The sequence below is a fragment of the Cupriavidus sp. D39 genome (assembly GCF_026627925.1).
Lineage (GTDB): Bacteria > Pseudomonadota > Gammaproteobacteria > Burkholderiales > Burkholderiaceae > Cupriavidus > Cupriavidus ulmosensis.
Window position 1 is genome coordinate 3485718 of the sequence record NZ_JAPNLE010000009.1, and the last position, 55624, is coordinate 3541341.

Sequence of the window (55624 nt, forward strand, 5' to 3'; positions counted from 1 at the left end):
CGGCATCTGCGCCGGCGTGTTTGCGACGGTGAAGGCGCTGGAGCGTTCGTGGGTAGGCCTGAGCATGGACGTGGTGCGCACGGACGAGACGGCGGCCGCCACGTTCGGCCTGCATATCGCGCGCTGGAAGGTGGTGGCCTTCATGCTGGGCAACTTCTTCGCGGGCATCGCGGGCAGCCTGTACGGGATGATCACCGGCTTCGTGGCGCCGAACAACTTCACGTTCTCCGATTCCCTGCTGATGCTGTCGATCGTGATCCTGGGCGGGCTGGGCAATGCGGTGGGTCTGATCCCGGCGGCGATCATCGTGCTGGTGCTGCCGGAGAAGCTGCAGTTCATCCAGGAGTACCGTTTCCTGTTCTATGCAGCGCTGGTGATTGCGATCCTGCTGTTCCGCCCTGACGGGCTGCTGCCGCGCAAGACGCGCTTGTTCTTTGGCCGGGAGACTTCGCGATGAGCGACAAGACCATGATCGAAGTCAGGGACCTGACCATGCGGTTCGGCGGCCTGACGGCGCTGGACAGCCTGAACATGACGATCCGAGAGGGCGAGATCCTCGGGTTGCTGGGCCCCAACGGTTCCGGCAAGACAACCTTCTTCAATGTACTGACTGGCCTGTACAAGGCGAGCAGCGGCACCATCACCTACAACGGCGAGAACGTCATCGGCAAGACGCCGCAGGACATCTACCGCAGCGGCGTGGCGCGGACCTTCCAGCGCTCGCGCTTGTCGTTGCCGCTCACGGTGTTCGACAACATTGTCATCGGCGACTACCAGCATATGCAGCACGGGCTGGTGTTCAACCTGTTCCGGCGCAAGGCTTTCCGCGCGGAGTACGACGCTTATGTGGAAAAGGTGAAGGCGCTGCTGAATATCTTCAGCCCGCCGCTGGTGGCGCGGCTGTTCGAGCCCGTGGAGACGTTCACCATGATCGACCGCCGCCGCATCGAGGTATGCCGCGCGCTGATGAGCCAGCCGCGCCTGCTGTTGCTCGACGAGCCTTCCGCCGGCATGACCCATGACGAAACGCATGCGCTGATGAGCGATATCCTGGATGTGCGCGGCAAGCTGCCCAACTTGTCGGTGGTGCTGATCGAGCATGAGATGAATGTGATCGAGCGCATCACAGACCGCTGCGTGGTGCTGAACTATGGCAAGAAGATCGCCGAAGGCACCTACACGGAAATTACCGCCGATCCCAATGTACAGACCGCCTACCTTGGAGAGGAAGCCGCATGAGCACGCTCAATTTCCCCGGCACGCTCAGCGTAAAGGGGCTCACCACCGGGTATGACAAGGTCAACGTGCTGCACGACGTTTCCATCGACGTGGCCCCTGGCAAGATCACTTGCATCCTCGGCGCCAACGGCGCGGGCAAGAGCACGCTGATCCGTGCCATCCTCGGCCTCACGCCGCCGCGCCAGGGCCAGGTCTTGTGGGATGGCAAGGACCTTGCCGGCGAGAAGACGCACAACATCATTGCCACCGGCATTGCCTGCATTCCGGAGGGCCGCAAGATATTTCCGCGCATGACGGTGGCGGAGAACCTGGCGCTGGGCGCGTACCTGGAGACCGATGCGGCGCGGGTGCGCGAGCGGCTGGCCAAGGTCTACGATATCTTTCCGCGCCTGAAGGAGCGCGCTGCGCAGCTGGCGGGGACGATGTCGGGTGGCGAGCAGGCGATGGTGTCGATTGGCCGGGGCTTGATGGCGGAGCCCAAGCTGCTGGTGATCGATGAGCCGTCGCTCGGGTTGTCGCCGCTGTATGTGAAAGAGAACTTCAAGGTCATCAAGCAGATCAACGCGCTGGGCATCACCGTGCTGTTGGTCGAGCAGAATGCGCGGCAGACGCTGGCGATCTCGCACTACGGCTATGTGTTGTCGCAGGGGCGCGTGGTGGCGCAGGGCACGGCTGAGGCGCTGGCCAGCAACGACGAAGTGCGCTCGGCGTATTTCGGCTGACGGAGAACTGGCATGGACGATTTCCTGGCATTGCCGGCGCGCGAGCTGGCGGCGCGCATGGCGCGGCGCGAACTCAGCGTGGAGACACTGGTGCGCGCGTATATCGAGCGCATCGAAGCCGCGGAGGCGGGCATTCTGGCCTGGCAGCATTTCGATGCGGCGCAAGCGTTGGAGCAGGCACGGTGGCTGGATGCCGGGCCTGCTAGGGGCGCGTTGCATGGCTTGCCCATCGGCGTGAAGGACCTGATGGACACCGCCGACATGCCCACCACCTACGGCTCGCCGATCTACGCGGGGCATCGGCCCGGCATGGATGCTGCCTGCGTGGCGATGGCGCGCGCTGCGGGTGCCGTGGTGATGGGCAAGACCGTGACCACCGAGTTCGCGACCTTCCAGCCGGGACCAACGCGCAACCCGCGCGCCCCTGCAGATGCGCCGCGCACGCCAGGCGGCTCATCCAGCGGATCGGCGGCGGCAGTGGCCGCGGGCATGGTGCCGATTGCCTTCGGCACGCAGACCGCCGGATCCATCATCCGCCCTGCAGCCTATTGCGGCGTGGTGGGCTATAAGCCGACCTACGGCACGCTGCCGTCGGCCGGCATCAAGTCCCTCGCGCCCAGCCTGGATACCGTGGGTGTGCTGGCGCGCTCGGTTGACGATGCGGCGTTCTTTATCGGGGCGTTGGCGCGCTTGCCGCTCACGCCGCAGGAGACCGGGCAGGCGCGGCCATTGCGCGTTGGCATTTGCCGCACGCCGCACTGGGAGCGTGCGGGGGATGACAGCCGGCGCGCGCTCGATGCAGCCGCGCGCTTGCTCGAGGGCCAGGGCGCCGTGTTGAGCGACCTGATGCTGCCCGCCGAGTTCGACGAACTGACGCAGGCCCAGATCGACATCATGGCCTACGAAGCCGCCGCCGCCTTTGCGCCGGAAATGCGTGCGCGGCCGGATGGTTTCAGCAGCGGCTTTGCTACGTTGCTGGCGACAGGCCGGGGCATCGACGGCAGCCGTTTCTTTGCCGCGCAAGCGCTTGCCAGTTCCGCGCGCGGGGCCTTCGAACAGAGGTTCGGCGCCGTCGACATCGTCCTGGCACCAAGCGCGCAGGGCGAGGCCCCCGCCGGCCTGGACGCCACGGGCGATCCCATTTTCAACCGCATGTGGACGCTCCTTGGCAATCCCTGCGTCCATGTGCCCACCGGCACGGGTACGCATGGCATGCCGGTGGGCGTGACGCTGATCGGCCCGCACCGGGGCGATGCGCGCGTGCTGGCGGCGGCGCATGTCCTTGAGCGCAGCGTGGCTTGATGTGACGCGATGTGACGTGATGTGACAGACCCGAATCCCAGGAGAATCGATTGACTCAACAAGAGCAACTGGCGCAGCACGCGGCAGAACAGGCGCAGGACCATGTCAACAACGGCCGCTTGCAGGCAGCCATCGCAGGGCTGGCTGCTTTCGGCGGACGCGACGATGGCGGCGTCTCGCGTGAAACGCTGACCGATATCGATCTTGCCGCGCGGCGCTACCTGATCGAGCAGGCGCGCGCGCTGGGTTGCGAGGTGAGCACGGACGATTGCGCCAACCTGTTCTTCCGCCGCCCGGGCAAAGCCGATCTTCCGCCCGTGCTGACCGGCAGCCATGCCGACACGCAGCCGGTCGGCGGCAAGCTGGATGGCGCCTACGGCGTGCTGGCCGGCCTGGAAGTCATTGCCGCCCTGAACGACGCCGGTATCGAAACGCTGCGCCCGATCGAAGTGGTGGCATGGACCAACGAGGAAGGCAGCCGCTTCGGCCCCGGCGCGATGGGGTCGAGCGCGTTTGTGGATCCGGCCTGCCTGCCGGCGTATCGCGCGTCGGTGGACGGCGCCAACGTCCGCTTTGGCGATGCGCTGGACGCCGCGCTTGCCGCCACGGATGATGTGCCGCGCCGCCCGATGCAACGGCCCATGTCGGCCTGCGTGGAGTTGCACATCGAGCAGGGCCCGGTGCTGGAGCGCGCATCGGTACCGCTGGGCGTGGTCACCGGCATCCAGAGCGTGCGGTGGTACCGCGTGGAATGCACCGGCATGATGGCGCATGCGGGCACCACGCCCATGGACGAGCGTAGCGATGCCATGGCCACCGCGGTCGGCATTGCCCACCCGTTGTACGCCTACGCCGCCGCCGAGGCCGCCAGCCAGCTGCGGCTGACGCTGGGCCGCTGGCAGGTCGGCCCCAACTCCGTCAACACGATTCCCGGCAAGGTAGAATTCACGATCGATGTGCGCTGCGTGGATGAGGCGGTGCTGGAGCGTTTCGAGGCAAAGCTGGATGCCGTGATCGCGCAGGCTCGGCCGCGCCAGGGCGGTATCACGTACGAATGCTTTTTCCGCCGCCCGCCCACGCACTTCCCCGCAGCCATGCTGAACCTGATCGAGCGGGCTTGTGCGCGGGCCAGCGAGCAGGCATCGCAGGGCAAGCCGCTGCACCTGACGTCTGGCGCGTTCCACGATGCCATGTACCTGGCGCAGCATTGCCCAACGGCCATGATCTTTGTGCCCAGCAAAGGCGGGATCAGCCATAACGCAGCAGAGGAAACCGCGCCGCACGAGCTGTTCCTTGGTGCGCAGGCGCTGGCCTATACGGTGGCCGCGCTCGCAAACCAATAGCCCCCGATGGCCCCCAATTGCCCGGGTTCTTCATCTTCAACTTGTCTTGCACGGAACGTGATTTGAAAGCCAAAAGCGCCCTGGCGGTTGACCAGAACGATCCAAAAGATCAAAGCGACCCGAACCTCCAGAACGACAAGAAGACGCCCGCCGCCAGCCTGGGCGTGCGGCTGCGCCATGCGCGCCTGGTGTCCGGCTACACGTTGCTGCAGCTGGCGCAGAAGGCCGGCTGCTCGGAAAGCCTGATCTCCAAGCTGGAGCGCGGCCTCGCCTCCCCGTCGCTCGCCATGCTCCACCGGCTCGCGGTGGCGCTGGACACCAATATCGCCGCGCTGACGAGCGAGGACAACCCAAGCGAAAGCCCGATCAAGCGCCAGGGCGAGCGCCCGGTCATCAAGGCCGGCGGCATCGCGCTGGAGCGCCTGGTGCTGGCCAAGCGCGGCGGCTTGCTGCAGGCCAACATCCACATTGTGTCGCCGGGCGAAGCCAGCGATGGGCAGATCGAGCACGTCGGCGAGGAAGTCGGCTATGTGCTCGAAGGCACGCTTGAGCTGACGCTGGGCGATACGAGCTACACGATTGGCGTGGGCGATGCTTTCACGTTCCCTAGCAGCGTGCCGCACGGCTACCGAAACGTCGGCACGGGCGTGGCGCGGGTGTTGTGGGTCAATTCGCCGGCGACGTTCTGACTACCACCTTGACACCCCCAACCCCCATGTTCCAATCCGCCCACATTCTGATTTGGGTCGACGCCCAAGCCAACCTGCCTTCCCGGGCAAGGTGGATCGCGAAAGCGGATGTGGCTCCTTGCGGAGCAACCAAACGGGCCATGCGTCGACCCTCCTTGCACGGAGGGTTTTTGTTTTCTGCCTCAGTCTCAGTCATTGATCGCGATATCACACGCAGCCGCTTCCAGGGCTGCCTGCTCGGCGGCGCTGTGGGCGACGCACTGGGCGCTCCCGTAGAGTTCCTGTCTTTAGCGGAGATCCGCGAGCGCTTCGGCAAAGACGGCATCACCGACTACGCCCCCGCCTACGGCGGCATCGGCACCATCACCGATGACACGCAGATGACGCTGTTCACGGCGGAGGGCTTGCTGCGGGCATGGGTGCGCGGCGCGAGCCGGGGCATCGGCAGTGTTCCTGGCGTGGTCTCGCGCGCTTATCTGCGCTGGTTGCTGACGCAGGGGATCCAGCCTGCGTTCCAGCGCGACGTGCTGTCGGACAAGCCGGGATGGCTATACCAGCAGGCGGCGCTGCACAGCCGGCGCGCGCCGGGAAACACTTGTTTATCGGCGCTGGAGGCCATGCTCAAGCTGGGAGAACCCGCGCGCAACGACAGCAAGGGCTGCGGCGGCGTGATGCGTGTGGCGCCGGCCGGCCTGTTTGTGTGGCGGCGCGCCGGGCAGCGATCCCCTCAGGATGCCTTTGACCTGGGAACGGCGCTGGCCGCGCTTACCCATGGACATCCAAGCGGATCGCTGACGGGCGGCGTCCTGGCCGTGTTGATCCGCGAGCTGGCCGACGGCGCGGCGTTGCCCGCTGCTTTGTCGAGCGCCAAGACGTGCCTGTCCGCACAGCCGGATCACGAGCAGACGCTGCTGGCCATCATCCACGCGGAGGCGCTGGCTGTCTCTGGCGTGGCGCATGATGACGCTATTGCGCGGTTGGGTGAGGGTTGGGTGGCGGAGGAGGCGTTGGCGATCTCCGTGTACTGCGCGCTGGTCGCGCGTGATTTCCGTCATGGTGTTGTGCTGGCGGTGAACCATGATGGCGACTCGGATTCGACTGGCGCCATCACGGGCAACCTGTTGGGCGCGCTGCTCGGCGTGGAGGCGATCCCGCCGGAGTGGCTGGCGCCTTTGGAGTTGCGTGAAGTGATCACCGAGCTTGCTGACGACCTGAGCGTGTTTCCTGAGTGGGACGTGGGCATCGATTCGGCGGACGAGGAACTGGTTCAGCGGATCTGGACGAAGTATCCTGGGTGTTGAATTTTTGAGTGCTTCGGTTTTCTCTTCTCCGATGAAATGGGAGAGGGGCCGGGGGAGAGGGCGGGCGATTGCTCAACGTGATGCGCCTCGCTCTTGCGAATGCCCGCCCTCTCCCCCAACCCCTCTCCCGCCGCGCGGGAGAGGGAGCTACGCCTGCGCTGGATTTCGCTCAGGCGTCATGGCTGTGCCGGTTTGTTTCCCTCTCCCACGCAGTGGGCGGGGCCGCGGGAGAGGGGGAGCTGGATTTCGCTCAGGCGTCATGGCTGTTGCCGGTTTGCTCCCCTCTCCCACGCAGTGGGAGAGGGGCCGGGGGAGAGGGCGGGCGATTGCTCAACGTGATGCGCTTCGTTCTTGCGAATGCCCGCCCTCTCTCCCAACCCCTCCCGCCGCGCGGGAGAGGGGAGCTACGGCGGCGCCGGATTTAGCCCAGCGAGGAATCGACCAACGCCGAAGTCCCATGAACCAACTTCAAATCGCCGATCCCATGAATCAGGAAGAAGAACTCAGGGTCGCCAAGCGTAAGGCATTGGCTTTGCTGCTGTTCGCGTTTGCCGTCTTCGTGGCCACCATCCTCCTGCCGCGCGTGCCGCTGACGGATGGCGTGCGGGCGGCGGCGGAGGCGGCGCTGGTTGGCGGGCTGGCGGACTGGTTTGCCGTGGCGGCGCTGTTCCGGCGGATTCCGTTGCCGGGCTTTGCACGCCACACCAACATCATCATCCGCAAGCGGGACGATATCGCGGATGGCCTTGCGGTGTTCGTGAAGGAGAAGTTCCTGGATGTGCAGTCCGTGGTCGCGCTGATCGAGCGGCACAATCCGGCGCTGGTGGTCACCCAGTGGCTGGACTCCGCCGCCAACGCGCGGCAGATCGGCGACATGGTGGTGACGTTCGCAAGCGGCATGCTGGATGTGATGGACGAGCGGAACATCCAGTCGCTGTTGAAGCGGGCGGTGGATACGATGATCGACAAGGTCGATCTGTCGGAGTCCGCGGCGACGATTCTCGATAGCCTGACCAAGAACGATCGCCACCAGGCGCTGCTTGATGAGACCATCGCGCAGTTGATCGCCTTGCTCAACGAGCCTTCCGCGCGCGCCTTTATCTCGGAGCGGATCGTGGAGTGGCTGAAGAGCGATCACCCGATGAAAGAGCGGCTTCTTCCCACCGAGTGGATCGGGAGCAATGGCGCGGACCTGATTTCCGAGGCGCTGAGCCGCGTTCTGACCCAGATTGAAGAGGATGCCAATCATGAACTTCGCAAGCGCTTCGATGCAGCCGTGCAGCGCCTGATCGCGCGGCTGAAGCATGATGCGTCGTTCCACGCCAAGGCCGAGGAACTGAAGGCGCACCTGAAGCAGGATGGGGCGCTGAATGCCTACATCGGCGGGCTTTGGGCCGAGTGGCGCGATTGGCTGAAGCGCGACCTGGCGTGCGAGGATTCCGCCACGCACCGCAAGGTGGTGGCGGCGGGCCAATGGATCGGCGCCGAGCTGGCGCGCAACGAGTCCCTGCGCGCGTCGCTGAACGATCACCTGCGCGAGGCGGCTCGCAACATGGCGCCGGACTTCGCGGAGTTCATCACGCGGCATATCAGCAACACCATCCGCAGCTGGGATGCGCGCGACATGTCCCGGCAGATCGAGCTGAACGTGGGCAAGGACCTGCAGTACATCCGCATGAACGGCACCGTTGTCGGCGGGCTGATTGGCGCAGCGCTCTACCTGCTGGCGCAATTTCCGGCCTTCCTGGGGCGTTAGGCAACCCCGGCTCCCGAACGTCATGGTCATGCCGATCGCAGAGCCAGAACGTGGTTCAATACGCGCAGTACCGATTCCTGCGCAGTGACCCATCATGACCCTGATCGACATCAAGAACCTCCAGCAAGCCGCCGCCGCATTTGGCGAGGCGCGCGGCTGGGGCAAATATCACAGTCCCAAGAACCTCGCCATGGCCCTCAGCGTGGAAGTGGCCGAGCTGGTCGAGATCTTCCAGTGGAAGACCGAGGGCGAAGCGCGCGAGATCATGTCCACCGACGAGCGCGAGCATGTGGAGCAAGAGCTGGCGGATATCACGATCTACTTGTCGCAGTTGCTGAACGCGCTGAATGTGGACCTGGATGCAGCGGTGAAGGCCAAGATGGAAGTGAACGCGCTGAAGTATCCGGCGAAGACGGGTGGCGCGGCTTGAGGTAGCGAAGCGCCTAAGGCAAGGGCGCCGCCCTTTGGGGCTGCGGCGTTTCTTCTGAACGATGGAGGGGGAGGCCAGCGGCTGCTAGCCTCCCCCGCTTCGTTCAGAACGCGTACAGGCGTGCTGGATTTTCCACCAGGACCTGCTGCCTGAACCTAGCCGTGGGAAGCCAGTCCCGGAGGGAACGCGCGAGCGTTCCCTCCGGCAAGGTCTCTCGGCAGTCGCGGCGCGTCCGAAGTGGACCTGCGAAGTGCAGCATGTACCGGCGCTAGTGAGCTTGATCGAAGCCGGTATCGGGGTGGGTGCCGTGCCCGCCTACGCGGTGCCCGGCGGTCATCAGGCCAGCCTGGTCAGCGTCTCGCTGGTCGAGCCGGAGATTTTTCGCACCATAGGCATAACAAGGCGTCGCGGGCGGCCACTGACTCCGGCCGCGCAAGCCTTCCACGATATATTGGTCGCCTCCCATGGGCAGCCTACCCATCAGGGAGCTCGCAAGAAGAGGGAGGGGGCCACGGGGGCAGGTTTGCAAAAATGACTGCAAATTTATAGAATGCATGCAATGAAAGCATTGCTATGAGGTGAAGTATGCCAGTCATTACCGTTCGCAACGTACCCGACGAAGTGCATCGCGCGCTGCGGGTGCGCGCAGCGATGCATGGGCGCAGCACCGAGGCGGAAATCCGTGACATTCTCGAGCAGGCCGTGCATCCAGAGGGGCGCGTCAAGCTGGGTTCGCTACTGGCCGAAATCGGCCGAGAGGTCGGCGGCGTCGATCTCGAGATCGAGCGCGACAAGATCGCGACTGAGCCGCTGAGCTTCGAATGATCCTGCTCGATACCAATGTCGTATCCGAACCGCTGAGGGCGGTCGGCGATCCGTCGGTGCTGGCGTGGATCGATGCGCAGAATATTGAAACGCTCTACCTGGCGGCGATCAGTCTGGCGGAGTTGCGTTTCGGTATCGCCGCGATGCCGGCGGGCAAGCGTAGGGAGATCCTGCAAACGAGCCTGGAACGGCGCGTTTTGCCATTGTTTGCAGGCCGAATCCTGTCATTCGACGCCGCGGCATCGAGTGCCTATGCGGAAATCCGCGCGCGAGCAAGGGCCCAGGGCATGGCGATCGCGACCGCAGACGGGTATATCGCTGCCACGGCTGCCGCCAATGGCCTGACTGTGGCGACGCGGGATACCGCCCCATTTGAGGCGGCTGGCCTTGAGATAATTAATCCCTGGGCCAACGCTTAAGTCCGCAGCAGCCCCCATCCCAATGCTGGCCGGCAATTCCGGCCACTTCCATGCTGGAGCACTCGCACCGCCATGAAGATCCTGATCGCCAGACTGAACCACGAAACCAATACCTTCTCGCCGGTGCCGACGCCGCTGTCGTCGTTCCATCCGCACTATGGGGAGCAGGCGTATCGGGCCAGCAAGAACACGCGCACGGCAATTGGTGCCTTTATCGATCTGGCGGAGGCGGCGGGTGCCGAGTTCGTGGTGCCGGTCTCGGCTGGCGCTAACCCGAGCGGCCGCGTTGCGGCGCAGGCCTATACCGCGCTATGCGATGCCATCGTCGACGCGGCGCCCGGCTGCGACGCGGTGATGCTGGACCTGCACGGCGCCATGGTGGCGGAGAACAGCGACGACGGCGAGGGCGACCTTCTCGAGCGGCTGCGCGCAGTGCTGCCCGACGTGCCGATCGCCATCGCGCTCGACCTGCACGGCAATGTCACGCAGAAGATGATCGAGCATGCCGACATCGCGGTCAGCTTCAAGACCTACCCGCACGTGGACATGTACGAAACCGGCGAGCATGCCGGCCGCCTGCTGATGCGCATGCTCGAGCAAAAGACGCGGCCCGCGCTGGCCTGGCGGCGCCTGCCGATGGTCACGCACACGCTGCGCAGCAATACGGGCGAAGGCGCGATGCAGCGCGCGGTGGCGGCGGCCAGGCAGGCCGAGGCCGATGGCATGCTGGCAGTGTCGGTGCTGGCCGGCTTCGGGCTGGCGGATATCGCGGCGCCCTGCCTGAGCGTGCTGGTGGTGGCCGACGGCGACCAGGCCGCGGCGCAGGCGGCAGCCGACAAGCTTGCCGCGCAGATCTGGGCGGAGCGCGCGGGCTTTGTCTATGAGAGCGAGCCGCTGGCTGAATCGATTGCGCGCGCCGGGCAACTGGCCGCGCAAACCGGCAACGGGCCGGTGCTGCTGCTGGACCATGGCGACAACTGCATGTCTGGCGGCACCTGCGACGATATGCAGGTCCTGCGCGAAGCCTTGCAGCAAGGCTTGGCCGGCATCGCGGTGGGACCGGTGTGCGACCCGCAGGCCGTGGCCGTGATGATCGAGGCTGGCCTGGATGCCACCGTGACCTTGCCGGTGGGCAACAAGGTGCCGCTGACCCAGCTGGGCATCTACCCCACGCCACTGACGCTGACCGGCCGGGTGGCCGCCATCAGCAACGGCGAATACGTGATCAGCGGCCCCACCTACACCGGCGAGCGCATCCGCATGGGCCGCACGGCGCTGCTCGATATCGGCGCGGCGCAGGTGGTGGTGACCGAGACGCCGCAGGAGCACTGGGACCTGGGCATCTTCACGCATATCGGCGTGGATCCGCTGGCGCAGCGTTTCCTGCTGCTGAAATCGCGCATGTACTGCCGGCCTGTGTTCGTGCCGATCGCGAAAGCGGTGGTGGCGTGCGATGGCGGCGGCGTGACGAGTTCGCGCTATGCGCAGTTCCCGTTTCAGCGATTGGCGCGGCCGGTGTATCCGCTGGAGGCGGACGTTACCTTGCCCGCGTAGCCAGCCGCCCGACCCGCTCACGCGATATACGAAACCTCGGGCAGCGCGAACGTTTCGCGCACCAGTTCCGCGCGCCGCGTCACTTTCTCGCAGGATAGTTCGAGGTGGTCGCGCAGCAGGTCGGCCGCCTTGCGCGGCGCGCCATCGGCGGCGGCCTGCAGCACGGCGATGTGCTCGGACATGAACGGGTCCGCTTCGGGCATCGGCGTGGAGACGCCCAGCACGTGCTTGCTCAGTGTGAGGATGCAGCGCGTGCGCTGCAGGCTGCTGAGCAATTCCTTGTTGGGGCACTGCGAGAGCAGCTGCACGTGCAGGTCGTGCTCCAGGTTGTCCATGGCGGTGCGGCTGACCTTGGGGTAGACGCGCTGCACCTTGTGCAGGTCGCCGATCATCCGCTCGATCTCGGCCCGGTCGGTGTGGCCGATGGCGGCGCGCAGCGCGGCGGGTTCCACCAGTGAGCGCAGTTCGTAGAGATCATGGATGCGCTTGGCGTCCAGCGGCGTGATGACCCAGCGCAGGCGCTCGTCTTTTTCCAGGATGCCCAGGCTTTCCAGGCGCAGCAATACGTCGCGCACCACGGTCCGGCCCACGTTGAAGTGGCGGGCCAGTTCAATCTCGTTGACGCGATAGCGGCCGAACACCGACAAGTGCACCAGGTCGCGCTCCACTTCGTCGTAGATCACCTCCCAGCCCAGCGTCTTGCGCGCGACATCCGGCTCGCGGTCCACGCCCAGCATGGCGGGATCCAGCGGGATGCGCCGGGGCGTGGTGCCCGCGGGCCCGGCCACGAAGCCGCGCCCTTCAAAGCGGCTGACCACGCCATCGGCTTCCAGCTCGCGCAGGGCCTGGCGCACCGGCGAGCGGGTGGAGCGCAGGATCTCGGCCACATGGCCTTCCAGCAATACCGTGCCCTGCTCCAGCGAGCCTTCCACGATGGCCTTGCGCAGCAGCTCGACGATGACGGCGTAGATCGGCGCGTGCCGTTGCGCTTCGTCGGCTTCCTGCATGAGTGCGAAGGGGGCGGTGCGCTTGTCTTGTCGCGCGGCCGTCGATGGACTCGGCACGTTGTCTCCGGATCGGTTGGCGGGTTTGGGTGGTGTTGGGTATTTCGTCAGGTACTTCGTCAAGTACTTCGTCGGATGCGTCGCTCGTGGCGTCGGCATGGTGCCAAGTATCGGGCGGCGCATGAACGCATGAACATATGATACACGGGTATCTCCACATATTGACGATTGTCGGCAATAGTCATATATTTCGATCCATGCCGGCGCAAGGCCGCATCGAGACGAGAACAAAACACCGAGACAGGGTGGCGGCCAAGGCCGGCGCTGCCCACAAAAGAGCGATAGGGCGCATCCCCGATGGACTACCAGTTCGATTTCAGCTTCCTGTCCGCCAACTGGCGAGAACTGCTCGACGGGGCATGGCTGACCCTGCGCATGTCTGTTGCGACCATCGTGCTTGGCTTTGTGCTGGGAACGGCGCTGGCGGTGGTGCGCACGCAAGGCCCGGCCTGGGCGCGCCGCTGCGTCACGGGCTATGTGGATGTGATTCGCAATACGCCGCTGGTGATCCAGGCGTTCTGGCTGTTCTTCGGGCTGGCGGCGGTGCATGTGCGCGTGCCGGCGATGGCGGCGGCGGTGCTGGCGCTGGTGGTCAACGTATCGGCCTACACCACGGAGATCGTGCGCGCGGGCATCGAGTCGGTGCCGCGCGGCCAGTTGGAGGCCGCATCGTGCCTGGGGCTGTCGCGCTGGCAGGTGCTGCGCCTGGTGGTGCTGCCGCAGGCGGTGGAGCGCATGTACCCGGCGCTGATCAGCCAGTTCGTGCTGATGATGCTGGCCACTTCCATCATGTCGCAGATCTCGGCGGAAGAACTCACTGCGGTGGGCTACCGCATCCAGTCGGAGACGTTCCGCGGCTTTGAGATCTACATCGTCATTGCCGTGGTGTACCTGGTGCTGTCGTGGCTGTTGCGGCTGTCGATGGCGGGCGTGGGTGCCATCGCTTTCACCCGCCGCCGGCGCCTGAAGACGGCGCTCTGATTCCGCACGCTTCCTCTTTTCCCTTCTTCCACTTTCCTACTTCCTTTCGACGCGGAGCCAAGCATCATGTCCAGCCTTTCCCTGGATCAAGTCTTGTTCATCCTGCGCGGCGCCGGCTGGACGCTGTTGCTGTCAGCTATGGGCTTTGTCGGCGGCGCGCTGGTGGGCCTGCCGCTGGCACTGGCGCGCAGCCGCGGCGGCCGCGTGCTGCGCATGGTCACCGGCGCCTTCGTGCAGCTGGTGCAGGGCGTGCCGCTGCCGGTGATCATGTTCGTGGTGTATTTCGGCATCAGCGTGGGCGGCTTCGACCTGCCCGCGCTGGTGGCCGCCGGCATCGCCATGACGGCGTATTCCAGCGCCTACCTGGCCGAGATCTGGAAGGGCTGCATCCAGGCCGTGCCGCGCACGCAGTGGGAGGCGGCCGAGTGCCTGGCGCTCTCGCCGCTGCAGCGCGTGGTGCACGTGATCCTGCCGCAGGCCGCGCGCATCGCGGTGGCGCCCACGGTGAGCTTCCTGGTGCAGATCGTGAAGAACTCCTCGTACGCGGTGGTGATCGGCTTCTTCGACCTGACCTATTCGGCACGGGTGGTGAACAACTCCACCTTCGAGCCCTTCGTGGTGTTTTCCATCGCGGCGGTGCTTTATTTCGCGATCTGCTATCCGCTGTCGACGCTGTCGTACAAGCTGGAGCGCCGCTTCAAGCGGGTTTGAGTGCGAGTTTGAACGTGGCTGTGAGAGCGGACCCGAATCAGCGGGAAACACAAGACATCATGGAGACAAGCATGGAAGACATCGTCCGCTTCGACAAGGTGAGCAAATCCTTCGGGCAGGTGGAGATCCTCAAGGGCGTGAGTTTCTCGGTGCGCGCCGGCGAGGTGGTGGCGCTGATCGGCCGCAGCGGCTCGGGCAAGAGCACGGCCCTGCGCTGCATCAACGGCCTGGAGCGCGTGAACGGCGGCGCGTTGCATGTGTGCGGCCGCGCCATGCACGAAGACAACGTGCCGCTGGGCGAGCTGCGCAAGGAAGTGGGCATCGTGTTCCAGAGCTACAACCTGTTCCCGCACCTCACCGTGGAAGAAAACGTCATGCTGGCGCCGCGCAAGGTCAAGGGCGTTGGCAAGAAGGAAGCGCGCGAGCTGGCCATGCACGTGCTCAAGCAGGTTGGCATGGAGGAGCGCGCCGGCTACTACCCGGAGCAATTGTCCGGCGGCCAGCAGCAGCGCGTGGCGATTGCGCGCTCGCTGGCGATGCGGCCGCGCCTGATGCTGTTCGATGAAGTCACCTCGGCGCTGGATCCCGAGCTGACCGGCGAGGTGCTCAAGGTGATCGAGCGGCTGGCCGAAGACGGCATGACCATGGTGCTGGTCACGCACGAGATGGCGTTCGCGCGCTCGGTGGCGGACCAGATCATGTTCATGCACCAGGGCATCGTCTGGGAAGGCGGCAGCGGCAAGCTGCTGGATGAACCTTCGACGCCGGAGCTCAAGCAGTTCGTCGGCAACGGCCTTTGATTTCCCGCTAGCCGGCACGACTCAACCTACACACCCACGGAGACACCCCATGCACCTCAACCGCCGCCTGCTCGGCTCGCTCGCCGCCCTGCTGCTCGTTGGCGCATCCGCCAGCGCCTGGTCCGACACGCTCGACACCATCAAGCAACGCAAGAAGATCCTGGTCGCCGTGGATATCGGCGCGCCGCCCTACGGCATGCTCGACAGCCAGGCAAAGCAAAGCGGCTCCGATGTGGAGACCGCCCGGCTGCTGGCCAAGGACCTCGGCGTGGAACTGGAGATCGTGCCGGTGACCGGGCCGAACCGCGTGCCCTTCCTGCTGACCAAGAAGGCGGACGTGGTGCTGGCCTCGTTCTCGGTCACGGACGAGCGCAAGAAGGTGATCGACTTTTCCGATCCCTATGGCGTGATCCCGGTCGTGGTGGGCGGGCCCGCGAAGGCCGGCCTGAAGAGCTTTGCCGACCTGTCCGGCAAGACCATCGCCGTCACGCGCGGCACCACCAGCGACCAGGAACTGAGCCGTGGCGCCAAGGAAGTGCCGGGCGTGAATATCGTGCGCTACGAGGACGACGCCACGACCAACACCGCCGTCTCCACCGGCCAGCAGGACTATCTCGCCGCCGCCATCAGCGTGATTCCCGCGGTGAAGAAGAGCAATCCCACGCGCGACCTGGAAACCAAGTTCGTGATGAAGGCCTATCCCTATGCGATCGGCCTGCGCAAGGGCGACACCGCGCTGAAGGCGTGGCTCGACAACTGGGTCAAGGCCAACCTGAAGAACGGCAAGATCAACAGCATCTACAAGCAGTACTTCGGCATCGCGCTGCCGGACGAAATGATCAAGTAAAGCCCGCACGAATCGGCAGGGCGACCATTCAACCGCGAGAAACCACCCCATGAGCACAGAGAGCATTGTCGCCGCCCCCGCGCAGCTTCCCCGCACGCCGCGCACCATCCGGCTGCATCCCGATGACGACGTGGTCATTGCCCGCGACCAGATGGTGGCCGGCACGCCGCTCGCCGACGAAGGCGTGACCGTGATCGGCCTGGTCCCGCCCGGCCACAAGATCGCCACCCGCGCGATCGCCAGTGGCGAAGCGGTGCGGCGCTACGGCCAGATCATCGGCTTTGCCAGCCAGGACATCCGCGCCGGCCAGCACGTGCATACGCACAACCTGGCCATGGGCGATTTCACGCGGGACTATGCGTTCAGCGCGGAGGCCCGCGCGGTGCAACCGGTGGCGCAGCCTGCCACGTTCGATGGCATCAAACGCGCCGACGGCGGCGTGGCCACGCGCAACTACATCGGCATCCTGACCTCGGTGAACTGCTCGGCCACGGTGGCACGCGCCATCGCGGACTATTTTCGCCGGGACATCCATCCGGAGGCGCTGGCCGCCTATCCCAATGTGGACGGCGTGGTGGCGCTCACGCACGGCGTGGGCTGCGCGGTCGATCCGCAGGGCGAGGGGCTGGCGGTGCTGCAGCGCACGCTGGGCGGCTATGCCTGCCATCCCAACTTTGCCAGCGTGCTGGTGATCGGCCTGGGCTGCGAGACCAACCAGATCTCCGCGCTGCTGGCGACACAGGGGCTCACGCACAGCGACCGGCTGCAGACCTTCACCATCCAGGACACCGGCGGCACCACCAAGACCATTGCCCACGGCATCGAGCTGATCAAGGCGATGCTGCCGAAGGCCAACGCGGTGGAACGCCAGCCGGTGCCGGCGCACCATCTGGTGGTGGGCCTGCAATGCGGTGGCTCGGATGGCTACTCGGGCATTTCGGCCAACCCGGTGCTGGGCGCGGCGGTGGATTTGCTGGTGCGCAATGGCGGCACCGCGATCCTCTCCGAGACGCCGGAGATCTACGGCGCCGAGCACTTGCTGACGCGCCGCGCGCAAACGCCGGAGATCGGCCAGAAGCTGGTGGCGCGCATCCGCTGGTGGGAGGCCTATTGCGAGCGCCACGGCGCCAGCATGGACAACAACCCCTCCGCCGGCAACAAGGCGGGCGGCCTGACCACGGTGCTGGAAAAATCGCTGGGCGGCATCGCCAAGGGCGGCTCCACCAATCTCGCCGAAGTGTACGAGTACGCGCAGCCGGTGCGCGTGCGCGGCCTGGTCTTCATGGATACGCCGGGCTACGACCCGATCTCCGCCACCGGCCAGGTGGCGGGCGGCGCCAACCTGATCTGCTTCACTACCGGGCGCGGCTCGGCCTACGGCTGCGCGCCCTCGCCCTCGGTCAAGCTCGCCACCAACACGGCGCTATGGCAGCGCCAGTCGGACGACATGGACCTGAACTGCGGCACGGTACTGGACGGCAGCGCCACCATCGCCGAACTGGGCGCGGCGTTGTTCCAGCTGATGCTGGACACGGCCTCCGGCAAACGCTCGCGCAGCGAGCTCCATGGCTACGGGCAGAATGAGTTCGTGCCCTGGCAGCTGGGGGCGATTACCTGAACGTGGTTGGCTGCCCGGGCGTGCCCCGGGCAGCAGCCGGCGCGCCGTGCGAGCCCGGTTGCCGGCGTGGCGGACCGGCTCGGTCGCCATGTGCCTGGCCTGCTCAGACCGTTCTACGCCCGCCGCTTGCGGCCGCGCGCCGCGCGGTCTTCGAGGCCGGCTTGCCCGCGTCGGGCACCGGCTCATCAAACGCATCGGCCGCCAGCAGCACGCCCGCTGAGACGATGTACTCCGCCGCGCTTTCGATATCTCCCTGCAGCGCGGCCCGTGCCGCAATGCCATCCCTGCGCTTGAGCGCCGCAACCAGCCGCGCGTGATGATTGACCGCTACCTGCTCGCCCACGCGGCGGGAGCCGGAGCGCAGATCGTGATTCAGGATCGGGCCGATACGCAGCCACAGCGCTTCAATCATCTGCAGCAGGATCGGCATGCCGGCGCCCTTGTAGACGGCGAAATGCAGTTCCTTGTTGACGGAGATCAGCTTTGAGCTGTCCGGCCTGGACCGGGCCATCTCCTCCGCGAAGCGGTCATGGAGGGCGGTGACCTGCACGATCGCGGCGTCGCTCAGGTGCTCGGCCGCCTGCTCTGTCGCCAGTCCTTCCAGATTGACCCGGATACTTGTGATCTCCCGGAACTGGCTCACGCTCATGATCGGCACGCGCAACGCGCGGTTAGGCGTCAGTTCCAGTGCCTGCTCCGCCACCAGGCGATGCACCGCTTCGCGCACCGGCATCACGCTCACACCCAGCGCAGCGGCAGTGCTGCGCAGCGAGATTTGTTCGCCGGGCATCATGTGGCCGCTGATCAACAATTCTCGCAATTGCGCGTAGACGTCTCCACTCAACGTCTGGCGCTTCAAAGGGGTCACAAGTTCGGGTAGGGACATGCGGAAATCATAGCACTTCATAGCACATAGGGTATTCCCGATTTGAGATCTGTGATCACAGATATAACATGGCGGCCATGGAGGTAAATCGCCTCATGCATGGAGCTGACCAATATGTGGAATGACAACTCTCTCGCGGGCAAGCGAGTCCTGGTGACCGCTGGCGCCGACGGCATCGGGCTGGAAATCACGCGGGCCTTCGCGCAGGCGGGCGCCAGTGTGCTCGTTTGCGATGTCCAGGGCGCCAGCCTGGAGCGCCTCGCGGCCGAGCTGCCGGCGGTGCATGGATGCCGGGCTGATGTGTCGAGCGAGGCCGACGTGGCCGCCATGTTCGAGACCGTCGATCGCACGCTCGGCGGCCTCGACATCCTCGTGAACAACGCCGGCGTGGCGGGCCCCACTGGTGGTGTCGAGACCCTGGCCCTGGCCGATTGGGAGCGCACGCTCGCGGTCAATATCACCGGTCAGTTCCTGTGCACCCGCCTGGCCGTGCCGCGCCTGCGCCAGGGAAAGAGCCCCGCTATCGTCAACCTGTCATCGGCTGCCGGCCACCTCGGCATGCCCGGGCGTTCGGTCTACTCGGCGTCCAAATGGGCGGTCATCGGATTCACCAAATCGCTGGCACTGGAACTCGGCGCCGACGGCATCCGCGTGAATGCCATCCTGCCCGGCGCGGTCGATGGCCCGCGCATCCGCGCGGTCATCGCGGCAAAAGCCGAGGCGCTGGGCAAGCCCCTGGAAGACGTCACGCGGGCCTACACGTCGCAAGCCGCGCTCGGGCGCATGGTGACGGCGCGCGATATCGCCAACATGGTGCTGTTCGCGTCCTCCGACCTGGCCGCCAACGTCACCGGCCAGGAGCTGGCGGTCGATGGCCTGACGCAAGCGCTTAGCTGACCTCACCTCCACCAACCGATTTCACACGGAGCCCGCCATGGCCGCCCGATCCAAAGCCATCATCACCTGCGCCCCCACCGGCGCGATCCACACCCCCAGCATGTCGCCGTACCTGCCGGTGACCGCCGACGAAATCGCCGCCGCCGCCATCGATGCGGCCAAGGCCGGCGCGGCCATCCTGCACCTGCACGCGCGCGATCCGAAGGACGGCCGGCCGTCGCAGGACCCGGCGCTGTTCCGGCCGTTCCTGTCGAAGATCAAGGCGGCCACGAATGCCGTGATCAACATCACCACCGGCGGCAGTCCCCACATGACCGTGGAGGAGCGCATGCTCCCCGCCACGACGTTCAAGCCGGAACTGGCCTCGCTGAACATGGGCTCGATGAACTTCGGCCTGTTCCCGATGCTGGATCGCTTCAAGGAGTTCGCGCACGAGTGGGAGCGCGAGCACCTGGAGAACAGCCGCAACCTGATCTTCAAGAATACCTTCAGCGATATCGAGAACATCTTGAAGATCGGCAACGCCAACGGCACGCGCTTCGAGTTCGAGTGCTACGACATCAGCCACCTGAACAACCTGAAGCATTTCCTGGACCGCGGCCTGGTCAAGGCGCCGGTGTTCGTGCAGTCGGTCTTCGGCATCCTGGGCGGCATCGGTGGCGATCCGGAAGACCTGATGCATATGCATCGGACCGCGAACCGGCTGTTCGGCGACCAGTACCGCTGGTCGATCCTCGGCGCCGGCCGCAACCAGATCCCGCTGGCCACCATCGGCGCGGCGATGGGCGCCAACGTGCGCGTCGGCCTGGAGGATTCGCTGTGGATAGGCCCGGGCCGGCTGGCGGCATCGAGCGCCGAGCAAGTGCTGCGTATCCGCAGCGTGCTTGAGGCGTTGAACATCGATGTCGCGACGCCCGACGAGGCTCGCGAGATCCTCGGTCTGAAGGGCGCGGCGAACGTGGCCTTTTAAAGGCCCGCGCCGCGAGCGCAGGCACGCAAGACAACATGCGCACGCCGGAGGCCTTGATGCCTCCGGAACATAAACAGATACCGCCGACAGGAGATCCAGGCCATGTCCACCACTTATGTGCAAACCGCGCGAGAAGCGCCGCTAGCCGATCAGCGCTCGTTGAACGCGCTGTTGTTCAGGAAGCTGATGCCGCTCCTGGTGATGGCCTACGTGATCAGCTTTCTCGATCGCACCAATATCGCGCTGGCAAAGAGCCATATCGCGGTCGACCTGGGCATCTCCGCGGCGGCCTATGGGCTGGGTGCGGGCCTGTTCTTTCTCAGCTACGCGCTGCTGGAGGTCCCCAGCAACCTGATCATGCACAAGGTGGGGGCGCGCTTCTGGATCACGCGCATCATGATCACCTGGGGCTTGCTGTCCGCGGGCATGGCCTTTGTCAGCGGCGAGACCTCGTTCTATGTCATGCGCCTGTTGCTGGGCGCGGCGGAAGCGGGACTGTTCCCCGGTGTGATGCTTTACCTGACCTATTGGTTCGGCCGCAAGGAGCGGGCGCGCGCGACGGGATACTTCCTGCTGGGCGTGTGTATTGCCAACATCCTTAGCGGGCCGCTCGGCGGCGCGCTGCTGCAGATGGACGGCGTGCTGGGATGGCGGGGCTGGCAATGGATGTTCGTGCTGGAAGGCCTGCCGGCGGTGGCGTTTGCCTTCGTCGTGTGGAAGAAGTTGCCGGACGGCCCCGCCAGCGCGACCTGGCTGTCGCCCGAGGAAGCCCGCGAGGTGGAGCGCCGGCTGGCGGCGGAGCAAGCCGAGGAAGCGGCTGCCGGACACGTCGGCCACTCGTTCCGGGGCTGCCTGGCCGATCGCCAGATCTGGCTCGCGATCTTTGTGTACTTCTGCCACCAGATCAGCATTTACACAGTCATCTTCTTCCTGCCGGGCATCATCGGCACCTATGGCAAGCTGTCGCCGCTGCAAATCGGCCTGCTCAACTCCCTGCCATGGATCGCGGCGGCCATCGGCGCCGCGGCGCTCCCGCGCTTCGCCAGCAACCCGCAGCGTTGCCGCCGCATGCTGATTGCGGGGCTTGCCGTGATGTCGGCCGGCCTGCTGCTCGCGGCCTATGCCGGCCCGGTGGTCGCCATGGTGGGCTTCAGCCTGACGGCATCGATGTTCTTCGTGGTGCAGTCGGTCATTTTCCTTTTTCCGTCGTCGCGTCTTGCTGGCGTGGCGCTGGCGGGCGGGCTCGCGCTGGTCAACACCTGTGGGCTGGTCGGCGGATTTATCGGCCCGTCGGTGATGGGCGTGATCGAGCAGACCACGGGCAGTACGAAGAATGGCCTGCTGATCATTGCGGGGATGCTGGTCCTTGCCGCGCTCGTCAGCTCGCGGCTGCGACAGGGGCAGGAAGGGAAGTCGCGCCTGAGCGGCGATCGCTGAATGCCATGCGCCGCACTGCCGGATGCATTGCGCTGCAATTGTGCGGGCCGTGGCCGGATTGCACTTCAATAGCGTTTCTTGCACCGTAAAAAAGCGATGTCGCGATGATGCGGTGCGTTAGTGGGGAAATGCAGTGTAATTAGTGAAAGTACCTACGCCAAAAGCGAAACCTTATGCTATAAATCCTCCTAGACGAAATTTCGTCATTCGACATTTAGCGCTCGCTGCCAATATCGCCAGCGGAGTGCAAGGCAAAAAAGCCCGACCCGGTTCTCTACCGGTTCGGGCTTTTTGCGTTTTGTCGTTTCAATTGGAATTTTTCGAATGGACGCCAAGGCGGCCAGTGGCGGCGCTTTGCCTGAAGAAAACGTATCGAGCATCCGGTTTGGAGTCGCATTGCGTGCGTTTAAAAAAGCACGAGGGTGCTTTCTCTGAATAGTACATCAATCGCCATTTATACGGACCAAGGAGCATCTAATGAGCCAGTTCAATCGCCGGAGATTCGTGCAAGCCGCCGGATCCATGATCGCCTTCGGTGCCGCGTCCAGCGCACTGCTTGTACCTCGCCTCGCCAGGGCCGACGGCCCCGTCAAGCTCGGCCTGCTGCACTCGCTGTCAGGCACCATCGCCATCGCCGAAGCCTCGCTCGTCGATGCAGAAAAATGGCGGTCGACGAGATCAACGCGTCGGGTGGCGTGCTGGGCCGCAAGATCGAAATCGTGGTGGAAGACGGTGCGAGCGAGAACCCGATCTTCGCCGAGAAGGCGCGCAAGCTGCTGGAGCGCGACAAGGTCGCGGCAATCATCGGGTGTTATACATCCGCCTCCCGCAAAGCGGTGTTGCCCGCCCTGGCGCGCGCCAACGGGCTGCTCTTCTATCCCACCTACTACGAAGGGCAGGAGCAGGACAAGCACGTGATCTACCCCTCGCAGGAGGCAACGCAGTCGGTCGTGGCCGCCGTGGACTGGATGGCGCGCGAGAAAGGCAAGACGATCTTCCTGGTGGGTTCGGACTACATCTATCCCCGCACCTGCAACAAGATCGCCAAGGCGACGATTGCGCGCCTGAATGGCAAGCTCGCGGGCGAGGAGTACGCCCCGCTGGGCCATACGGAGTTCTCCTCGATCATTAACAAGATCAAGGCGGCTCGCCCCGATTGCATCTACAGCACGGTGGTGGGCGGCTCGAACGTGGCCTTCTACAAGCAGCTGCGCGCGGCCGGCCTGGACGGCAGCAAGATCACCCTGCTATCGACCGTGGTGTCCGAGAACGAAATCGAAGGCATCGGCAAGGACAACGCGGTTGGCTACTACGCATGCATGGGCTATTTCCAGAGCCTCAAGAATCCGGCCAACGAGCGTTTCGTCAAGGCCTTCAAAGCCCGTTACGGCCAGGACCGCGTGATCGGCGATCCGATGGAGGTGGCGTACAACAGCGTCTACCTGTGGAAGCTCGCCGTGGAGAAGGCCGGCTCGTTCGATACCGACAAGGTGCGCGCGGCGGCCGCCGGCATCCTCTTCGAGGCGCCCGAAGGACCCGTGCGCATCCATGCCACCAACCAGCACGTCTGGAAGAAGGTCCGCGTGGGCAAGGCGCGGCCGGATGGCCAGTTCGACATCGTCTGGGAATCTCCTAACCCGATCGAGCCCAACCCGTTTCCGAAACTCTGAGCCCGCCGGCCCGGCCGTGCCCCGCCATAGGTGGCGGCACGGCGGCAACCCGCTGGCGAGGCCCCCTTTATTTCCAGAGAACGAGCATGGACATAGACATCGTAGCGATGCAGGTCTTCAACGGCATCAGCTTGTTCACGATCCTGTTCCTGATGGCGATTGGCCTGGCCATCGTGTTCGGGCTGATGGGCGTCATCAATATGGCGCACGGCGAGCTGATGGCGCTTGGCGCCTACATGACCTACCTGACCGCAAGGTTCTTCGAGATGCATGCGCCGCAGTGGATGGACGGCTATCTCTTCGCGGCCATTCCGGTTGCATTCTTGAGCACCTTTGCGCTGGGCTATGTGCTGGAACGCGGCTTTATCCGATTCTTCTATGACCGGCCGCTGGATACCCTGCTCGCCACGTGGGGCCTGAGCCTGATCCTGCAGCAGACTTACCGCTCGGTGTTCGGGCCTCAGGAAGTCAGCGTGCCGCTGGCCACCTGGCTGAGCGGGGCATGGGAGCCGGTCCAGGGGATACAGCTGCCGCTGACCCGCATCTTTGTGATCGGCCTGACGGCGCTGGTGTCGCTGGGTGTGTACCTGCTGCTCTACCGCACCCGCTGGGGCCTGCGTGTGCGGGCGGTGACGCAGAACCGGGCCATGAGCAATGCGGTGGGCATCAACACGAACCGGGTGGATGCGGCGACGTTCGCGCTCGGATCGGGGCTGGCAGGGATCGCGGGATGCGTCTTTACCATGATCGGTTCGACCAACCCCGGCACCGGGCAGCTCTACATCGTCGATTCCTTCATCGTGGTCGTCTTTGGCGGTGTGCAAAGCCTGATCGGCACCGCACTGTCCGGATTCGCCATCGCGCAGTCCCAGACCACGCTGGAGTACCTCATGAGCGGTTCGATGGCGAAGGTGGCAATCCTGCTGCTGGTGATCACGGCGCTGTATTTCCGGCCGAACGGCCTGTTCGCAAGAAAAACCCGCGGGTGATGCCATGACCTTTCCCTTAAGAAAATCGGACGCGTTGCCGCTGGCATGCGTGGTACTGCTACTGCTGGTCGTCCTGCCGCTTGGCCTGGATGATTTCCGGCTGAATCTGGTGAGCAAATACCTGTGCTTCTCCTTCGTGGCGATCGGGATCGTGCTGACATGGGGCTACGGCGGCATTCTCAGCCTCGGGCAGGGGATCTTCTTCGGGCTGGGGGCTACATGATGGCGATGTTCCTGAAGCTCGAAGCCTCGGCGCCGGAGTTGCCGGATTTCATGGTCTGGAGCAGCGTCGACAAGCTGCCGTTCTGGTGGGAGCCCTTTCATGGCATCGGCTTTACGCTGCTGATGATCCTTGTGGTGCCGGCGCTTCTTGCCTATGGCTTGTCGTACGCGATCTTCAAGCGGCGCGTCAGCGGCGTGTACTTCGCCATCGTGACGCTTTGCCTTGCCATGACGCTGACGGTGCTGATCATCGGCCAGCAGGGCGACACCGGCGGCGCCAATGGCATCACGGACTTCCGCACCTTCCTTGGCATGGATATCGTCGGTGATGCCGCCAAGCGCAACCTGTACTTCGTGCAAGCCGCGGCGGTCTCCGTGCTGATGCTGCTGGCGGTGCTGCTCCTGCGCAGCCGCTTCGGAAAGATCCTGATCGCCATCCGCGACAGTGAGGACCGGGTTCGCTTCAGCGGCTACAACACGGCGCATATCAAGGCCTTCGTCTTCATGCTGGCGGCCGTCCTTTCTTCCATCGGCGGCGCGTTCTACACGCTGCAGGTCGGATTGATCTCGCCGAACGTGGCGGGCGTCGTGACCTCGATCGAGATGGTGATCTTCGCCGCGGTGGGTGGACGGCTCTCGGTGCCGGGGGCGGTTGTCGGTGCCTTGCTGGTTGGCTTTCTCAAATCCTACCTTTCCGAAACCTTCCCGGAGATCTGGCTGTATTTCCTGGGGGCCGTCTTCATCCTTGTGGTCGTCGCCATGCCGAACGGACTGGCCGGGCTGATGGCCGGCATGAGCAAGGCGCAGCCGGATGCAGGAGGTGTCAAATGAACGCGGAGCTTGATATGGACCGTCTAGCGCCTATGCCAGGCGGCGTGCAGGGTGTCTCTACCGATATTTCCACCATCCTGAGAGTGGATACGCTTACGGTGTCGTTCGATGGCTTTCGCGCCGTCGATCAGTTGAGTTTGCAGGTTGATCCTTGCGAGTTGCGAGTGATCATCGGCCCCAACGGGGCGGGGAAGACCACGCTGCTGGACATGATCTGCGGCAAGACCCGCCCGTCTTCCGGCAAGGTGTGGTTCGAGGGGAAAGACCTGACCCAGCTCTCCGAGCACGAGATCGTACGCGCTGGGGTGGGGCGCAAGTTCCAGACGCCTTCGGTGTATGAAGATCTGACCGTCTTCGAGAACTTCGAAATCTCGATGCCCAACGGGCAGGGCGTGTTGCAGTCGATCTTTTTTCGCCGCAGCCAGGCTGTGATCGAGGAGATCGAATCCTTGGCGGATCTCGTCTTCCTGCGCGATCACCTCGACCAGAAGGCCGGCAGGCTCAGCCACGGCCAGAAGCAGTGGCTGGAAATCGGCATGCTGCTGATGCAAGGGCCGAAGCTGCTGCTGCTGGACGAGCCCGTTGCCGGCATGAGCCCGCGCGAGCGCGAGCTGACGGCCGAATTGCTCAATCGCATCGCGCAAGGCAAGGCGGTCATCGTGATCGAGCACGACATGGATTTTGTCAAGCGGATTGCGAGGAAGGTGACCGTGCTGCATCAAGGGCGCTTGCTCAGCGAAGGCACGGTGTCGGAAGTCCAGGACGATCAGCGCGTGATCGACGTGTATCTGGGTCACTAGGAGTACGCCATGCTTGAAATCAATCGGTTGAATGTTGCGTACCGTGAATCGCATGTCATCAAGGACATCTCGTTCTCGCTGAAGGAAAGGGAATCCGTCGCCATCATGGGGCGCAACGGCATGGGCAAGACCACCTTGCTCAAGGCGCTGATTGGCATGTTGCCGGCCAGGTCAGGGAGCATCCGGCTGAACGGCAAGGAACTCATCGATGCGCGTGGATACGAGCGGGTGCGGCATGGCCTCGCGTTCGTGCCGCAGGGCCGGATGATCTTTCCGCAGCTGACCGTGGAGCAGAACATCCTGACCGGCACCGAGTACTCCGGGTATCGCGCCGTGCCGGAATACATTTATCGCTTCTTCCCCGTGCTGGAAGAGATGAAATCCCGCAAGGGCGGAAACCTGTCCGGCGGGCAGCAGCAGATGCTGGCGATCGCGCGTGCGCTGGTTTCCGATCCCAAGGTGCTGATACTCGACGAGCCGACCGAAGGCATCCAGCCGTCGATCATCAAGGACATCGCCCGCACGCTCAACATCCTGCGCAAGGAGAGGCAATTCGCCATCGTCGTCTCCGAGCAGGTCCTCAGCTTCGCGCTCGATCTTGCCGATCGCTTCCTGGTCATCGATGGCGGAAGGATCGTCCATGAGGAAGCGCGCGCCACTCTCGATCAGGACAAGGTCAGGTCATTCCTGACGGTTTGAATTTTCCCCCCACTGGACAGGAGCATTGCAATGAGACACGGAGATATTGGCAGCACCAGCGATTGCGTCGGCGTAGCGGTCGTCAACTACAAGATGCCCCGCCTGCACACAAAGGCCGAGGTGATCGATAACGCGCGCAAGATCGCGGACATGCTGGTTGGCATGAAGCAGGGCCTGCCGGGCATGGACCTGGTGGTGTTCCCGGAGTACTCGACCCACGGCATCATGTACGACGCCCGCGAGATGTACGAAACGGCATCCGAGATCCCCGGCGCCGAAACCGAGATCTTCGCCGCGGCATGCCGCAAGGCCAACGTCTGGGGCGTGTTCTCGCTCACCGGCGAGCGCCACGAGGAGCACCCCAACAAGGCGCCGTACAACACGCTGATTCTGATGAACAACCAGGGCGAGATTGTGCAGAAGTACCGCAAGATCATGCCCTGGGCGCCGATCGAAGGGTGGTATCCGGGCGACTGCACCTATGTCTCGGAAGGGCCGAAGGGGATGAAGATCAGCCTGATCATCTGCGATGACGGCAACTACCCTGAGATCTGGCGCGACTGCGCCATGCGCGGCGCCGAGTTGATCGTGCGCTGCCAGGGGTATATGTATCCGGCCAAGGAGCAGCAGGCCATGGTGGCGAAGACCATGGCCTGGATGAACAACGCCTATGTGGCGGTCGCCAACGCGACGGGCTTCGACGGTGTGTATTCCTACTTCGGCGGCTCCTCGCTGATCGGGTTCGACGGGCGTGCGTTGGGCGAATGCGGTACCGAGGAGATGGGCATCCAGTACGGGGAATTCTCGCTCAGCCTGATTCGCGATGCGCGCAAGAATATGCAATCGAACAATCATCTGTTCAAGCTGCTGCATCGTGGCTACACCGGCAAGCTCAACTCCGGGGAAGGTGCCCAGGGCGTGGCTGCCTGCCCCTTCGAGTTCTATGGCAAGTGGATCAACGACCCCGACGGCACGCGCAAGATGGTCGAGTCGCTGACGCGCTCCACGCTGGGAACACCCGAGTGCCCGATCGAGGGCATTCCGCACGAAGCGGCGGCCCACCGCTAACCCCTGCGCGCCTGACAAGGCGGCCGGCGCCGGGCGCGCTGGCCGCCGCCTCGAATAAGGATTCTCCCGACGTGTCATCCCACATCGATTCGTACCGGATAGAAGAAGAGCCACATTATCGATCGTCCAGCGACGAGATCGCCTGGTTCGAGCACGCGTATGCCCACCGGCTGCCAATGGTCCTGAAGGGGCCGACCGGCTGCGGGAAGACGCGTTTCATCGAGCATATGGCCTGGAAGCTTCGCAAGCCGCTGATTACCGTGGCATGCAATGAAGACATGACGGCCTCCGACCTGATCGGACGCTACCTGCTGGATGCGCAGGGCACAACCTGGCACGACGGCCCGCTGACCACGGCCGTGCGCCATGGCGCAATCTGCTACCTCGACGAAGTCGTCGAGGCGCGGCAAGATACAACGGTGGTGATTCATCCCTTGACCGACGCGCGCCGCATCCTGCCGCTCGACAAGAAGGGCGAGATCGTGCACGCCCATCCCGATTTCCAGTTGGTGGTGTCCTACAACCCCGGCTACCAGAGCCGCTCCAAGGACATGAAGCCGTCGACCCGGCAGCGCTTCGTGGCAATGCAGTTCGAGTATCCGGAGAAGGAAGTCGAAGCGGCTATCGTTGCCGAGGAGGCACGGGTGCCGATGGAACTCGCGGTGCGGCTCGTCGATATCGCGCATCGCTCCCGCGCACTGAAGCACCGGGGACTGGACGAGGGCGTGTCGACCCGGATGTTGATCTATGCGGCCATCCTCATCGGTGCGGGCGTCTCGCCGCGGCAGAGCTTGCGAGATGACGATGACCCAGGCGTTGACCGACGACCACGATATCACCCTGGCGCTGCGTGGTTTCGTCGATGCCTATTTTGCGTGAGGGCGGCTGCCATGCGTTCAACCTTCCCTCCGGATGCGTATGGTGCCGGCCCCATCGGTGGCTCGCTTGCATGGTCTTTCCCTAAGGACGGCTCCGGCGCCGCCGGGGGCGTCAGCGCGCCGATGCCGCATGGCCAGTCCGGCCCGGGCGAGCCCGTGGCCGATGGCGTGGCCGCACGCTGGCTTGCGGCGCTGAACGATGAAGATGCTGCCTGCGCGCAAGCGGTTAGCGTACGCATGGGTACGCTGCTTGCCCGGCTCTCCGGAGATGCCTTCGGGCGCTGGGTGCTGACCGGCGTGCGACTGTATCCGAACGAGCCGGCCCGACGCCAGCAATATTTCCGGCTGGAAGATGCCCGGGCGATCGCGGCCTTGCATGCCGAGGGCGGCGCAGGAGATCTGTCATCAGCGATGCCGTCGCTTACGCTATTGCTGGAAGGACTGTGCGGCCGGCACATGCATATCCAGCCACGGAGCCAGACCGAACTGCATGCCGCGCCGCTCCGGCCTGTCCTGACTGGCGGCCACCTGCTGCTGCCCGATGATTACACCTCGCTGGATGCGCCGGATCGTTACCAGCTCTACCGCGCCGCGGTCGCGCATGCCGTGGCCCATCTGCGGTACTCGCCGGCCGCCCTGCCAGTCCAGACGCTCAAGCCGATGAGCCTGGCAGTGATCGCGGCAGTGGAGGACGCACGCGTGGAGCGTTTGCTCGTGCGCGACTGCCCGGGCACGCGCTCCTGGTTCGTCCCCTTGCTGATGCAAGGCCTTCAGCCCCATGGGCTGAGTTTCGCGGCCTTGATATCGCGGATGAGCCTGGCCTTGCTGGATCCGGCTTATCAGGACGATAACTACTGGGTGAACAAGGCGCGGACGTTGTTCGAGTCCCTTGGCGAGGACCTGGGCGACTACGCGGCATGCCGGCGGGTGGCTTCGGTCCTGGCGAACGACCTGGGCCAGATGCGGGTTCGCTTTCACCCGCAGCAACATGCCGTGCCGGCAGCGTACCGAGACGACAACTCCTACCTCTGGGACTACGGCAATCCGGCAACGCCGCCGCAGGCGCAGGCGCTGGAGCTCCAGTCTCATACCGCCGTCTCGGTCACGCCGCAGGAAGAAGCCAGTGACGATGCGCAGGAACCGGTGGCGGTGACCGCGGTCGAGTTGCGCAGGGAGTTGTACCCGGAGTGGGACTATCGCCTGGCGCTATCTCGTAGCGACTGGTGCACGGTCATCGAGCGGTCTTTCACCGCGCCCGCGCGCGCCGCCGGGCCGGCACCCGCACCGGGGGTTCCGCTCCTGCGGCTTTCCCGCCGCCGGCGTCTCAGCCGCGACGCGCGCCTGCGCCGGCAGCTCGAGGGCGAGCAGCTCGACCTCGACGCGGCCATCGAGCTTGCGGTAGAACGCAGGCTCGATCTCTCCCCGAGCCCAGGTTGTTCATTCGTCCCGCGAGCAGGGAGCGTGCTTCGAGCATCCTGCTGTTGCTGGATGTTTCCGCGTCGACCAACGACGTGGTGCCCGGCGCGCAGCGCTCGGTGCTCGCTATGGTAAAGGAGGCCGCCATCGTGCTGGCCCGCGCGGCGAGCGCGAGCGGTCATCGCATTGCGGTGCACGGCTTTTCATCGGATACGCGGGCGTGCGTGAACTACTATCGCCTGCTCGATTTCGGTGTGCCCTTCGACGACGCGAGCGAACACGCGATCTGGTCGCTGGCCGGACAGTACTCGACGCGCATGGGGGCCGCGCTGCGCCACGCAACCAACTGCCTGCGCGCTGAAGTGAGCGATCATCGCGCCATCATCGTCATCACCGATGGCGCGCCTTCCGATGTGGATGTGTTCGACAAGGACTATCTGATCCAGGACGCGCAGGCTGCCGTCCACGACGGTCTGCGCGCGGGTGTGGCCAGCTACGGTATTGCCATCGATCCCGGCGCTGCCGCGTATATGCGGACGATCCTGGGCCATGCCAATTTCCGCATCGCCAACGAACCTTCTGCGTTGCCCGCGCAGCTGGCCGCGCTATACGCCAGGCTGGCGGCGGCATAGCCGCGCCGGATGCACAAATCGCCCTGGAAATCGGCATTTCCGGGATGCCAGCAAGTCTGCGCCCGAAGTGCTTTAGAGTAGAATCATTCACAGAAACCACGGATTGCCAGCTGCTCTTGTTGTTGCCGCCAGTTAGGTCCGACCGGGATCGGTTGGCGCAATCCAGGCGACGGTGATCATCGCGATGTTGCACTAGCGGCATCGTTACCTACAGGGATGTCTTCGAGCATGTATTTGCCAGCACCTTCAGTCGGGATCGAAACAGGCCTGCGCTGCGCACAGCGCGGGTCAAGTCTGCGAAGGAGCGTTCGCCATGGCGAATAAGGACCCGGTCCGAATTGGCGTGCTCTTCTCCGAAACCGGGGTGACTTCCACCATCGGGCGATCGCAGATACAAGGCACGCTGCTTGCCATCCAGGAGTTGAACGACACGGGCGGGATCAACGGGCGCGAGATCGTGCCAGTCGCTTACGACGCATGCTCGTCGCCGGCAGTCTATGCACAGATGGCCGAGCGGCTCATCGTCCACGACAAGGTCAACGTCATCTTCGGCTGCTATATGTCCAGCAGCCGGAAGGCCGTGCTGCCGGTCGTGGAGAAATGGAACAAGATCCTGTTCTACCCGACCTTGTACGAGGGCTTCGAGTTCTCGAACAACATCATCTACACGGGCGCCGCGCCGAACCAGAACAGCGTTCAGCTTGCGGAATTCATGACCGCGAATTTCGGCGCGCGGGTGTACCTGATCGGCTCCGACTATATCTATCCCTATGAGTCGAACCGCATCATGGGCGAGCTTGTGCTGCAGCGCCAGGACAGCGAAAAGGTCGGCGAGCGCTATGTGCCGCTCGATGCCACGGAGAAGCACTTCAAGCCGATCATTGCGGATATCCTCGACAAGCGGCCGGACTTCATCTTTTCCACGGTGGTGGGTGATTCGACCGCGAGCCTCTATCGCGCTTACGCCGATGCAGGGCTGGACCCGAAGGTGATGCCGATCGGCAGCCTGACCACTTCCGAGGCGGAGATCAGGCAGATGGGTGCCGATGTGGCCACGGGGCATTTCACTGCCGCTCCCTACTTCCAGTCGATCCAGTCCGACGCCAATCTGCGCTGCCTTGAGCGTTTGCGCCGCAGGTTCGGGGAGGATTCGGTGCCGAATCTATGTTGGGAGGCGGCCTACTTCCAGGTGCATATTTTCGCCAACGCATTTTCCCAGGCGGGCGACGATGAAATCCTGAACATCATGCCGCACATACTCGGCAGCGAGTTCGAGGCGCCCCAGGGCCGTGTGCGCATCGAGCCGTCCAATCACCATACCTGTCTTTACCCCCGCATCGGGATTGCCAATTCGAAAGGCCAGTTCACCATCGTGCGCGAAGCCACTCGTCCGGTCCATCCCGATCCCTACCTCGTCACGCATTCGCTGGGCGACTGGACTACCACTCTCAGTACGCTGGAGCTTTGACGTGGACGGCGGCAGCCAAAGGCGGACCATTCGGGCGACGCCCCCTTTACTGAAAGACCTGCGCACGCTGCGGGTGCTGGTGTTTCATCCGGACGATACGGACGGGAAGCAGCTGACCCAGCAGTTGCAGCGGATCGGGTGCCAGGTGCAGGCCTTCTGGCCGCCGCTTCCCACCCTGCCAGAAGGTGTCGACGTGATCTTCCTGGCGGTACGGCCCGACAGCATCGACGTGGGTTTCGAGTGGCTCAAGACGGAGGAAGTGCCAACCATCATCGCGGTCGTCACCTACGAAAATCCGACGATCGTGGAGACGGTCCTTCATATCGGCTCGCAGGCGGTGCTGCCTTCGCCGGTACGCTCTTTCGGCCTGCTGTCAGCCCTGGTCGTCGCGCGGCAGGTTCATGGCAAGATGAAAGCGCACGTGCGCAAGGTGCGCAAGCTCGAGGGGAAGCTGCTTGGCGTGCGGCGCATCGCCGAGGCCAAGAGCATCCTGATGCGCACGCGCCAGATCAGCGATGGCGCCGCGTACGACCTGATCCGTGACCAGGCCATGAGCAAGCGGGTGACGACGGAGGAAATCGCGGCGGCAATCATCAACGCCAACGAGATTCTGTCATTGGGGAAGCTGTAGCCGGTCCGTGCAAAGAAAGCGGGCGTTCCTACATGTCAGGCCGCCCGCTTTTTTCACGCAAGAACCCAGTCGATCAGTGGCCCTTGCTCAACGCCGCATCGATCGCCTCGAGCAGGCGCGGATCGTTCGCGGCCACGTCCGGCGCGAAGCGCGCCACTACCTTGCCTTCCCGGTCGACCAGGAACTTCTCGAAGTTCCACAGCACATCGGTGGCGTTTTCCGGGTTCACGCCGTAGCCCTTCAACCGTTCACGGAAAGGGCCGTCGCCGATGGCGGCCGGCTGGGCTTCGGTCAATGCCGCGTACAGCGGATGCTGGTCCGCCCCAAGCACCGAGACCTTCGAGAACATCGGGAAGTGCACGTCGTACGTCAGCTTGCAGAACTCCTGGATCTGCGCCTCGTCGCCCGGCTCCTGGCCCTTGAAGTTGTTGGCCGGGAATCCCAGCACCTCGAGGCCCTCGGCGCGCTTGGCCTGGTACAGCGATTCGAGCCCTTCGTACTGTGGCGTCAGGCCGCACTTCGATGCCACGTTCACAACCAGCAGCACGCGCCCGCGGAAATCCGCGAGCCGGCTGTCGGCGCCGTCGATGCGTTTCAGGGGGATGTCGTACAAGGTGCTTGCCATCTTTCGTCCTTACGGGAGCGCTACGGATTGCATGGAGCAGACAGTATGCAGGCCTTGGGTGATTCTTGCTCGGCACGACATCCGTGCCCGCAACACGGCCCCCTGGCTGATGGTCAGGCCACCACGCGAGGGTCTTGCTTGACTTCCATGTCGACGTTATTCGAGTTCCTCGCTTACCGGGCTATCGCTGGCGCGTGTCCGCCGCTCCCGGCCAAAAAGCGCCGAAATCAAATGAAAGCTGCCTGTGATGTTTGATGGACAGGAGGTTGATTACGGTAGGGGATACCGCATAGAGAATGAGATAGCTGGAAAGTACATACTGCCTGAGCTGTGCATCACCCGCCTTCTCGCGGAGCGCCTCTTGCGCGCGCCGCGACTCGATCGATCCGGCTCGCAACCCTAGAAGAGGCGACCCTAGTTCCGGAAAGCGCTCCAGGGCCGGAATCACGTTGTCCAGCAATTCGTCGAGCAGCGCATCGAATGCCTGTGGCGCATCTGCCTCAAGCAGAAACTGCTCAAGGCGCTCCAGGTTGCGCTCGAAGTTTGCCGTTAGCCTGACCGTTATGTTCGACGTCACAAGCGGCGCTCTCTAGTCTGGCTCAGGGAGTGTTGCGCCGCCGCATGAGGCTGCGAATGGTAGCTTTGGCGTCCTTGGTGCGATCGGCGCTGACATCGTCCAGGCCTTTCGACGCTTCATCTAGCAGTAGCAGGTGCACCCGCTCGCTCTCAAGGCGGTGATAGTAGTCCAGCCGCTGCGCGTCAATTAGTGCGACATAGCTTTCACCGTTCTTGGTGATGATCTTTTCCGCGCCTGCCTTTACTTGCTCGGCCAGCTCGGATAGCGTGGCACGGGCTTGCGACAGGGGTATCACATCACTCGCAGAGAATCCCATGGCGACCTCCGATCGGTTGGACTGTACAGAATATTGTACGTTATAGAAGTCAGACCGTCGCACGGAACCGGGGGCTGTGGGCTTGCCCGTGAGGTATCTAGCGCGCCACCACCGAAACCACCGCCACTGAGTGCAACCGCACACCCATTTCCCCGTGGTATTTCCTAAACTGCAAGACACTCGCCAACTCCGCCGGTCCCCCGCCGGCCGTCCCGCCATGCCGCGCCTTGTCTTTGCCTCTGCAATCCAGCGCCATATCCCGAGCCCGGAGCGGGAAGTGCCCGCGGCTACCGTCTGCGCCGCGCTGGAGGTGGCGTTTCGGGCGCAACCGGAGTTGCGCGGTTATATCCTGGATGACCAGGGCCAGCTGCGCCGGCACCTCGCGGTGTTTGTCGATGGCTCGGCTATTCTCGACCGCCGGCGCATGAGCGATCGCGTGGGTGCCAGCAGCCAGATCTTCGTGGTGCAGGCGTTGTCCGGTGGTTGACGGCAGGCCGTTGAAGGGGGCTGAAGCGAGGAGTCCTGCATGAACAATCAGCTTCTCATTGGCACGCGCAAGGGCTTGTTGATGTTGCAGCGCGATAGCGCGGGCGCGTGGAACCAGGAATCCGTGCATTTCCTGGGCGAGCCCGTCAGCATGGTGCTGGCCGATCCGCGTGACGGTGCCTTGTATGCGGCACTTAACCTTGGCCACTTTGGCGTCAAGCTATGGCGGCGCAGGGCGCGCAATGTGGAGTGGGAGGCTTGCGCGGTGCCGGTATATCCACCCCAGCCGCAGCCGGATCCGGCACAGGAACAGGCCGTGCCAGGCGTACCCATCCCTGCGCAGACAGGCGATCCCGTGGCCTCCGTGCCACCGGTGCCATGGTCCTTGCAGCAGATCTGGTCGATGGAAACCGGCGGGACGGATGAGCCTGGCGTGCTGTGGGCCGGCACCTTGCCGGGCGGCTTGTTCCGCTCCGGCGACGGCGGCGCCAGCTGGGCGCTGAACCGGCCGCTGTGGGACCGCCCCGAGCGCAGCGAGTGGTTTGGCGGCGGCTACGATGTGCCCGGCATCCACTCCATCTGCGTGGATCCGCACGATAGCCGCCACGTCACCGTGGCCGTGTCGTGCGGCGGTGTGTGGCAGACGCGGGACGGCGGCAGGAACTGGGCCTGCACGTCGAGCGGCATGGTGGCCGACTACATGCCGCCGGAGCGGCGCGAAGATGGCAATATCCAGGATCCGCACCGGCTGGCGCAATGTGCCGGCCATCCGCATGCGATGTGGGTGCAGCACCACGGCGGGATCTTTCGTTCCGGCGATGCCGGCATGCACTGGCAGCGCCTGCATGCCAAGCCGTCGAGCTTTGGCTTTGCGGTGGCGGCGCATCCGCGCCGGCCCAATACCGCGTGGTTCGTGCCGGCGGTGAAGGATGAATGCCGGGTGCCGGTGGACGGCAAGCTGGTGGTCACCCGCACGCGTGACGGCGGGGTGAGTTTTGAGGCATTCTCCGAGGGGTTGCCCGCGGCGCCGTCCTATGACCTGATCTACCGGCACGGGCTGGCGGTGGACCATACCGGCGAGCGGCTCGCCATGGGCTCCACCACCGGCGGCTTGTGGATATCGGAGAATGGCGGGGAGCGCTGGAAGCTGTTCTCGGCGCATCTGCCGCCGATCTACTGCGTGCGCTTTGCTTGAGATGCCGGTGCGCGCTCAGGGCCCATCGATTACCTGAACAGGACGCGAACGCATGGCTGAAGCAAGCGCTAAGAAGACAACCAATGCCACCAAGGCCACCAAGGCCCCCACTGCTACCAAGACCACCACTGCTACCAAGACCACCACTGCTACCAAGACCACCACTGCTACCAAGACCACCACTGCCACCAAGACCACCACTGCCACCAAGACCACCATCGCCCGCGTCGGCATAGGCGGATGGAATTTCGCCCCCTGGCGCGACAACTTCTATCCCGCCAGCCTGACGCAGAGCCGGGAGCTGGAATACGCCAGCCGCCAGCTCACCGCCATCGAGATCAACAGCACCTACCACGGCACCCAGAAGCGTACCTCGTTCGCCAAATGGCGCGACGCGACGCCGGATGGCTTCGTGTTCTCGCTCAAGGCGTCGCGCTTTGCCACCAACCGCCGCGTGCTGGCCGAATCCGGCGAGTCCATCGAGCGCTTTGTCGACAGCGGCATCGCCGAGCTGGGCGACAAGCTCGGGCCCATCGTCTGGCAGTTCGCGCCCACCAAGCAGTTCGACCCGGAAGATTTCGAGGCCTTCCTGGCGCTGCTGCCGGCATCGGTCGAAGGCCGCACGCTGCGCCATGTGCTCGAGGTGCGCAACGAGAGCTTCATGACGCCGGACTATCTCAAGCTCGCGCGCAAGTACAAGGCCGCCACCGTCTTCACGGACTCGGACAAATTTCCGTCCTTCGCGGATCTCACCGCGGATTTTGTCTATGCGCGCCTGATGCGCAGCGCGCAGACGCTGAAGACCGGCTATGCACCGACGGCGCTCGATGCGTGGGGCGAGCGGGTGAAGACGTGGGCGGCGGGCGGCATGCCCGAGGACCTGCCGCAGGTGGACGACAAGGCTGCGGCCAAGCGTAAGCGCGAGGTGTTCGTATTCTTTATCAATGGCGCCAAGGAGCGCGCGCCAGCGGCGGCGCAGGCGCTGCTGGAGCGGCTGGGGTGGGCGCCGGGCTGAGGCGCGCGCCCGATCCGTGCGGGCCTTGTGTGTGGCCAGGCCACGCGCGGCCCGGCTCAGGCCACGCTGGCGCTGCGCATCTGCGTTGGGGTCATGGCAAAGCGCGCGCGGAACACGCGCGCGAAATGGGCCTGACTGGCGAAGCCGCGGCGATAGGCGATTTCCGCCACGCTGTAGCGCCGCAGCGCGGGGGCACGCAGGTCGGTGGCAGCGCGTTCCAGCCGACGCTCCAGGATGACCTGGGAAACGGTGAGTCCGTCGGCGGCAAAGAGGCGGTTGAGGTGGCGCAGCGATACGCCCGCGGCTTGCGCCACTTGCTCTGCGCACAGCGCGGCATCGTGCAGGTGGTCGTCGATGAAGCTGCGCGCCACCAGCATGTGCGAGGCACGCAAGGCGCTTACGCGTGCACCGCCGATCTGGTCGAGCAGCATGGCGCGCAGCAATTCGCAGGCTTCCTCCGGCACGCTCGCCGCGTCGGCGGCGGCGGGGCGACGCATGACCCCGGCCAGCAGCTTGCGCAGGGCGACGCTTAGCACGCGGCCCGAGCCGGTGCCGGCGTGGATCTTGACCGGACGTGCCGGCGTGTCCCGCACGCAATGCGTGTGGAACCAGGCGCTCGGCATGTCGAGCAGCAACAGGCGCATATTGCCGGTGAAGCCGAACAGGTAGGCGTGGCGGGTGTCATAGACGAGCAGCTCGCCGGGCTCGACCTGCTCGCAGGCCTTGCCCTGGTAGAAGAAGGCGCTGCTCTCCAGCACCAGCGAGGCGAATACCGAATCCTTCGGGTGCATGCGCGCCAGATGCGGCGTGCGTTCGATCACGTGCTCGTTGCCGCGGATCTCGGCCAGCCGGACCACGCCGAGATCGACATTGCTTTGCGTCGCGCGCAGCCCGCCTTCGGCGAACGAGGAGCATTTCAGGCCGACCAGCACGGAGGCGTTGTAGGCCTCCCAGTAGTCCAGCCGCTGGCTGGGCGGGACGGCATCGGTCGAGATCTGCGTGAACGGGGGAGGGCGTTGAGTTGGCACGGGTGTCTCCTTCTTCCGGCCGGCCGGCGTCTTCCTTCGTGCGCCTTGGCCGCCCACGCAGTATAGAGAAGTCGCGCGCCGCGCCAGCTTGAGGAAATCCCGGATGCCGTGCATGGGCTCGGCCAGGCATCTCAGCCGAGCATGAAGTCCGCGCAGCGTTCGGCGATCATGACAGTGGGGGCGTTGGTGTTGCCCGAGACCAGCTTCGGCATCACCGAGGCATCGCACACCCGCAGGCGCCGCACGCCGCGCACGCGCAGTTGCGGATCGACCACGGCGCGATGGTCGCTTCCCATGCGGCAGGTGCCGCTAGGGTGGTACACGGTCTTGGCGCGCTCGCGCACGTAGTTTTCCAGCTCGGCTTGCGGCAGCTCGGTATCCGCGCCCGGCAGCAGTTCGCCCTCGACCACCCTCGCCAGCGATGGCATGCGCAGGATGGTGCGCGCGAGCCGCACGCCGCGAACCAGGGTGGCAACGTCGTCCTCGTGGCTCAGGTAGCCTGCATCGAAGTGGATCGGCGAGGCCGGGTCCGCATCGCGCAGGCGGATGGCGCCGCGCGAGCGCGGTCGGAGGAAGCTCGGGTTGACCGAGATGCCATGCCCCGGCAGGGGCTCGCGGCCCACATCACCCACCAGCACTGGCAGTACGTGGAACTGCACGTCGGCCCGGCCGCTGCCGCTGGTATCGAAGAAGCCGCCGCTTTCGACCACGTTGGAGGTCAGCAGCCCGGTCCTGAACAGCGAATACGCAAGCCCATGCCTCAGCGCCTTCAGGCCGCGGTCGTTGCCGAGCATGCTGATGGGCTCGCGCGCGCGGCCGTAGACGGAGACTTCGAGGTGATCCTGGAAATGCTGGCCGACATCGGGCGCATCGTGGGTGATGTCAATGCCGAGCGAGCTGAGGTGCGCGGCCGGCCCGATGCCGGATAGCATCAGCAGCTTGGGGCTGGCCAGCGCGCCGGCGGCCAGGACGACTTCGAGGCGGGCGCTGGCCGTGGCCTGCGTGCCGTCCGGGCGGCGGTAGGCCACGCCCGCGGCCGCGCCGTTCTCGAACAGGATGCGGGTGACGTGGCATCCCGTGGCCACGGTCAGCCCCGGATACCTGCGCGCCGCCGCCAGGTAGGTCGAGGCAGTGCTGCCGCGCTGGCCGTCGAGCGTGGTGGTCTGGTAGAAGCCCACGCCGTGTTGCCGGTTGCCGTTGAAGTCGTGGTTGTAGGGGATGCCCATTTCCTGGGCTGCCTTGACGAAGGCCAGGCTGAGCGGATGGCGGTAGCGTGTGTCGCTGACCGGCAGCATGCCGTCGGTGCCGTGGTGGTCGCCGGCAAGGCGTTCGTTGCGTTCTGCCCGGCGAAACACCGGCAGCACGTCATCCCAGCCCCAGCCGTCGCAGCCGGCGTCGCGCCAGTCGTCATAGTCAGCCGCTGTGCCCCGGATGTAGATCATGGCGTTGACCGAGCTGCCGCCGCCGAGCGTGCGCCCCTGCGGCACATGCATGGTCCGCCCGGCCGCCGCGGCCTGCGGCTCGGTCTCGTAGAGCCAGGTGCGCTCGGTACCGATGACCCGGACGAACGTTGCCGGCATCCGCACGAAGCGGCTGTCGTCGGCGGGTCCGGCTTCGAGCAGGAGCACGCTGTATCCGGCCGCCGCCAGGCGGTATGTCACGACGCAGCCCGCCGAACCGCCGCCGACCACCACATAGTCGAATGCCTCGTCCTCGCCACGGTGCCTTTGCATGGATTGTCTCCTCGTTCCTGGTCGCCTTCCGTTTTCGTTTTCGCTTTCGTTTCCGTTTCCGTTCGCTCACACGCGGGCATCGGCGCGACGGCGCCCGCTGCCGCCGGACAGCCAATCCTCCCATGGAACATGCCCGCGGCGCACAGGCTGCGGCGCGTGTGTCCAATCCCATCAAACGTTGTGTCCACCCTGGACAAATTGCCTGCCTGCGCGGTTGCTAGAGTGGCGGCCACGAACGCGCAAAACGATAACGACAACGGCAGCGACAACGACAACGACAACGACAACGGCAGCGACAGTGACAAGGAGACGACGATGCCCGAGCTGGCAATCAGCGAGTCCTGGAAGGACCTCAAGCCGATCCCCGACTGCTTCCAGCCGGACCCCTGCCGGAGGTGTACCTGCCGGACGCGGCCACCGCCGACGAGCGCTACTACGTGCAGCGCCACCCGACAAGTCAAGACCAGGGCGGCATCGCGCCCGTTCGCAGGAGCTGAGATGGCCATTCGCAAGCTTGCCACCTACGAGAACACGCTGCTCGCGGTGCTGTTCCTGACCTTTGGCTTTGTCTTCTTCGACCGCCTGGCGCTGTCCTTTCTCTTTCCGTTCATGGCGCAGGAACTGCACCTGAGCAACAGGCACCTTGGCATGCTGTCCTCGGTGCTGGCGCTGATGTGGGCCGTGTCCGGCGCCTTCATGGGTGCCTATTCGGACCGGCGCGGCGTGCGCAAGCCCTACCTGATCGCCGCGGTGCTGCTGTTTTCGCTGTTCTCCGCCTTGTCCGGCATGGTGACGGGCTTCGTCAGCCTGTTGGTGTTCCGCGCGGCGATGGGATTGGCCGAGGGGCCGGTGCTACCGCTCTCGCAGTCCTTGATGGTGGAGGCTTCCGCGCCGCATCGGCGCGGCCTCAATATGGGTTTGCTGCACGGCTCGGCTGCCGGATTGCTGGGCGCGGTGGTGGGTCCGCCCGTGCTGGTGGGGCTGGCGGGCGCCTATGGTTGGCGCACAGCGTTTTATGTCTCCTGCCTGCCAGGATTGTTGATCGCGTGGCTGATATGGCGCCATGTGCGCGAAGCGCCTGCGCAACGCCATGGGCGGGCCGAGGCAGCGCCGCGGGCCGACGGGCCGGGCGCGTCACCGCTGGCCGTGCTGCGTCAGCGCAATATCCTGCTGTGCGTGCTGATCAGCTGCGTGTTCCTGACGTGGTTCGTCATCATCATTTCCTTCGCGCCCACCTACCTGGTCTCGGTCAAGCACTACAGCCCCGGCACCATGAGCGCGGTGATGAGCTGCCTTGGCGTGGCCTGGGTGGTGTGGGGATTCGCCGTCCCCGCGATCTCGGACCGCGTCGGGCGGCGTCCAGCCATGGTGGGCTTCTCCCTGCTGGCAGCGCTTTGCCCGTTGGCGTTTATCTACGTCGATTCGCCAGTGGCGCTGGGCGCGGCGGTGCTGCTCAGCTACACCGGCCTGGGATGCTTCACGCTGTTCATGGCGACCATCCCGGCCGAGACCGTCTCGCGCGGTGCCATGGCCACCGCGCTAGGGTTGATCATGGGCGTGGGAGAACTGGTGGGCGGCTTCGTTTCGCCGACCGTGGCCGGCTTTGCGTCGGATCGCTTCGGGCTGCCGGTGGCGATGTGGATGTCGGCCATCGGCGCGCTCGTGGCCGGCGTGCTGTCGCTCGGGCTGGTGGAAACCGCGCCCGCGCGCACCAGGGCACCGGATATCGGTGTTGACATCCCTAGCCCGTTATAATCCGGCATGACCTCAAGCCCTACCCAATCCGCAGCGCCCGCCGCTGCCGGCGCCTCTTTCTCCAAACTGCCTCTTTCGCCTGCCACGCTGGCGACGCTGGAGCAGCTCGGCTACCAGACCATGACCCCGATCCAGGCGGCCAGCCTGCCGATCGCGCTGGCCGGCCAGGACCTGATCGCGCAGGCCAAGACCGGCAGCGGCAAGACCGCCGCCTTCGCGCTGGCGTTGCTCAACCGGCTGGATGCGCGCCGTTTCGACGTGCAGGCGCTGGTGCTGTGCCCCACGCGCGAGCTGGCCGAGCAGGTCACGCAGGAAATCCGCCGCCTGGCGCGCGCGGAAGAAAACATCAAGATCCTGACGCTGTGCGGCGGCTCGCCGATGCGCCCCCAGGCCGACAGCCTGGCGCATGGCGCACATATCGCCGTGGGCACGCCCGGCCGCATCATGGATCACCTGGAGCGCGGCACGCTGAACCTGGAGGCGCTCAACACGCTGGTGCTGGACGAAGCCGACCGCATGCTAGACATGGGCTTCTTCGACGACATCGCCTATGTGGCGAGCCACTGCCCCAAGGAACGCCAGACGCTGCTGTTCTCGGCCACCTATCCGGAAGGCATCGCCAAGCTCAGCCAGCAGTTCCTGCGCAAGCCGCGCGAGGTCAAGCTGGAAGAGCAGCACGATGACAGCAAGATCCGCCAGCGTTTCTTCGAGGTGGACGACAGCGACCGCCTGAACGCCGTGGGCCTGCTGCTGAATCATTTCCGCCCGGTCAGCTCGCTGGCCTTCTGTAACACCAAGGCGCGTTGCCGCGACCTGGTCGACCTGCTGCGCGCGCAAGGCTTCGAAGCCCTGGCGCTGCACGGCGAGCTGGACCAGCGCGAGCGCGACCAGGTGCTGGTGCAGTTCGCCAACCGCAGCTGCTCGGTGCTGGTTGCCACCGACGTGGCCGCCCGCGGGCTGGACATCGCCCAGCTCGAAGCGGTGATCAACGTCGACGTCACGCCGGACCCCGAGGTCTACGTCCACCGCATCGGCCGCACCGGCCGCGCGGACGAGGACGGCTGGGCGCTTAGCCTGGCGAGCATGAACGAGATGGGCCGCGTGGGCAATATCGAGCAGGCCATGGGCGCCGAGATGGAATGGCAGCCCCTGGCCGACCTGACGCCCGCCAGCAACGAACGCCTGCTGCCCCCCATGGTCACGCTGCAGATCCTTGGCGGGCGCAAGGAAAAGATGCGCCCGGGCGATGTCCTCGGCGCGCTGACCGGCGACGCGGGCTACGCCAAGCACCAGATCGGCAAGATCAACGTGATGGACATGTCCACCTACGTGGCGGTCGAGCGCTCCATCGGCCGCGAGGCAATGCGCAAGCTGAACGACGGAACGGTGAAGGGCAAGCGCGTGAAAGTGCGCATGCTGACGGAATAACGGTGGCCGCGACGCAGTTGTACCCGCGCGGGCTGCGCCTGCCGGGCTTGCCTGGCGTGTGCCGATGAAAACGCCGAAGCGGCTGCAGCCGCTGGTCGAAGACGGCCTGGTCGATGAAGTGCTGCGCCAGCTGATGAGCGGCAAGGAAGCCACCGTCTACGTTGTGCGCTGCGGTGGCGAGATCCGTTGCGCCAAGGTCTACAAGGACGCCGCGCAACGCAGCTTCCGCCAGGCCTCGACCTACCAGGAAGGGCGCAAGGTCAAGAACAGCCGGCAGGCGCGCGCCATGGAAAAGGGCACGCGCTACGGGCGCAAGGTGGCGGAAGAGGCCTGGCACAACGCGGAGGTGGATGCGTTGTACCGCCTTGCCGCCGCGGGCGTGCGGGTGCCCACGCCGCATCTGTGCTTCGAGGGCGTGCTGCTGATGGAGCTGGTGGTGGATGCCGAGGGCAATGCCGCCCCGCGCCTGAACGACGTGGCGCTGAGCCCGGAGCAGGCGGTGGCATTCCACGACGCGCTGATCGAGCAGGTGATCCTGATGCTGTGTGCCGGCGTGGTGCACGGCGACCTGTCCGAATTCAACATCCTGGTGGATGCCGACGGCCCGGTCATCATCGACCTGCCGCAGGCGGTGGATGCCGCCGGCAACAGCGAAGCCAGCGCCATGCTGGAGCGCGATGTGGATAACCTCGCGTTCTACTTCGGCCAGTTTGAGCCGGCGCTTAACGGTACGCAGTATGGCAAGGAAATCTGGGCGCTGTACCAGGCCGGCTTGCTGCATCCCGGCGTGAAGCTGACCGGCCAGGTTGCCGTGGACGACACCCCGGTGGATGTGGAAGCCGTGCTGGCGGAAGTGGAAGACGTGCGTCTGGAGGAAGAGGCGCGCCAGCGCTACCTGCAAAGCGCAGAGTGACCGGATCGTCCGGGCATCCGGGCATCCGGGCATCCGGTCATGATCATGGTCATCCGGTCGCCAGCTTCAACCGAGCCGTACGACGTACCCCGCCTTCGGCTCGCTCCCACCTGCCACCAGGCTCGCAATCCTCTCCTGCGCCGCGCCGAAGCCCTGCTCTTCGATCAGCGTCAGCCAGCCGTTCGCCGGCTCCTTCACGTAATCGATAAATGCGCGCTGCGCGGCGTTGAAGCGCTGGTTCACGCCTTCGGGCCCCCAGTCGGCGTTGCGCTTGCGGATCTGCACCGGCGCGAAATAGAACTCGGGCTTGGGCCCGGGCAGGCCGGTGTCGCGCAAAAAGCCCGTGTTCTGCGCCGAGCCGGCAAAGCAGTCGTACACCAGCGCGCCGCCAAAGTGATGGTGCACGCGTGCGCGCAGCGCTTCGTCGCCGGAGAAGTCCACGTAGAGCGTGGGCACGTCGGTGGCGAGCGTTTCCAGCCTGTCGTAGCTGACCACTTCCTCGTAGCAGCCAAGGCCTTCGACAAAGGCGCGGTTGCGCTCCGAGGTGATGGCGGCCAGCGAGATGCCGGGGATGTCGCGCAGGCAGAAGGCGGTGCCATAGGCGGTCTTGCTGGAGGCGCTGGACACCACCAGCCGCGTGGCGCTGAAAAAGCGGTTGTCCTCGAGGAAGTCGGCCAGCATGTATGACGTGATGAACAGCGGCCGGTACAGCATCTGGTAGTTCTCCAGCTCGGGCGCGTAGGCGGCGTCATGGGTCACGCGGGTGTACTGGTTGTAGGCGGAGGTCAGGGCCCGGCGGTGCTCGAGGGCATCGTAGAAGCCGCGCTCGGTCACGCGCTCGGGCTGCATGCGGATATGGCTGGCGATGGGAAAGTAGCCGTAGAAGCGCTCGCCTGCCGCCACGCCGGGCACCTTGGAGTCCAACACATCGGCAAAGCCCCACACCGGCATATGGCCCCATTCCTGTTGCCCGGTGGGAAAGAACTGCCAGTAGTTCATGGCGTCGCCAAAGGCGGCGTAGGTGATGTTGTTGGTGGTGAGCGCGAAGCGGTCGAGCTTGAGCAGGACTTCGCCGGGGGCGGCGTCGGTGCGTTCCTGGCGCGCTTCCAGCCGGCTTTCATTTAGGGCATGCTTGCGTGTCAGCAGGCGGGTGACCGTGAGCGCTTGTTCGGCGGCGCTATCGTTGTGAGCGCCGTGGTTGCTGTGCTTCGTCAGATCCATCTTCTGTCCCATCTTCTGTCCTTTTTTCACCGTCAAGGTCGATGCCACCAATGTATCGCCGCAAGCCGGCCGCCGGGTTCGGAAACGCGGGTGCCGCGGCCGAGCCCGCGCGGGCGCCTGCCAGGCCGCTGAAACGCCCGTCGCAGCAGCGCGCGCGCTTTACCGTGGACGCCATTTACGAGGCTTTTGTTCGGATATGGCGGGCGCGCGGCTGGGACGGCGTGACCACGCGCGCGGTGGCGCTGGAGGCCGGCTGCTCCGTGGGCACCTTGTACGAATACTTCCCCAACAAGGAGGCGCTGCTCTCCGGCTATGTGCGCCACACCATCGAGCTGCTGCTGGCGCGCATCGAGGCCGAGGTGGCGCTCGCGCCCGGGCTGGACTGGCGCACGCGCGTCCGGCGCCTGGTACGGCTGACCTGCGGCGCCGACGATGCCACGCTGGAGGGTTTCGAACGCGAGATGCTCATGCTGGAAGCGCGCATCGCCGAGACCAAGCATCATCGCCGTGTGTTCGATGAGCTGTACGGGGCCTGGCAGCGCGCGCTGGCGGCGTGCCCGGATCTGCCGGGCGCGCCGGACGCCGCCGCGGTGCGAAGCCTGCTGGAGGCGGTCTGGGGCGCGCGCCGGTATCGCCTGCTGTTGCAGGCTGCCGAACCCTCGCGGGCGGCATGGGTGGCGCAGATGGAGCGGCTCTGCCTGCTGGCGCTGGGCGCGGCGCCGTTGTCTTTGGATCTTACGGATCCTATGGATCCTGCGGATCGCTCCTGAACCCCACCTTCTTGTGCGTGCCGTCGCAGAACGGCTTGTTGCCCGACTGGCCGCAGCGGCAAAACCAGGCCTCGGTCATCCGGGTGATGGTCCTGCCGGTGCCGCTGATCACTTCAAGATTGCCTTTGACGCGCAGCGGTCCGTTGGGGATGGGATGGATTTCGAGGGGCCCGTCGCGCTGCGCCAGGGGTTCCGATGCCACGGTGGCGGCCTCGCCGCTGGCGACGAAACCCGTGCTGGCGTGGCTGCTGTCGCACAGGGGCTTGTTGCGCGAAGCGCCGCAGCGGCACAGCGTCAGGCGAAAGCCTGCGGGCTGGCCATCGATGGTGATGGCGGCGCGCAGCGCCAGCGGGCCGTTCTCGAGCACGCGTACCACATTGACCAGGGGCGCCGCCTCGCCGGGGGAGCCGTCGATGTTCTGGTAGGAGATGGCGCCCGATGGACAGTTGTGCGCAATCTCCGCGATTTCCTCGGCGGTGGCGTTGTCGGGGTGGATCCACTCGCCCTGTACGCCGGGCTCGAACACGTCCGGGCGGTCCAGCACGCAGTGGCGCGAATGGATGCAACGGCTGTCGTCGAAGAGCACGATGACGCGCTTGCCGGCAACGGACTCGGTGGCCATGGCTGGCCCTCCTGCGTAGTGCGGCGCGCCGGGCGGCGCGCTCCTTCCCTTTATAGCGCTTGCCGGCGCGTTTGCGCAGTGCTTTTCAGCGGCTTTGTCTTTTTACAAAGATTCGTGTGCGTCACCCTGTAAGGCATGCGCGCGTGGTGCTAATCTGAAAGCTATTGGCAGCGGCGCGGTGCGCAGGTGCCCTGCCAGGCGCTCCCGCCAGTGCGCGCGGGTCGTGTTGCAATCCGTTGGGATCGAACAAGGAGTGGGTGATGAAAACTGCACGGCAGGTTCTTGAGTCCAAACCGACCCAGGCTATCTATAGCATTCCCCGGGTGCCACCGTTTATGCTGCGCTGCAACTGATGGCGGAGAAAGGCATTGGCGCGCTATTGGTGATCGAGCGCGGCGATATCGTTGGTATCTTGAGCGAGCGGGATTATGCGCGGAAGGTGATCCTGATGCAGCGGACATCCCGGGAGACCTTTGTTCGCGACATCATGACGTCGGCGGTGATTTATGTGCGGGGGGATCAGAGTACCGATGAGTGCATGGCGCTGATGACGCAGCACCGTTTGAGGCACTTGCCGGTGATGGACGGGGACACCCTGGTGGGGATGTTGTCGATTGGGGACCTGGTCAAGGATATTATTTCCGAGCAGAAGTTTATTATTGAACAGTTGGAGCATTACATCAGCGGGACGCCTCATGCCAAGGTCTGATCTCCTTGCCCGGGGATTGCTGATTGATGGCAACTGATTCGAATTCAGGATCAAGGGGTTAGAGTCAAAAGCTTGTAGTCATCACCCCTGCGGGGAGCGTTCATTTCAACTTTTTTGCCTTGCCAGAGAAGTAGGCAAAAAGGGCGCCCCAACCTGCTTGGCACACCTTCACGGTTCGCTTCGCTTCGCCTCGTGTGACGGGTGGCCCCTCGGGGCCCACTCCACTTGGCCCTGCTGTATTGGGTACGCTCGCGTTCCTGCCTGCAACAAAAAAACAGAAGATTCCGTTTTTTCGCTTCGTGTCGGCTTGCTGGCAGATGGCTGCTCGTACTGGGCAGAAGTACGCACGTTCGGGCAAAAGGCGCGTCTACGCCGCATCACAAACCAACTTGGCGCCGCACTCCATATTTGGTATCCGCATATAATTACGCGTTCACTGAATTAGGCCCGCCCGGGCCGTGCAGGCGGCTTCTGCCATCTCGTGGCAGTTCTCGAGCTTGCGCAGTACTGGGTACGCGTCCAATCGGTTGATTTCAATTTTGTGGCCATGTTCCCCGATGTAGGCTGACAAACGAGGTGGTTTGTTGGTGGTTGGGCGCAACGTTGGTTGCTCATGACTACGCGCCCTGCTGCCTCCGATGTCTTCCTCTGCTTCTGCTTCTGCTTCTGCTTCTGCTTCTGCTTCGTCCGCTGTTGCCACCCCTGCTCTGAGCCACCAGGCCATCATGCGAGTGATCGGCGGGATCATCCTTTGCATCTTGCTGGCCGCGCTGGACCAGACCGTGGTGATTCCGGCGGTGCCGGCCATTGCCAATGACCTGAACGGCTTTGGCCATTTGTCGTGGATCGTGACGGCTTACCTGATCACGTCCACCGTTTCCACGCCCTTGTACGGCAAGTTGTCGGATACCTATGGGCGGCGCCGGCTGTTGATGCTGGCGATCGGGCTGTTCATCCTGGCTTCGGTGGCGTGCGCGATGGCGGCTACGCTGGAGCAGCTGATCCTGTTCCGTGCGCTGCAAGGCATTGGCGGTGGCGGCTTGATGGCGCTGGCGCAGGCGGCGATCGCGGATGTGGTGGCGCCGCGCCAGCGTGGCCGTTACCAGGGTTACCTGGCGACCGTGTGGGCGGTGGCTTCCATTGCCGGCCCGCTGGTGGGCGGCTGGACCTCGGATCACCTGTCGTGGCGCTGGCTGTTCTGGATCAATGTGCCGCTGGGGCTGCTGGCCATGTTCATGTGCCATCGCGGGCTGAGCCAGTTGCAGGTGCGCGGCGGCTCGGCGCGGGTGGACTGGGGCGGCGCGTTGCTGCTGACCGTCTCCATCGTGGCGTTCCTGTTGGCGATGAGCTGGGGCGGCGATGTCTATGACTGGATCTCGCCGGAAATCGCTGGCCTGGCGCTGCTGGCCTTGGTGGCGGTGGCCGCGCTGGTCTGGCAGGAGCGCCGCGCGGGCGACCCGATGCTGCCGCCGCGGCTGTTCCGCAACCGCGCCTATGTGCTGGGCGTGGCGGCGTCCGCGATGGCGGCGCTGAATATCTTCTTGTGCATCTTCGCGCTGCCGCTGCATTTCCAGCTGGTGCGCGGCGCAGATGCGTCGGAATCCGGCTTGCTGGTGGTGCCGTTCCTGCTTTCCACGGTGGCGGGCAACTTTATCGTGGCCGGGCTGGCGCCGCGCCTGGGGCGGATGCGCGGCATCCTGACCGGCGGCTTCATTGCGGCGGCGCTGGGCCTGGCGGCGCTGGTGGCGGTTGCGCCGTCCACGCCGCTGGCGCTCGTGCTGCTGGCAATGATGGTGGCCGGCGTGGGGCTTGGCATGACCATGGTCGGCACCTTGATGACCGTGCAGAACGTGCTGGAGCCCCGCGATACCGGCGCCGGCACCGGCGCGCTGCTGGTGCTGCGCTCGCTCGGCAGCGCCTTTGGCGGCGCGCTGGCCGGCACCTTGCTGACGCTGGAATTCCGCAACGCCCTGCATGCCTCCGGCGTGACGCAGGCGCTGGACCTGGGCGCGCTGCGCCACGGCAGCGAGGCGCTGGCCCATCTCCTCCCGCGGTGCGGGACGTGCTGACGGGCGGCGTGGAGTCGGGCTTCCGGCTGATCTTTGCCGTGGGCGCCGTCGCGGCCTTGCTGGCGCTGGCGATCGTGCGCCGCATGCCCGACGTGGAGCTGCGCAGCAGCGTGACCGAGCACGCGGCGACGCTGGCGATGGAGTAAGCGGGGGCCTGCGCATCCATTGAGCGGTCAAGGGCGTAAACCAGGGACAGACCATCTCCGGAGTTTCCTTCATGCGCAGCCTTCCCGAACAGCGCTCACGCGCCTTGCAACGCATCGCCTTGTCGGGTGCGTTGGTCCTGGCCGCTGCCGCCGCTGTCGTCGCCACCCCGCGTCTTGCGCAAGCCGCCGATGCCCCCGCAGCGGCAGTAGCCACGGCCGCCAAGCCGGCCGGCGCCTGCCCGGCTTCGCTCAACTTCAAGTTCCCCCGCCTGCAGGACGAAGCGCCGCAAAACCTCTGCCAGTACGCCGGCAAGGTCGTGGTGGTGGTCAATACCGCTAGCTATTGCGGCTTTACCCCGCAGTACGAAGGGCTGGAGGCGCTGTACGCCAAGTATCGCGAACGCGGGCTGGTGGTGCTGGGCTTCCCCTCGAACGACTTCTCGCAGGAGCCCGGGTCTTCCAAGGAGATCGCGGACTTTTGCTACAACACCTACGGCGTGAAATTCCCCATGCTGGGCAAGTCGCATGTGCGCGGCAGCGATGCCAATCCCATGTATGCGCTGCTGGCCAAGCAGTCCGGCACCACGCCCAAGTGGAATTTCTACAAGTACGTGATCGACCGCAACGGCCAGGTGGTGGGCAGCTACAACAGCATGACCAAGCCCGACGACAAGCAGTTCGTCAGCAAGATCGAGCAGCTGCTGGACGGCGCACGCTAAGCCGCTAAGCGACAATCCTCACCGCACGGCTTCGCATCATGAAGCCGTGCGCCACCAGGTTGAGCGCGGCAAAGCCAATCCCGGCCAGGCACACCGCTTGCCAGCCCCCAACCGCCCAGGCGGCGCCACCCACCAGCGCGCCCGATGCGCCACCCACGAAGAAGATCCCCACGAACAAGCCGTTGAGCCGGCCGCGCGCGGCCGCGTCCAGCAGGTTGATCTCGCGCCGGCCAAAGGTCTGGTCGGCGGTGACGCCAGCGTCCAGCACGATGGCGGCCACCACCAGCAGGCCAAGCGCCAGCGCCCGGTGCGCCTCGGCCGCGAAGCCGAACCAGCCACCGGCCGCCGCCCCCGCCAGCAGCAACGCGGCCAGTACGGCCAGCTGCGACACCACCGTGCCGGCCCGGCCATGGCCATGATCGCCCAGGCGGCCGGCCACCGGCGCCGCCACCGCGCCTGCCGCGCCGGCCAGCGCGAACAGCGCCAAGCCATGGCTGCCTAGCGCAAACGGCGGCTGCGCCAGCCGCAGGGCCACCGCGGTCCAGAACGCGCTGAAAGCCGCCATCGACAGCGCTGCGGTCAGTGCGTGCTGGCGCAGCACCGGCTGGCTGCGCAGCAACTGCCACATCGAGGCAATCAGGCTGGCGTAGCGATGGCCGCTGGCCGGCCTGCGGCTTGGCAGCCAGCGCAGCAGCACGGCTGCCAGCAAGGCATCGAGCCCCGCCAGCATGGCGTAGCAGGCACGCCATCCGCCCGCGCCGGCCAGCAGGCTGGCCAGCGGGCGCGACAGCAGGATGCCCAGCATCAGCCCGCTCATCACATTGCCCACCGCACGCCCGCGCCGCGCAGGCGGCGCCATCAGCGCGGCCAGCGGCACCAGCATCTGGATGGCGCAGGAGCCCGCGCCGGCGGCAAATACCGCCAGGAAGAACACCGCGCCCGACCACGCCATCGCCGCCAGCGCGAGCATGGCCGCGCACATCAGCAGCGTGCCGGCCACCAGTCGGCGGTTCTCCAGCAGGTCGGCCAGCGGCACCAGCAACAGCAAGCCAGTGGCATAGCCAAGCTGCGGCAGCGTCGCTACCAGCCCGCGCCAGGCGGGCGGCAGGCCAAGCGCGGCGCTGACGGGCCCGGTCAGGGGCTGGGCGGCGAACAGGTTGATCACCATCACACCGACGGCGGCGGCGAAGAACAGCGTCAGCGCGCCGGTCAGCTCGGGCGTGCCGGGCGCGATGCCTGGCGGGGCCGTGTTCAGGGTGGAAGCGGGGCAAGACATGTGGGCTCCTGTTGCGCCGGGCCGGCGGGGCATCACGTTGCCGCGCCGGCGGGCAAGGTTGAGTCGCCAATGCTAGGATTGCGCTGTCTATGCGGCAATTGAAAGATTGGGATAATCTTTATGCGAGTTTGTTTGCATCATTCGCGGCTGCCCGCTCAGCCTGCCTAATAAAGAACCAAAGAACTAAAAGAACCCGCCATGAACACCCGCGACATCGAAGCCTTTATCGCCGTAGTGGAAGCCGGCTCGATGGTGCGCGCCGCCACCCGCCTGCACCTGACCCAGCCGGGCTTGACCCGCCGCGTGCAAAGCCTGGAAGCGCTCATCGGCGTGGCCTTGCTGGACCGCCAGGCCAAGCCGCTGCGCCCGACCGCCGCCGGGCAGGAGGTCTACGAGCTGGGCAAGCGCGTGCTGCACGCCACCGACGACCTGATGTCGCGCGCCGCGCGCGGCGCGCAGGTGGTGGGCGAGTTGCGCCTAGGCGTGCCGCCGTTCCTGTCCGAGATGGCGCTGGACCGCCCCATAGACCTGCTGCGCGAGCAGTTCCCCACGCTGACCGTGCGCGTGAGGGCAGGCTGGACGCCGGGTTTGCTCGATCAAGCGGAAAGCGGCAAGGTCGATGTAGCTGCCGTGCTGCTGCCCGATGGCGTGGCGCCGCCGGCCGCGCTCACCGCGCGCGAGCTGGGCCGCTACACCACGCTGATAGTGGCCGGGCGCGGGCTGGCGTTCCCGCCCAAGGGCGTGAGCCTGCGCGACCTCGCCGCGTACCCTTGGGTGCTCAACCAGGACGGCTGCGGCATGCGCTCGGCGCTGCGCCACGCGCTGGATGCCGCGCACCTGCCGTTCAACGTGGCCGTGGAGGCCTTCGGCGCTGAGTTGCAGTTGTCGCTGGTGGCGCGGGGCATCGGCATCGGCGCGGTCACGCCGGAAGTGCTGGCGGGCAGCGCGCACCGCGATGCGGTGCAGGTGGTGCCGGTGCGGGATTTTCGCGCGGGGCTCACCGCCTGGCTGCTGCACGCGCCGCTGCCGCGCAGGCTGGGCGCGCCGCTCGAGTTGTTGTTCAACGCGCTGCGCGAAGAAATCGCCTCGACGGCGATCGCGTCAGGTCTCGCGGCACCTGCCGCACCTGTCGCATCTGAGCACGACTGAGCACGATTCGATCGCGGCTTGACCGGCGTCAAGCCGCCGGGGCGCCGCCATCGCTACTTTCGCCGCTTTGGGGAGAGACAGGCGATGGCCATCACGCGCTACGACGCCGGCGGACACGTGCCGCACCACGGCCCGTCGATTCGCGGCAAGGCCATGGTGGCGCAGTTGATCGACTGGCGGCAGCCTTTCGGCACAGCTTGCGCTATCAATCGCGCGCCAGCCCTTCGGCCACCAGCGCTTCGTGCACCTTGGGCCGCGCAGCCACGCGCGACAGGTAGGCCTGCAGCGCGGGGTAAGGGTTGAGCGGCATGTTCAGGAAATTGGCCCAGTTGGCCACAGCGAAGCAGTAGGCGTCGACCACGGTGAACTGCTTGCCGCACAGGTAATCGCGGGTGGCCAGGTGCCGGTCCAGTTCGGCGAAGCGCAGGGCCACCTTGGCCTTGCAATCCTCGCGCGTGCTTTCCGCGGTTTCCTTGTGCCAAAGCCACGGACTGAAGACCTTGTGCAACTCGGTTGAGACCAGCGTCAGCCAGCCCACCGCTTCCAGGCGTTCCCGGGTGCCGGCCGCCGGCAGCAGCGCCTTGCCCGGGGCGAGGTCCGCCACGTATTGCAGCAGCGACGCGGCTTCGGTATGGCGCGCGCCATCGTCCAGTTGCAGCAGCGGCACATAGCCGCGCGGGCTCACCTTGTAGAAGTCATCGCTGCCGTGTTCCGGCTCGGCCAGCTTGTGCTGTGCCAGGTCGACCTTGGCGAGCGTGAATGGCAGGCCTGCTTCGCGCAATGCGATATGGACGGCCAGGGAGCAAGCGCCAGGGGAGTAGTAGAGCTTCATCGGGTTGTCCTCGCTGTTTTGGGTTCGGAGTTTCGGGGTTTGCCGCCACGGCTTGTGGTGGCAGTGCAGGCAGTCTAGGATTGCGGCAGTGCAATCGCAATGCGCGCTGGTGCAAGTCATGACTGCAAATTTGCAATGAATATGCCCTACCAACTCTCTTCCCCCGATCTCGACGTGGTGCTGGCACTGGTGCGCGGCGCCACGCTGGCTGAAGCCGGGCGCCGGCTCGGGCTCGATGCCTCCACCGTGTTCCGCGCGCTCCAGCGCATCGAGAAAGGGCTGGGGCGGCGCTTGTTCGAGCGCAGCCGCGCGGGCTACCTGCCGACCGAACTCGCACAGCAGTTCGCGCAGCATGCCGAACGCATTGAGGCCGAGCTGGAGGCGGCGCGCGCGCATGCTTCGGTATCCGCGGGCACGGTGTCGGGCCTGGTGCGCATCACCACCACCGATACCGTGCTGCATGGCATGGTGCTGCCGGCGCTGGCGCCGCTCGGGCGCCAGCATCCCGGGCTGAGCTTCGAGCTGATCGCCACCAATGAGCTGGTCAGCCTGACCCGGCGCGACGCCGACATCGCCGTGCGCGCCACGCGGCATCCGCCCGACCACCTGATCGGCAAGTGCCTCGGCCCCTGCGTGTGGCGGTGTTCGCGGCGCGGGGGCTGGTGGAGGCGGCGGGCATCGCGCTGCCCAAGCCCGGCGGCTGCGTCGACCTTGCCGCGCTAGCGGCCCTGCCCTGGATCGCGCCGGACGAGGCCATGCCCGATCACCCGTCAGTGCGCTGGCGCCGCAAGCACCTGCCGCGCGTGGCGCCGCAGTACCGCGTCAACAGCATCGCCGGCGTGCTGGAAGGCGTCGAGGCAGGGCTCGGCGCCGGCATTGTCTCGCTGATGATCGGGCGGCGCAGCGGCAAGCTGGTGGCGCTCACCGGCACGCTGGACGAGTGCGACACCGACCTGTGGCTGCTGACGCATCCCGAGTCCCGGCATTTGCGGCGCATCGCCACCGTGGTCAGTCATCTGGCGGAGCATGTCAGGCTGGATGAGTAGGGCGGTGAGAGCGTATGCTCACGGCGCTGCCAGCGCGGCGGGAATGGCGCTGGCCAAAAATCGTAGACCGCGCGGATGCGCGCGCTGCCGCGGATTTCCCTGTGCACGGTGAGCCAGACCGGCAGCGGCGGAATGGACAGCGCCGGCAGCACGGTGCGCACGCGCGCATCGCCGGCGGCGATATAGCGCGCCGCAAAGCCCACGCCCAGGCCGGCGCGGATCGACTGCCACAGCACGATATCGTCATCGCTGCGCACCGCAAACGCCTCGCGGGCGACCTCCACGCCCATGGCGCGAAAGCCGCGCAAGATCGTGTCGTCGTGGTCATAGCCGATCAGGTCAAAGCGCAACAGGTCTTGCGCCGTGCGCGGCACGCCCTTGCGCCGCAGGTAGTCCTCGTGGGCGCAGGCGCATAGCGCCACGGACGCCACCTTGCGCGCGATCAGCGAGGCCTGCGTGGGCCGCACCATGCGGATGGCGATATCGGCCTCGCGCCGCAGCAGGTTGCTGACGACGTTGGACGACACCACTTCGATGGCGATTTGCGGCTCGTGCAGGCGCAGGTCCGCCAGCAGCGGCGGCAGCAGGTAGCTCGCCACCGCGCGGCTGGCGGAGATGCGCACCGTCCCCGCAATGCCCGCCTGGTCGCGCGCCAGCGTGCGCGCTACCGCATCGGCCCCTTGCTGCATGGCGCGCGCGTGCCCGGCGATGGCGCGCGCGGCATCGGTGGGCTGCAGGCCGTGGCCGGTGCGCTCGAACAGCGGCACGCCGAGCTGCGCCTCCAGTTGCGCCACGTGGCGCCCAAGCGTGGGCTGGCTGCTGGACAGCTGGCGCGCCGCGCCCAGCAGGCTGCCGGCCTCCATCACGGCCAGGAAGGAGCGCATCAGCGCCCAGTCGAA

The 55624-nt window shown here is 65.5% G+C and carries 54 protein-coding genes, 4 pseudogenes and 1 riboswitch (2 of these 59 only partly in view); of the genes and pseudogenes, 45 read left to right on the forward strand and 13 right to left on the reverse strand.

The genetic code is table 11. The annotated features are described in order from the left end of the window. The 13 genes from OMK73_RS28355 to OMK73_RS28415 all read left to right on the forward strand — a co-directional run. Positions 1-457 carry the end of a branched-chain amino acid ABC transporter permease gene (locus OMK73_RS28355; RefSeq protein WP_267604943.1) on the forward strand. 710 nt of this gene lie to the left of the window's left edge, so 457 of the gene's 1167 nt are visible here — the last part of the coding sequence; its start codon lies beyond the left edge, outside the window; the stop codon is at positions 455-457. Further along, the gene (locus OMK73_RS28360) at positions 454-1239 is read left to right on the forward strand and encodes an ABC transporter ATP-binding protein (protein WP_267604944.1); all 786 of its coding nucleotides are present in this window, start codon (positions 454-456) and stop codon (positions 1237-1239) included. Before OMK73_RS28355 ends, OMK73_RS28360 begins: the two co-directional genes overlap by 4 nt. Then, positions 1236-1961, forward strand: a complete 726-nt coding sequence (locus tag OMK73_RS28365) for an ABC transporter ATP-binding protein (protein WP_267604945.1) — start codon at positions 1236-1238, stop codon at positions 1959-1961. The genes OMK73_RS28360 and OMK73_RS28365 overlap by 4 nt, the downstream gene beginning before the upstream one ends. A gap of 12 nt (positions 1962-1973) precedes the next feature. Then, on the forward strand, positions 1974-3263 hold the full coding sequence (locus tag OMK73_RS28370; protein ID WP_267604946.1) for an amidase: 1290 nt from the start codon (positions 1974-1976) through the stop codon (positions 3261-3263). 50 nt (positions 3264-3313) lie between these two features. Then, positions 3314-4606: a M20 family metallo-hydrolase gene (locus OMK73_RS28375; protein WP_267604947.1), complete on the forward strand. Its 1293-nt coding sequence runs from the start codon at positions 3314-3316 to the stop codon at positions 4604-4606. Positions 4607-4764: 158 nt separating this feature from the next. After that, positions 4765-5295 carry a helix-turn-helix domain-containing protein gene (locus tag OMK73_RS28380; RefSeq protein ID WP_267606546.1) on the forward strand — a complete coding sequence of 177 codons (531 nt, stop codon included), beginning with the start codon at positions 4765-4767 and terminating at the stop codon, positions 5293-5295. 37 nt (positions 5296-5332) lie between these two features. Beyond that, a riboswitch (SAM-I-IV-variant riboswitch) is annotated at positions 5333-5438 on the forward strand. Positions 5439-5465: 27 nt separating this feature from the next. After that, positions 5466-6596, forward strand: coding sequence for an ADP-ribosylglycohydrolase family protein (locus tag OMK73_RS28385; protein ID WP_267604948.1), 1131 nt, complete (start codon positions 5466-5468; stop codon positions 6594-6596). 484 nt (positions 6597-7080) lie between these two features. Next, positions 7081-8352: a DUF445 domain-containing protein gene (locus OMK73_RS28390; RefSeq protein WP_267606547.1), complete on the forward strand. Its 1272-nt coding sequence runs from the start codon at positions 7081-7083 to the stop codon at positions 8350-8352. A 94-nt stretch (positions 8353-8446) separates the two neighbouring features. After that, positions 8447-8782 carry a nucleotide pyrophosphohydrolase gene (locus tag OMK73_RS28395; RefSeq protein WP_267604949.1) on the forward strand — a complete coding sequence of 112 codons (336 nt, stop codon included), beginning with the start codon at positions 8447-8449 and terminating at the stop codon, positions 8780-8782. Between the two features lie 145 nt (positions 8783-8927). Continuing rightward, the gene (locus OMK73_RS28400) at positions 8928-9317 is read left to right on the forward strand and encodes a LysR substrate-binding domain-containing protein (RefSeq protein ID WP_267606548.1); all 390 of its coding nucleotides are present in this window, start codon (positions 8928-8930) and stop codon (positions 9315-9317) included. Positions 9318-9367: 50 nt separating this feature from the next. Then, positions 9368-9607 (forward strand): FitA-like ribbon-helix-helix domain-containing protein, encoded by a 240-nt coding sequence (locus OMK73_RS28405; RefSeq protein ID WP_267604950.1) that lies wholly within the window; start codon positions 9368-9370, stop codon positions 9605-9607. Then, positions 9604-10026, forward strand: a complete 423-nt coding sequence (locus OMK73_RS28410; protein ID WP_267604951.1) for a type II toxin-antitoxin system VapC family toxin — start codon at positions 9604-9606, stop codon at positions 10024-10026. The genes OMK73_RS28405 and OMK73_RS28410 overlap by 4 nt, the downstream gene beginning before the upstream one ends. Before the next feature lie 72 nt (positions 10027-10098). Further along, complete coding sequence (locus OMK73_RS28415) at positions 10099-11580, forward strand: M81 family metallopeptidase (RefSeq protein WP_267604952.1); 1482 nt, start codon at positions 10099-10101, stop codon at positions 11578-11580. A gap of 17 nt (positions 11581-11597) precedes the next feature. On the opposite strand, the gene OMK73_RS28420 is transcribed toward OMK73_RS28415, so the two are convergent. Beyond that, complete coding sequence (locus tag OMK73_RS28420) at positions 11598-12644, reverse strand: GntR family transcriptional regulator (protein WP_267604953.1); 1047 nt, start codon at positions 12642-12644, stop codon at positions 11598-11600. Between the two features lie 297 nt (positions 12645-12941). Here OMK73_RS28420 and OMK73_RS28425 point away from each other — a divergent pair, with 297 nt between their 5' ends. The 5 genes from OMK73_RS28425 (at position 12942) to OMK73_RS28445 (ending at position 17601) form a co-directional block, all read left to right on the forward strand. Next, a complete protein-coding gene (locus OMK73_RS28425) occupies positions 12942-13625 on the forward strand; it encodes an amino acid ABC transporter permease (protein ID WP_267604954.1) in 684 nt (227 codons plus the stop codon). Positions 13626-13691: 66 nt separating this feature from the next. Beyond that, positions 13692-14336: an amino acid ABC transporter permease gene (locus OMK73_RS28430; RefSeq protein ID WP_267604955.1), complete on the forward strand. Its 645-nt coding sequence runs from the start codon at positions 13692-13694 to the stop codon at positions 14334-14336. A gap of 71 nt (positions 14337-14407) precedes the next feature. Next, the gene (locus OMK73_RS28435; RefSeq protein ID WP_318231279.1) at positions 14408-15136 is read left to right on the forward strand and encodes an amino acid ABC transporter ATP-binding protein; all 729 of its coding nucleotides are present in this window, start codon (positions 14408-14410) and stop codon (positions 15134-15136) included. Positions 15137-15185: 49 nt separating this feature from the next. After that, positions 15186-15983 (forward strand): transporter substrate-binding domain-containing protein, encoded by a 798-nt coding sequence (locus OMK73_RS28440; RefSeq protein ID WP_267604957.1) that lies wholly within the window; start codon positions 15186-15188, stop codon positions 15981-15983. Between the two features lie 49 nt (positions 15984-16032). Then, on the forward strand, positions 16033-17601 hold the full coding sequence (locus OMK73_RS28445; RefSeq protein WP_267604958.1) for a UxaA family hydrolase: 1569 nt from the start codon (positions 16033-16035) through the stop codon (positions 17599-17601). 103 nt (positions 17602-17704) lie between these two features. Here the strand turns inward: OMK73_RS28445 and OMK73_RS28450 are convergent, their stop codons facing one another. Then, entirely contained in the window at positions 17705-18487 is a 783-nt protein-coding gene (locus OMK73_RS28450) for a GntR family transcriptional regulator (RefSeq protein ID WP_267604959.1), read from the reverse strand. A gap of 114 nt (positions 18488-18601) precedes the next feature. Here OMK73_RS28450 and OMK73_RS28455 point away from each other — a divergent pair, with 114 nt between their 5' ends. From OMK73_RS28455 to OMK73_RS28520, 15 genes and pseudogenes are all read left to right on the forward strand, one after another. After that, positions 18602-19384, forward strand: coding sequence for an SDR family oxidoreductase (locus OMK73_RS28455; RefSeq protein ID WP_267606549.1), 783 nt, complete (start codon positions 18602-18604; stop codon positions 19382-19384). Between the two features lie 37 nt (positions 19385-19421). Beyond that, the gene (locus tag OMK73_RS28460) at positions 19422-20354 is read left to right on the forward strand and encodes a 3-keto-5-aminohexanoate cleavage protein (protein WP_267604960.1); all 933 of its coding nucleotides are present in this window, start codon (positions 19422-19424) and stop codon (positions 20352-20354) included. Between the two features lie 102 nt (positions 20355-20456). Then, positions 20457-21791 carry an MFS transporter gene (locus OMK73_RS28465; protein WP_267604961.1) on the forward strand — a complete coding sequence of 445 codons (1335 nt, stop codon included), beginning with the start codon at positions 20457-20459 and terminating at the stop codon, positions 21789-21791. Positions 21792-22453: 662 nt separating this feature from the next. Next, on the forward strand, positions 22454-23461 hold the full coding sequence (locus OMK73_RS28470; protein WP_324291773.1) for a transporter substrate-binding protein: 1008 nt from the start codon (positions 22454-22456) through the stop codon (positions 23459-23461). Between the two features lie 86 nt (positions 23462-23547). Then, the gene (urtB, locus tag OMK73_RS28475) at positions 23548-24450 is read left to right on the forward strand and encodes an urea ABC transporter permease subunit UrtB (RefSeq protein ID WP_267604962.1); all 903 of its coding nucleotides are present in this window, start codon (positions 23548-23550) and stop codon (positions 24448-24450) included. 4 nt (positions 24451-24454) lie between these two features. Continuing rightward, positions 24455-24673: a hypothetical protein gene (locus OMK73_RS39435; RefSeq protein ID WP_420715595.1), complete on the forward strand. Its 219-nt coding sequence runs from the start codon at positions 24455-24457 to the stop codon at positions 24671-24673. After that, positions 24670-25503 carry an urea ABC transporter permease subunit UrtC gene (urtC, locus tag OMK73_RS28480; RefSeq protein ID WP_420715596.1) on the forward strand — a complete coding sequence of 278 codons (834 nt, stop codon included), beginning with the start codon at positions 24670-24672 and terminating at the stop codon, positions 25501-25503. Before OMK73_RS39435 ends, urtC begins: the two co-directional genes overlap by 4 nt. Before the next feature lie 32 nt (positions 25504-25535). After that, positions 25536-26303, forward strand: a complete 768-nt coding sequence (gene urtD / locus OMK73_RS28485; protein ID WP_267606550.1) for an urea ABC transporter ATP-binding protein UrtD — start codon at positions 25536-25538, stop codon at positions 26301-26303. Between the two features lie 9 nt (positions 26304-26312). Next, positions 26313-27002 (forward strand): urea ABC transporter ATP-binding subunit UrtE, encoded by a 690-nt coding sequence (urtE, locus tag OMK73_RS28490; RefSeq protein ID WP_267604963.1) that lies wholly within the window; start codon positions 26313-26315, stop codon positions 27000-27002. A 30-nt stretch (positions 27003-27032) separates the two neighbouring features. Continuing rightward, positions 27033-28070 (forward strand): aliphatic amidase, encoded by a 1038-nt coding sequence (locus tag OMK73_RS28495; RefSeq protein WP_267604964.1) that lies wholly within the window; start codon positions 27033-27035, stop codon positions 28068-28070. An 11-nt stretch (positions 28071-28081) separates the two neighbouring features. After that, positions 28082-28949: pseudogene (locus tag OMK73_RS28500) on the forward strand (CbbQ/NirQ/NorQ/GpvN family protein). A gap of 11 nt (positions 28950-28960) precedes the next feature. Further along, positions 28961-30499 carry a hypothetical protein gene (locus OMK73_RS28505; protein ID WP_267604965.1) on the forward strand — a complete coding sequence of 513 codons (1539 nt, stop codon included), beginning with the start codon at positions 28961-28963 and terminating at the stop codon, positions 30497-30499. Further along, positions 30460-30996, forward strand: a complete 537-nt coding sequence (locus OMK73_RS28510; protein ID WP_267604966.1) for a VWA domain-containing protein — start codon at positions 30460-30462, stop codon at positions 30994-30996. Before OMK73_RS28505 ends, OMK73_RS28510 begins: the two co-directional genes overlap by 40 nt. A gap of 313 nt (positions 30997-31309) precedes the next feature. Beyond that, complete coding sequence (locus OMK73_RS28515; protein WP_267604967.1) at positions 31310-32464, forward strand: transporter substrate-binding domain-containing protein; 1155 nt, start codon at positions 31310-31312, stop codon at positions 32462-32464. Position 32465: 1 nt separating this feature from the next. After that, a complete protein-coding gene (locus OMK73_RS28520) occupies positions 32466-33095 on the forward strand; it encodes an ANTAR domain-containing response regulator (RefSeq protein ID WP_267604968.1) in 630 nt (209 codons plus the stop codon). A 73-nt stretch (positions 33096-33168) separates the two neighbouring features. Here OMK73_RS28520 and OMK73_RS28525 read toward each other — a convergent pair whose 3' ends face one another. The 3 genes from OMK73_RS28525 to OMK73_RS28535 form a co-directional block, all read right to left on the reverse strand. Beyond that, entirely contained in the window at positions 33169-33720 is a 552-nt protein-coding gene (locus tag OMK73_RS28525; protein WP_267604969.1) for a glutathione peroxidase, read from the reverse strand. Between the two features lie 181 nt (positions 33721-33901). Continuing rightward, positions 33902-34297, reverse strand: a complete 396-nt coding sequence (locus OMK73_RS28530) for a type II toxin-antitoxin system RelE/ParE family toxin (protein WP_267604970.1) — start codon at positions 34295-34297, stop codon at positions 33902-33904. A 22-nt stretch (positions 34298-34319) separates the two neighbouring features. Then, positions 34320-34613: a type II toxin-antitoxin system Phd/YefM family antitoxin gene (locus OMK73_RS28535; RefSeq protein WP_267604971.1), complete on the reverse strand. Its 294-nt coding sequence runs from the start codon at positions 34611-34613 to the stop codon at positions 34320-34322. 217 nt (positions 34614-34830) lie between these two features. Here OMK73_RS28535 and OMK73_RS28540 point away from each other — a divergent pair, with 217 nt between their 5' ends. From OMK73_RS28540 to OMK73_RS28550, 3 genes are read left to right on the forward strand one after another with little or no spacing between them, the layout of a single operon-like run. Continuing rightward, a complete protein-coding gene (locus OMK73_RS28540; RefSeq protein WP_267604972.1) occupies positions 34831-35100 on the forward strand; it encodes a MoaD/ThiS family protein in 270 nt (89 codons plus the stop codon). A 39-nt stretch (positions 35101-35139) separates the two neighbouring features. After that, positions 35140-36294: a WD40/YVTN/BNR-like repeat-containing protein gene (locus tag OMK73_RS28545; protein WP_267604973.1), complete on the forward strand. Its 1155-nt coding sequence runs from the start codon at positions 35140-35142 to the stop codon at positions 36292-36294. A gap of 52 nt (positions 36295-36346) precedes the next feature. Continuing rightward, the gene (locus OMK73_RS28550; RefSeq protein ID WP_267604974.1) at positions 36347-37309 is read left to right on the forward strand and encodes a DUF72 domain-containing protein; all 963 of its coding nucleotides are present in this window, start codon (positions 36347-36349) and stop codon (positions 37307-37309) included. Positions 37310-37365: 56 nt separating this feature from the next. Here the strand turns inward: OMK73_RS28550 and OMK73_RS28555 are convergent, their stop codons facing one another. Both OMK73_RS28555 and OMK73_RS28560 read right to left on the reverse strand, forming a co-directional pair. Continuing rightward, positions 37366-38337, reverse strand: a complete 972-nt coding sequence (locus OMK73_RS28555) for a helix-turn-helix domain-containing protein (protein ID WP_267604975.1) — start codon at positions 38335-38337, stop codon at positions 37366-37368. A gap of 131 nt (positions 38338-38468) precedes the next feature. Next, positions 38469-40070 carry a GMC family oxidoreductase gene (locus tag OMK73_RS28560; RefSeq protein WP_267604976.1) on the reverse strand — a complete coding sequence of 534 codons (1602 nt, stop codon included), beginning with the start codon at positions 40068-40070 and terminating at the stop codon, positions 38469-38471. Positions 40071-40568: 498 nt separating this feature from the next. Between OMK73_RS28560 and OMK73_RS28565 the strand changes: the two genes are divergently transcribed. The 3 genes from OMK73_RS28565 (at position 40569) to OMK73_RS28575 (ending at position 44166) form a co-directional block, all read left to right on the forward strand. Then, complete coding sequence (locus OMK73_RS28565) at positions 40569-41825, forward strand: MFS transporter (protein ID WP_267606551.1); 1257 nt, start codon at positions 40569-40571, stop codon at positions 41823-41825. A gap of 6 nt (positions 41826-41831) precedes the next feature. Beyond that, the gene (gene dbpA, locus OMK73_RS28570) at positions 41832-43253 is read left to right on the forward strand and encodes an ATP-dependent RNA helicase DbpA (protein ID WP_267604977.1); all 1422 of its coding nucleotides are present in this window, start codon (positions 41832-41834) and stop codon (positions 43251-43253) included. Positions 43254-43317: 64 nt separating this feature from the next. Further along, entirely contained in the window at positions 43318-44166 is an 849-nt protein-coding gene (locus OMK73_RS28575; protein ID WP_267604978.1) for a PA4780 family RIO1-like protein kinase, read from the forward strand. Positions 44167-44232: 66 nt separating this feature from the next. Here the strand turns inward: OMK73_RS28575 and OMK73_RS28580 are convergent, their stop codons facing one another. Next, positions 44233-45387 (reverse strand): DUF2855 family protein, encoded by a 1155-nt coding sequence (locus OMK73_RS28580; protein ID WP_267604979.1) that lies wholly within the window; start codon positions 45385-45387, stop codon positions 44233-44235. 50 nt (positions 45388-45437) lie between these two features. On the opposite strand from OMK73_RS28580, the gene OMK73_RS28585 reads away from it, so the two are divergent. Beyond that, positions 45438-46157: a TetR/AcrR family transcriptional regulator gene (locus OMK73_RS28585; RefSeq protein WP_267604980.1), complete on the forward strand. Its 720-nt coding sequence runs from the start codon at positions 45438-45440 to the stop codon at positions 46155-46157. On the opposite strand, the gene OMK73_RS28590 is transcribed toward OMK73_RS28585, so the two are convergent. Next, on the reverse strand, positions 46132-46779 hold the full coding sequence (locus OMK73_RS28590; RefSeq protein WP_267604981.1) for a CDGSH iron-sulfur domain-containing protein: 648 nt from the start codon (positions 46777-46779) through the stop codon (positions 46132-46134). The genes OMK73_RS28585 and OMK73_RS28590 overlap by 26 nt on opposite strands. Positions 46780-47039: 260 nt before the next feature. On the opposite strand from OMK73_RS28590, the pseudogene OMK73_RS28595 reads away from it, so the two are divergent. After that, a pseudogene (locus OMK73_RS28595) lies at positions 47040-47488 on the forward strand (CBS domain-containing protein). A gap of 433 nt (positions 47489-47921) precedes the next feature. Here the strand turns inward: OMK73_RS28595 and OMK73_RS28600 are convergent. Continuing rightward, a complete protein-coding gene (locus tag OMK73_RS28600) occupies positions 47922-48188 on the reverse strand; it encodes a hypothetical protein (RefSeq protein WP_267604982.1) in 267 nt (88 codons plus the stop codon). A gap of 25 nt (positions 48189-48213) precedes the next feature. On the opposite strand from OMK73_RS28600, the pseudogene OMK73_RS28605 reads away from it, so the two are divergent. Together OMK73_RS28605 and OMK73_RS28610 are read left to right on the forward strand one after the other, a co-directional pair. Next, a pseudogene (locus tag OMK73_RS28605) lies at positions 48214-49703 on the forward strand (MDR family MFS transporter). Between the two features lie 71 nt (positions 49704-49774). Beyond that, on the forward strand, positions 49775-50422 hold the full coding sequence (locus tag OMK73_RS28610; RefSeq protein WP_267604983.1) for a glutathione peroxidase: 648 nt from the start codon (positions 49775-49777) through the stop codon (positions 50420-50422). A 4-nt stretch (positions 50423-50426) separates the two neighbouring features. Here the strand turns inward: OMK73_RS28610 and OMK73_RS28615 are convergent, their stop codons facing one another. Further along, complete coding sequence (locus OMK73_RS28615; RefSeq protein ID WP_267604984.1) at positions 50427-51698, reverse strand: MFS transporter; 1272 nt, start codon at positions 51696-51698, stop codon at positions 50427-50429. Between the two features lie 198 nt (positions 51699-51896). On the opposite strand from OMK73_RS28615, the gene OMK73_RS28620 reads away from it, so the two are divergent. Beyond that, positions 51897-52847 carry a LysR family transcriptional regulator gene (locus OMK73_RS28620; protein ID WP_267604985.1) on the forward strand — a complete coding sequence of 317 codons (951 nt, stop codon included), beginning with the start codon at positions 51897-51899 and terminating at the stop codon, positions 52845-52847. A gap of 205 nt (positions 52848-53052) precedes the next feature. On the opposite strand, the gene gstA is transcribed toward OMK73_RS28620, so the two are convergent. Beyond that, the gene (gene gstA / locus OMK73_RS28625) at positions 53053-53679 is read right to left on the reverse strand and encodes a glutathione transferase GstA (protein WP_267604986.1); all 627 of its coding nucleotides are present in this window, start codon (positions 53677-53679) and stop codon (positions 53053-53055) included. 135 nt (positions 53680-53814) lie between these two features. Here gstA and OMK73_RS28630 point away from each other — a divergent pair. Then, positions 53815-54725: pseudogene (locus OMK73_RS28630) on the forward strand (LysR family transcriptional regulator). Here the strand turns inward: OMK73_RS28630 and OMK73_RS28635 are convergent. Continuing rightward, positions 54692-55624, reverse strand: partial view of a LysR family transcriptional regulator gene (locus OMK73_RS28635; protein ID WP_267604987.1) — the 3' portion only. 12 nt of this gene lie beyond the right edge of the window; 933 of the gene's 945 nt are visible here — the last part of the coding sequence; the start codon falls outside the window, past its right edge; it ends in the stop codon at positions 54692-54694. The pseudogene OMK73_RS28630 and the gene OMK73_RS28635 overlap by 34 nt on opposite strands.

Excerpts from the sequence above, each read along its gene's own strand:
- OMK73_RS28515 (WP_267604967.1), top strand. The coding sequence starts at position 31,310 with ATGGCGAATAAGGACCCGGTCCGAATTGGCGTGCTCTTCTCCGAAACC.
- OMK73_RS28365 (WP_267604945.1), top strand. The coding sequence starts at position 1,236 with ATGAGCACGCTCAATTTCCCCGGCACGCTCAGCGTAAAGGGGCTCACC.
- OMK73_RS28565 (WP_267606551.1), top strand. The coding sequence starts at position 40,569 with ATGGCCATTCGCAAGCTTGCCACCTACGAGAACACGCTGCTCGCGGTG.
- OMK73_RS28575 (WP_267604978.1), top strand. The coding sequence starts at position 43,318 with ATGAAAACGCCGAAGCGGCTGCAGCCGCTGGTCGAAGACGGCCTGGTC.
- OMK73_RS28390 (WP_267606547.1), top strand. The coding sequence starts at position 7,081 with ATGAATCAGGAAGAAGAACTCAGGGTCGCCAAGCGTAAGGCATTGGCT.
- urtC (WP_420715596.1), top strand. The coding sequence starts at position 24,670 with ATGATGGCGATGTTCCTGAAGCTCGAAGCCTCGGCGCCGGAGTTGCCG.
- OMK73_RS28620 (WP_267604985.1), top strand. The coding sequence starts at position 51,897 with ATGAACACCCGCGACATCGAAGCCTTTATCGCCGTAGTGGAAGCCGGC.
- OMK73_RS28435 (WP_318231279.1), top strand. The coding sequence starts at position 14,408 with ATGGAAGACATCGTCCGCTTCGACAAGGTGAGCAAATCCTTCGGGCAG.
- urtE (WP_267604963.1), top strand. The coding sequence starts at position 26,313 with ATGCTTGAAATCAATCGGTTGAATGTTGCGTACCGTGAATCGCATGTC.
- dbpA (WP_267604977.1), top strand. The coding sequence starts at position 41,832 with ATGACCTCAAGCCCTACCCAATCCGCAGCGCCCGCCGCTGCCGGCGCC.
- OMK73_RS28455 (WP_267606549.1), top strand. The coding sequence starts at position 18,602 with ATGTGGAATGACAACTCTCTCGCGGGCAAGCGAGTCCTGGTGACCGCT.
- OMK73_RS28415 (WP_267604952.1), top strand. The coding sequence starts at position 10,099 with ATGAAGATCCTGATCGCCAGACTGAACCACGAAACCAATACCTTCTCG.
- OMK73_RS28460 (WP_267604960.1), top strand. The coding sequence starts at position 19,422 with ATGGCCGCCCGATCCAAAGCCATCATCACCTGCGCCCCCACCGGCGCG.
- OMK73_RS28465 (WP_267604961.1), top strand. The coding sequence starts at position 20,457 with ATGTCCACCACTTATGTGCAAACCGCGCGAGAAGCGCCGCTAGCCGAT.
- OMK73_RS28585 (WP_267604980.1), top strand. The coding sequence starts at position 45,438 with ATGTATCGCCGCAAGCCGGCCGCCGGGTTCGGAAACGCGGGTGCCGCG.
- OMK73_RS28505 (WP_267604965.1), top strand. The coding sequence starts at position 28,961 with ATGCGTTCAACCTTCCCTCCGGATGCGTATGGTGCCGGCCCCATCGGT.
- OMK73_RS28430 (WP_267604955.1), top strand. The coding sequence starts at position 13,692 with ATGTCCAGCCTTTCCCTGGATCAAGTCTTGTTCATCCTGCGCGGCGCC.
- OMK73_RS28615 (WP_267604984.1), bottom strand. The coding sequence starts at position 51,698 with ATGTCTTGCCCCGCTTCCACCCTGAACACGGCCCCGCCAGGCATCGCG.
- OMK73_RS28425 (WP_267604954.1), top strand. The coding sequence starts at position 12,942 with ATGGACTACCAGTTCGATTTCAGCTTCCTGTCCGCCAACTGGCGAGAA.
- OMK73_RS28525 (WP_267604969.1), bottom strand. The coding sequence starts at position 33,720 with ATGGCAAGCACCTTGTACGACATCCCCCTGAAACGCATCGACGGCGCC.
- OMK73_RS28590 (WP_267604981.1), bottom strand. The coding sequence starts at position 46,779 with ATGGCCACCGAGTCCGTTGCCGGCAAGCGCGTCATCGTGCTCTTCGAC.
- OMK73_RS28410 (WP_267604951.1), top strand. The coding sequence starts at position 9,604 with ATGATCCTGCTCGATACCAATGTCGTATCCGAACCGCTGAGGGCGGTC.
- OMK73_RS28580 (WP_267604979.1), bottom strand. The coding sequence starts at position 45,387 with ATGGATCTGACGAAGCACAGCAACCACGGCGCTCACAACGATAGCGCC.
- urtD (WP_267606550.1), top strand. The coding sequence starts at position 25,536 with ATGCCAGGCGGCGTGCAGGGTGTCTCTACCGATATTTCCACCATCCTG.
- OMK73_RS28560 (WP_267604976.1), bottom strand. The coding sequence starts at position 40,070 with ATGCAAAGGCACCGTGGCGAGGACGAGGCATTCGACTATGTGGTGGTC.
- OMK73_RS28405 (WP_267604950.1), top strand. The coding sequence starts at position 9,368 with ATGCCAGTCATTACCGTTCGCAACGTACCCGACGAAGTGCATCGCGCG.
- OMK73_RS28445 (WP_267604958.1), top strand. The coding sequence starts at position 16,033 with ATGAGCACAGAGAGCATTGTCGCCGCCCCCGCGCAGCTTCCCCGCACG.
- OMK73_RS39435 (WP_420715595.1), top strand. The coding sequence starts at position 24,455 with ATGACCTTTCCCTTAAGAAAATCGGACGCGTTGCCGCTGGCATGCGTG.
- urtB (WP_267604962.1), top strand. The coding sequence starts at position 23,548 with ATGGACATAGACATCGTAGCGATGCAGGTCTTCAACGGCATCAGCTTG.
- OMK73_RS28370 (WP_267604946.1), top strand. The coding sequence starts at position 1,974 with ATGGACGATTTCCTGGCATTGCCGGCGCGCGAGCTGGCGGCGCGCATG.
- OMK73_RS28610 (WP_267604983.1), top strand. The coding sequence starts at position 49,775 with ATGCGCAGCCTTCCCGAACAGCGCTCACGCGCCTTGCAACGCATCGCC.
- OMK73_RS28550 (WP_267604974.1), top strand. The coding sequence starts at position 36,347 with ATGGCTGAAGCAAGCGCTAAGAAGACAACCAATGCCACCAAGGCCACC.
- OMK73_RS28440 (WP_267604957.1), top strand. The coding sequence starts at position 15,186 with ATGCACCTCAACCGCCGCCTGCTCGGCTCGCTCGCCGCCCTGCTGCTC.
- OMK73_RS28395 (WP_267604949.1), top strand. The coding sequence starts at position 8,447 with ATGACCCTGATCGACATCAAGAACCTCCAGCAAGCCGCCGCCGCATTT.
- gstA (WP_267604986.1), bottom strand. The coding sequence starts at position 53,679 with ATGAAGCTCTACTACTCCCCTGGCGCTTGCTCCCTGGCCGTCCATATC.
- OMK73_RS28470 (WP_324291773.1), top strand. The coding sequence starts at position 22,454 with ATGGCGGTCGACGAGATCAACGCGTCGGGTGGCGTGCTGGGCCGCAAG.
- OMK73_RS28450 (WP_267604959.1), bottom strand. The coding sequence starts at position 18,487 with ATGTCCCTACCCGAACTTGTGACCCCTTTGAAGCGCCAGACGTTGAGT.
- OMK73_RS28545 (WP_267604973.1), top strand. The coding sequence starts at position 35,140 with ATGAACAATCAGCTTCTCATTGGCACGCGCAAGGGCTTGTTGATGTTG.
- OMK73_RS28535 (WP_267604971.1), bottom strand. The coding sequence starts at position 34,613 with ATGGGATTCTCTGCGAGTGATGTGATACCCCTGTCGCAAGCCCGTGCC.
- OMK73_RS28360 (WP_267604944.1), top strand. The coding sequence starts at position 454 with ATGAGCGACAAGACCATGATCGAAGTCAGGGACCTGACCATGCGGTTC.
- OMK73_RS28540 (WP_267604972.1), top strand. The coding sequence starts at position 34,831 with ATGCCGCGCCTTGTCTTTGCCTCTGCAATCCAGCGCCATATCCCGAGC.
- OMK73_RS28495 (WP_267604964.1), top strand. The coding sequence starts at position 27,033 with ATGAGACACGGAGATATTGGCAGCACCAGCGATTGCGTCGGCGTAGCG.